Genomic DNA, 57,671 nt, shown 5'->3' on the forward strand with positions numbered 1-57,671 from the left:
GGCTTCTACGGAACCACCGAGACGATGAAGCTGAAGTGGGCCAATCTCCAAAAGCTCGAAGAAGAGACGATATTGAAAATCATCATGGGCCAAGCCCCCGTTGATGAATTCGATAAGTTTGTGGACACCTGGAAGCGTACCGGCGGCGATGAGATTACGGAAGAGGTCAACCAGATGAGCAGCAGATAAGGAAAGCATGAGCCTTGGCGCGGAGGGCTATTGGTGGTCATCCGCGCGGGCTTTTCATTCGATAAGGCCTGTCCTGACAGGGACATGATGGAGGTGGAGCGGACGATGGCGCAAGTGGAAACAACCGTCAATTCAGAGCGGGAAGTACGATACCGGAGGAAAAAGAAACGAAGAACCTTTGACGAAATGACCTATCATGCGATGCTGCTGCCCGGCATGGTCATGCTGTTCATTTTCTCGATTGTTCCGATGTTCGGGGTGGTCATGGCTTTTCAAAAGTTCATCCCTGCGAAAGGGATATTCGGCTCCGCATGGGCAGGACTCGACAATTTCACGTATATGTTTCAACTGCCGGATGCCAAACAGATTTTTGTGAATACGCTGGTCATCGCGGTCGGGAAGATTGTTCTCGGATTGATTGTACCGATCGTGTTCGCCCTGCTGCTAAATGAGGTGCGTCTGAAGCTCTTCAAAAGCACGATTCAAACCATCGTGTATTTGCCGCATTTTATGTCATGGGTGGTCTTGGGTACGATGTTGACCATGATCTTTTCCTTTGACGGCATGATTAACAATTTCCTTGAGTTTCTGGGGCTGGAGCGGATCATGTTTCTGGCAAGCAACGACTGGTTCAGGCCGCTGCTCATCGTGACGGATACCTGGAAGGAATTCGGCTACGGGACGATTGTGTATTTGGCTGCGTTGACGGCGATTAACCCGGCTTTGTATGAATCGGCCGCAATGGACGGCGCAAGCCGCTGGAAACAGACGCTGAATATCACACTGCCGGGCATGTTTCCGACGATCATCCTGCTGGGCACGCTGAGTCTCGGCAATGTGTTGAATGCAGGATTTGACCAGGTGTTCAACCTGTATAATCCGCTGGTATATGAGACAGGTGATATTATCGATACGTTTGTGTACCGCATGGGTCTGATCAATATGCAGTATTCGTTCGCAACGGCGATCGGACTGATGAAATCGGTCATCAGCTTTATTCTGATCGTTATATCCTACAGGCTGGCCTCGAGGTATGCGGGGTACAGGATTTTCTAGGAGGGTTAGCATGATTCAATCCAAAACGCTGGGCTCAAGGCTATCCCGCCTGATGATTATGCTCGCGCTCGTTCTGATTACATTTGTGTCGCTAGCCCCCATCGTCAATACGATTATGGTGTCTGTCAGCAGCAGCACGGCTGTTAATGCGGGCAAGGTCTACTTTTTTCCGGTAGAGCTGAATTTCTCATCCTACGGGCAGATACTGAATGACACGAAGTTTTGGAAGGCGTTTCTAATATCCGTGGAACGGGTGCTGCTTGGGGGCGCGATCAACATGATATTGACCATCCTCATGGCCTATCCATTGTCGCGGAGCGTCACGCAGTTCCGATCGAGAAATAAATATATGTGGATTATCGTGTTTACGATGCTCTTCAGCGGCGGGATCGTTCCCTGGTATATGGTGATCAGCAAGCTGGGGTTGATCAACAGCATCTGGGCACTGGTTCTGCCGGGTGCGGTTCCTGTCTTCAACGTGATTCTCCTGATGAACTTCTTCAAGGGCATTCCGAAGGAGCTGGAGGAGGCCGCATTCATTGATGGTGCCGGTCCGCTGAAGATCCTGCTCAAGATCTTTATCCCGATTTCCATGCCCAGTCTGGCAACCATTACCCTGTTTGTCATCGTCGGTCACTGGAACAACTTCTTTGACGGAATCATCCTGATCAATGACAGCGAAAAAATACCGCTTCAAACCTATCTGCAGCAGCTCAGTCTGACGCGCGACCAGATGCAGAATCTCTCCGTCGAACAGCTGCAGCAATTCAATAAAATTTCCAACACGACCCTGAACTCAGCCAAAATTCTGGTTTCCATGATTCCAATTCTGCTCATCTATCCGTTTCTGCAGCGTTACTTAATCCACGGAATCGTTCTGGGGGCCGTGAAGGAATAGAACAGCTCAGCCGGTCAGGCTTATTAGCGTGCTCTGCTTGAGCGGGTACATCCAGTACCGGCAAATGGAATAGGTAGTCGACAGAGAACAGCGCCTCCAGCATGAGTCTTTCCGGCGAAAGACTATCCTGCGGCGCTGTTTTGTCATGGTTGGGACTGTTCAGATTGTATTTAATTTGTAAGCGGTATTCGTTCAACATGGACAATTTAAATATATCATGTTATATTGTTATATAAATTAGTAGGTTTTGGAGTACCGTTGGAGGGATATCAATTTGAAAGATGCAGCTTCCACGAAGCCGATGTATGAACAAATTTTTAATGAGATGAAGCGAAAGATCTCAACCCATATTTTTCGGATAGGCGATAAAGTCCCTTCGGAGAAGGAACTCGCGGATGAATACGGAGTTAGTCGAATCACAAGCAAAAAAGCATTGGATCTGCTGGCGGCCGAAGGCGTGATTGTACGCAAGCCGGGCAAGGGATCGTTCGTAGCTGATCCGGATGAGCCTGTGGTACACAGGGAACCTCTCTCCTCAGAGAGCACAGATGCTGCAGCGGCCAGCCGGGAGAAGATGATCGGCCTCGTCATTACAGACTTTTCTTCAAGCTATGGAACGCGTCTTATCTACAGCATGGAGCAGTATTCCAGGGACAATGACTGTTTTCTGGTGCTGCGCAGAACGTTTGGAGACCAGGATAATGAGGAATTATCCATTCAGAAGCTGCGTAATCTCGGAGTGAACGGACTCATTGTATTTCCCGCTCAGGGGGAATATTTCAATGCTGAAATATTGAAGATGGTCATTGCCCGTTTCCCGCTTGTTCTGATTGATCGCAAGCTGAAGGGAGTTGCAGCGGCTTCCATTAGTACAGATAATCTTGGGGCAGCCGTGCAGGCGGTGGAGCATTTATTCGATTTGGGTCACCGTCATATTTCCTTGCTGTCTCCTCCGCCGAGAGATACGACAGCGGTTGAAGAGCGGATTGAAGGGTTCGTGCAGGCTCATGCCGCCCGGGGCATCGCGTCTGATAAGGAAATCTGGATTAGCGACGTGACGGCCACTTTGCCCAATGCCTTCCACGAGAGTAATATTGAACGCGAAATCCAGCGGATCGTACAGCATTTGCAGGATCACCCGTCGATTACTGCCTTTTTTGCGATCGAATATAACATTGCTTTGCTAGCCAAGGTTGCGGCAGAGCGCCTCGGTCTGCGGGTGCCGGAGGACGTATCCATCATATGCTTCGACAGTCCGCAGCTAAATATCGGCGAGGGTTATTTGTTTACCCATATGCGGCAGAACGAGGAAGAGATGGGCAGGCTGGCGATCGAGACGGTATTGGGCATCATGAATCACGATGATGTAGCCGTTGAGAAGCGATTGCCGGCGGAATTGGTGGCTGGAGCATCTACCGGGCCTGTAAAGAAATAACCAGCTAAACTTTGTCTAAACTTCTGTGCGGTGACGCGCAGCAACATATGCATATATGCACGATCTAACGTAATCTACCTGATACTGCTATATCGCCGAATTGAATTTTGAATTCGTAGACGGTGCGTGATCGAGCACGGAATCGAACCGGATTTGGGGAAGAACAAATACAAACCATGCGCTCATGAATAGATGAGTGCATGGTTTTTGTACTTCTTCTGAATGAATGATGGATTAGACATGATGTGGAGATCGCGGGAATTTGATATAACATTTAAAATTTATTATATATTGACATATTAACTAGAGGTTGAAAGGGATTGAGTGACTGTAGGTTATACTATCCACTGAAATGTGCGTAAACTATTTTTTTATGTAGAAATATCCCTATAAAACTCAAGCCTTTGTATCACATGTCATTATTTCTCGGGAAATAGCAGCTGTTAGCGAAATAGCCGAAATAAATTGTAGTCACATCTAAATAATTCCACTCTAATCTTCTACTTCAATATCGCTCAAATGTATAGCTCGTGTATGCTTTGTAGGATTCCAATTTACGTTCTTCATTGTAATGAGTGACCAAAGGAACAGTGGTACGTAAGTTAGATTGAAGAAGTACAGGTACACATAGTTCCGGAAGATGCTTACTTTGTTTTTCGAATCAAGAAACTGTGCGTACCCTACGTAAATGAATTGGAATAACAAGCATATCATCCAAATTTGCCAAGGAATCAAATGATGAGCATCTAATAAGTCGGTAGCCATGGATATGAAAATAAGGAGACCTGTTGCAGCACTTAAAACAATCTTGCCAGGATTAATAAGGTACATAAAACCATCAAAAGCTTTGAAGTCTAGCTTGCTAATGAATCTCCAAATTAATCGGTGAGCGTATTTAAAGCAAACATCCCAATGCCCTCTTGCCCATCGGAGACGTTGAATGCAGGAAGATTTGAAACTTTCCGGCTTCTCGTCGTACACACGCGCAAAGTGACACCATTTAGCGGGTACACCTTCAAGCAAACACTGCATCGTAAACTCAAGGTCTTCTGTTAAGGAACGAGCGGTCCAACCGATGGTTTTGAACAGAGTCGTGTCTACGCAGAACCCAGTTCCACCGATCGCGTTACCTAAGCCTAATCTGGACTTAGCCAGCTGCCAAGAGCGGTTCATGAAAATGTAGCTTACAGAGTAACCTATTGTCACCCAGTTGTCATTGGGATTCTTAGAATCCAGGTAACATTGTATTAATTGATCCCCGTTCAACAAGTGGTTATTCATTTCCCTTAAATAGTTCAACGAGACCAAGTTGTCGGCATCGAAGAAGGCAATACCGTCAAAATCATCGATTAACCTATCTCCATACTGCTCAATGGCGTATTTGATTCCATATGGCTTCCCTTTTTGTTGACCTGGCAGGTAGGTATGTTCAATAACGGTAGCACCAAGTTTTCTAGCGATTTCACTAGTTTTATCTTTACATCCATCAGCAATAACGCACACTTCATAGAGCTCCCTCGGGTAGTCCATTTTATGAAGGTTCTCGACAAGGTGTCCGATAACCGCTTCTTCGTTGTGCGCAGGAATCATGAGAAGAAATCTTTTCAAAGGTTTATATTCCTTGAGTCTCTTTGGTTTTCCAAAGCCAAAGAGACTGATGAGCATCCAATATGCCCAGAAAAACAGTAGGAGGCATTGAATGAAGGTCAATCCAACACCAAATACATACTCAAAACTCATTACTTGCTCAACCCTTTAACTGAAATTTTTCTAGATGGTGATGCGGGAGCACAATTAAATCCGGATAAAAAAGGCAACCCCATTCGTCCCGTGTGACGATGAGATTGCCTTTGCCTTGGCTACAATTAATCGAACTTGATCACACCCGTGGTATGAAGCAGCACCAAAAATACGAGTACTGGCGCGATATAACGGAGCATGAATAGCCATACCCGGAACCAGCCGGCTTTCAGGCCAGCGGCATCTGCCGCCTTCTTCCAGAAGTATCCTGCAAAGAGAGTGGTGATCAGACCCCCGACCGGAAGCAGAATATTGGATGTGATGAAATCCAGCCAATCGAAGAAGTTTTTGCCGCCGATATCGGAAAGCCCAGGTACGATGCCGAATGACAACGCGGAGGGTAGACCGATCAGCATAACCAGTACGCTAATGGCGATTACGGCTTTAGTCCGTCCCCAATGCCAGCGGTCCATGACATACGAGGTTGGGACCTCCAGCAATGAGACGGAAGATGTTAATGCGGCGATGGCTAGAAGAATAAAGAACAATCCCCCGAAAAAAGAACCCAGCGGCATGGCCGAGAAGGCAGCTGGCAAGGCAATGAAGACAAGAGAAGGTCCGGCATTCGGTTCAATCCCGAAAGAAGCGGTTGTCGGGAATATAATGAGCCCGGCAATAAACGCATAAATCAGGTCACCCGCGCCGATGGCAAGGGTTGCGGGACCTAGCGATTGTCGCTTATCCACATAAGCGCCGTAGGTCAACAGAATCCCCATCCCCAGCGAGAGGGAGAAGAAGGCATGCCCCAGCGCGACCAGCGCTGCTTCCGGGCTCAGCTTCGAGAAGTCAGGATTCAAGAAGAAGGAAACGCCCGCGCCAGCTCCTGGCAAGGTTACCGCACGGATCATTAGTACGATCAACAGAATGATTAGGCCCGGAATCAGAACCTTGTTGAATTTCTCGATCCCTCCGGAGATTCCTTTAGCTACAACCAATCCGGTAATAATAATAGCGGCGAATTGCCATATAATCGGCATGTAGCCTTCCGTAAACGTAGTAAATTGACCACCGAAATCGGTATTGTTGTACAGATTGCCGCTAAACGACATGACCGCATAATGTAGCGTCCAGCCTGCCACAATAACATAGAAGGTCAGAATGAGAAACGGTGCAATGACCTGGAGCAATCCAAGATGACCGAAAACTTTCGGTCCGCCCGCTTTAACGAAGGAAGTTGCAGCACTCCCGCGGCCAGCTCGTCCGATGGCAAGCTCGGCCAACAGGACGGGCAGACCGATCACGATGAGACAGATAATAAAGAGCAGGAAGAAAGCTGCGCCGCCGTGTTCTCCCGTAATGTAAGGAAACTTCCACATGTTTCCGAGGCCGACAGAGCTCCCGATCGCGGCCAGAATAAATCCAGCAGAGGAAAAACGATCATTTTTCCCCGTTGAAGCTGGGTTGTTGAGCTGAGATTTCATAGATGTTCCCCCAGTTGATTAAAGTTAAGTTCCTCTATTATATTTCAAGTTCTGCCAGAAAGGCATAAGTAATTTTTCCTAAGGGATGAGGACCTGCTTTTTTTATTATGCTGCGAACACAAAGGTTTCAATACTAACAATAACCACGATTTGTAAATAAATAAACCTTAAACACCAAGTTTAGGGAAATGAAGAGGGTTTGGGTAGGGAAAAAATCACAAATTCAACCCTTTCGGAAGCGAAAGTTGGCGGGGTTGACAAACATCTTATATTGTTATATCTTTATATTAAGATAAATGAAAATCAAATGGAAAAGAGGGATATCATGATCAAAAGCTTAACCCGGATTAATGAATTGGCTAAAAAACAGCGGGAGGGGGTACTTACTGCCGCGGAAAAAGCCGAACAGCAAGTTTTGCGCACGGACTATCTGCGTGAAATTCGCGGACAGGTGCTAAGCACCTTTTCGGGATTAAGCATCGTGGATCCCAACGGAAATGACGTGACACCTGAAAAACTTCGTCATGAGCAGAAGAAGCTGAGAGAATAGTAAATTGCCGTGACTGTGTAACGACTTTACACAGTATGGTGAGCATAATAATACAAAGAAGGGATCGCCATGTCATGGTGATCCCTTCTTTGTATTAAACACAGTTGCCTGAGGGTGACTCTATCCAAACCGCTCCGTCTTGTACCACTTGGATTCCCTGCCCGTAATTTTATCCACGATCAAGGAGTAGAAGGCTTTAATGGATATGACGAGGAACAGCTGGGCGTAGGTGAAGTACGACACGCATGAGAGAATGAAGTTACGTGTGTGGCTCTGCCCGATGTCCGTTGCGAGCGCCAGGTTAATCTGCAGGACATAGATGTAATACATTAAGGCCCAAGCAATGATGAGATACATATACACATCGCCTTCAAACCGGAAAGGGGAGACGACGGCCGGGTTAAACAGGCCGATGATCTGATACACGATGTTGGCGACAAAAATAATATCCGAGATGATAATGGCAATCATAAACCAGAAGTAACTGGCGGCATAATATAACACATGCAGCTTAATCCGCCAGCTTGTCCGGTCAAACAGATGATGAATGTTATCCGTGACAACGCTGTAGTTCCCCTTAGCCCAGCGTTCGCGCTGTTTCATATAGACCTTCAGATCCTCTGGCTCCTGCTGATAAGCTTCGGCTTGGGGAGCCAGCGCAATAAGCTGCCCTCTCGTCAGGATCTCGAACGAGATCGCGGTATCTTCCGTGATCGCATGCTCATCCCATCCGCCGATGTCCTGAATGAGCGCGGTTTTCACGATAAAGTTCGTGCCCGGAATGGTGCCCAGCTTAAATAGCTGCCATAGTCCGGTATGATGTACACGCTGTATGGTCACCAGCTCCAGATTGATGCAGCGGGACAGAAAATTCTGTCCACGGTTTCGGGCCTTGTTGCGTCCGAAGACGGCCCCGTAGCGTTCGGGCTGCTCCATCGCCTTCTGCGTCAGGAACAACAGGGCATTTTTCTCGGGTGCGGCATCCGCGTCGTAGACACAGATCCATTCGCCCGTTGCCTGCTTGAGCGCGTCGTTTAGGGCACCTGATTTGCCGCCGGTTCCGGTTCTCTCCAAAATAAGAAAGTCGCGGTCCCGGTAACGCTCATTCGCTTCGAGCGCTTTTAACCGCTCGGCCGTATGATCCTTGCAATTGTCAGCGATGACAATCACCTGCATCTTGTGATGCGGGTAATTCATCTGCAGAATATGCTCTACCGTTGCCTGGATGACCAATTCCTCGTTATGCGCGGGCACCATGACCGACACGGTAGGAAAATCCTCCAGATTGCTCGGATTCACCAGCTTCTGCCGGCTTTGTTTATGAATGAACACGATGGCCCCGGCCATAATAATGATCGATTCCAGTACGGCAATCCATATACTGATAATAGAGATGACCAGGAAAAAGTCAGTCACTGAACTTCCCCCGATCGTATTTTCGTTTGACCTTTGAACGGAAGCTTAAGGTGGCAATCGTCAGAATAACGATGGCTATGGAGAACATGATGCTGACTCCGATGCACAGAGGGATAAACCAGCTGGTATACGACATCGGCTGCAAGCCTCCTTTTGATTGATGATGGTAACTTAACTTCATTAAATATATTCCCCGATGAGGTCGGTTTCGGTATTCCGTTCTAATGCAGAGATGACGTCATCGATATTTTCGTATCGGCTAAATTGCTCCTTCTGAAATACGAGGCCGCCGGCGCGGACCACAAGCTTGAGGGACATCCCTTTTTTGTCACGGAAGGGGACGTTCATCATAGCAACTTTGATGCGTTCCATAAGACTTTTGAGATATTCCGGCTTGGTGAGCGGGCACAGAATGATAAAGCGTCCTTCTCCAATGGAGAATTTATAGTCCTCATAACGAATCTGATTTTGAATCGTGCTCGACAGTTCCATAATCAGCTTGGCAAAACGGTGTGATCCGACAGACTCCCTGGTTAGAGGGAGAAAATCGAGCTTAAACATCATGATGCAGAAGCTGTACTGATCCGAATACCGATTGGCCAGATTGGATTGTTTCACCAGCGTATCTTCGAAAGCATCCTTGCTGCCAAGAGAGGTGTCGATGTCGATATCCGGGTTGGTTTTCCTCAATTGCTCGAGACGCCTTATGAACCTTCGGCTTCGCACCAGAGCTAGCTTGATGAAGATAGCAATGGCGGTATTGGCGGGCAGCAGCAGAATCCAGGAGAGTGTGAGTGCATTGACCGGGGCCAGAGTGGACAACCATACGAAATAAGTGACCGAATACACAAACACCGTGACCGTCGAAACGCCTACCGGAAGAAAGAAGCCGATCAATAAGGCAGCCAGTGTACCCATACTGAACAAGAATTCCGTGAAAGTAAATCTTTGGTTTACATAGATGTTCCAGAATATGAACAACTGCTGGACCATGGCGAGAGCAATCAGCAGAAAATAACCGAGTTCGACGCGACGTAAAGGGGTGGACTTTTTCATGTTTTACCTACTTTCTAATCTCTTAAACCTTTTATCGCAGTAGTTAGGCCATTCCATATGTTATTTAAAAATTACCCAAATGTCGATAGATTTATCGAACGTTGACATAATCTACACATTGGATAACGAATTTAATGTCCACTGACCCTGGAATTCTCCTTTCAACTGACCCTTACGGAAATCTTGGCATATGGGGTAGAGTAGAGAATAACGTCTTCATGATGTCACAGGTGGTATATCCCGTTTGTCTTATAAGTGGTGTAGCTTTCATGCTAGAGAATATACAGAATAAGAAGGTGTGCCTGATGTTATTGGATCAAATCTATACCGAATACAAGCCGATGATGTTCGGCCTGGCCTATCGGATGCTGGGGAGTGTGGCGGATGCGGAGGACATTGTGCAGGATGTTTTTTCCCAATTCGTGCAGATGGATCGGGGAGAAGTACTGAACGAGAAGGCATATTTGGCCAAAATGACAACGAATCGCTGCATCAACCTGTTGAAATCGTCCAGACGCCAGCGCGAAACGTATACCGGTCCCTGGCTCCCGGAGCCGATGCCGGACTATGACATGCTGACGCGGTCCGATCCTGCGGAGCGCCGTGAAACGATAGGTTATGCCTATCTGGTGCTGCTTCAACGGTTAACGCCACTGGAACGTGCCATTTATATCGCCAAGGATACGCTGGGGCTTGAATATCAGGTTATAGCGGAGATGCTTGGAAAGACGGAGATCAGCTGCCGCAAGACCTTCAGTCGTGCCAAGCGGAAAATGGATCATCATTCGGAGAGGTCAATAGGAGAAAACGCCCGGACGGAAACACAGGAACGCTTCGTTGAAGCATTCCTGCGGGCGTCCGATATGGGGAATTTCAAGCCGCTGCTGTCATTTCTGAAGGAAGAGGTTACGCTACTATCGGATGGGGGCGGCAAAGCGAGGGCAGCCATCAATCCGATATTAGGCGTAGAAAGGGTACGTGCTTTCTTTGAGGGGTTATCTGCCAAAGGCTCGTTTCGGGAAGGGTTTGAACCTGTCACCGTAAACGGAGAGCCCGGCTTATTGCTAAAGCGGGACGGCCGGGTCTCCATGGTGCTGACGGTAGAGTGGGAACCCGACTTATCCCGCATCCGTCAGATTTTTCTTGTGGTGAATCCGGATAAATTGCAGCTATTTAATCAAAACAGCCCGGGAACAGACCTGTAGCGACACCGATCCGGTTCCAGGCATTAATCGTTGTGATCGCCATGATCAGATCGACGAATTGCTTCTCGTCAAAATGCTTGCGCACGCGTTCGTACACCTCTGTAGGAACACCGGCCTCGGATAGCTTAGTCACGCACTCCGTCAATTCGATGACGGCCCGTTCCTCGTCCGAATAAATCGGGACTTCCCGCCACATCGGCAGAAGGAGGAGGCGGTCCACGCTTTCGCCCATGGAGAGCAGATCCTTGGAATGCATATCCACGCAGAAGGAGCAGCCGTTGATCTGGGATGCCCGGAGCTTAATGATCTCGTACAGCTTGTGATCGAGGCCGCTTTTTTGGGCGGCTTGCTCCAGGGCAAGCAGGGTTTTGAAAGCTTCGGGATTGGCCGATCGGTAATTCATTCGCAGTTCCATATTCAGTTCCCCTTTTTGGTATGATTTTTGATGTTCACCCATATGACAGTTGGCCGTGCAGAATTGTGACATGTCCCAACGGAAAAAAGAAAGAAACCCTTCAAAGGTGGAGAACGAAAGACCGAAAAAGATGGGCGCTTCTTGGCAGAAGCGCCGTTCCGGGCAGCATTCATGTTCATCCAGAGGGTTTCTTTGTCATTTATAACGTTTTATATGTTATTTTCCGGCCCTAAGCGGAATGCGTAATACATCGTCACGCTTATAGAGGGTTATCGTTTTGGCTTAAGCTATACGGAACCAGCTGATTTGCACTTCACCTTTTATGATGAGGAATACGTTAGCCCGTCCTGTTAATCCCGTCAGTTTGGCCTGGACTGTCGTCCAGGCTTGGCGTCCTCCGGTCGGCAGAACCTTGCAGCTTCCGGCTGCAGGGCCATCCGGGCTGCCGGTCGTAATGAGGATATCGCCGCCCTTGATATGTCCGCTCACCCTGGCTTCGAACGTTACCGAAGCGTCGCCGAGAGCTACGTCATGGAAAGCGATCCATCCCGTCTCGTCGGTTAAACGAATGCTTTCGCCGCCTTCACGGCATTCATCCAGGAAGACACCCTGGTAGTCGTCATAATTCACCGCTCGAACAGGCTCTCGCAGAGTGCGTGGAGGGATCGTCTCACCTTCGACTTGAAGGACTGCGGTTTCCGGCAATTGGCTGGAGGACGGTCCAGCCATGAGCGTGTAAGTCCCCTTTTCAACGCAGTAGCGATCCCGGGTGACATCCCAGAACGCCAGATCCTCCGCTTTGAGCTCAAAGCTTACCGTTTTCGAAGCTCCCGGGGCCAGATGGATGCGATGGAAGCCTTTCAACGTTTTGGAAGGGCGAATGATGCGGGAGGAATCAGCCTTCACATACAGCTGAACCACCTCATCTCCGGCCAACGTGCCCTCATTCCTGACGGTAACGTTGACAGTTACGCTACCATCGGTGGTAATTTCCGACTGGCTTAGCGACAGACCGCTGTAATGGAAGCGGGAATAGCCGAGACCATGACCGAACGGATACAGCACATCCCCGTTGAAATATTGATAGGTCCGTTTCCCTTTGATAATGTCGTAATCCATGAGGTCTGGAAGCTGTTCGATTGACTTATACCACGTCATATTTAAGCGACCGCCCGGATTGAAATCTCCGTACAGAACGTCGGCAACCGCATGACCCAGCTCCTGTCCGGCATGAGACGTAAAGAGGATGGATGGCACATGCTCCTGTTCCCAGTTCACGGCGAACGGATATCCGCCTACGATGACAACCACCGTATTGGGATTGGCTTCATAGATCCCCTGAATTAAGGCTTGCTGGGCAGGCGGGAGGGTGATGTCGGGACGGTCGATCGTTTCCTTGCCGTTAATGAACGGACTGTTTCCCACGAAGACTATGGCGGTTTCAGCCGATGCTGCTGCCGCGACGGCTTCAGCGATGCCGTCCTGAACCGTCTCGATGGCCATTGGCGTTCCCGCATCTTCGCTGCTGCCTACCACAAGCCGTCCGTGCTCATCCAGTAGGATCGGTTTGCCCTCCCAATTGTTCATTACAAAGCTTCCATCTGGTAACACCTCGAAGCTGAAAGTCTCTTTAACGAACCAGCCGCGAGCCTCGTCGGCCGTTGCTTGCAGTCCCGTCTCGGTTTCAGTTACGAATTTGCCGCTGCTGGCGAGCCGAAGCGTCACGGAGCCCCACCCCCAGTCGTTCCGCTCGAACACCGCCGCTCCGGAGGGCTCAGCTGTGCTTGCAAACAGCCCGCCATTCTCTTCCGAAGATAAGGCGATATATTTGCCGCTAACAGCAGAACGAAGACGTACCTGGTCTAATCCCGTATGAAAATGGACGCTGCGTTCCCCCATTTTCTCCTGCACGCCCTGAAGCGGCGTTATTCGGTATGGAGGCGTACCGCTGTACCAATCCGTAAATGCTTCGTTAGCCAGGGGACCGATGACAGCAGCGGACTTCAACTGATCACGCTTAAGGGGCAGTAATCCGTCGTTTTTCAGGAGGACGATCGATTCCCGGGCGGCTCGAAGAGATAATTCGGCATGCTCGGGCGCGCAGAGCTTCGACTCCGGCACATGGCTGTAAGGATTCCGTTCTTCCGGATCGAATTCCCCTAGACGGAAGCGGACGCGGAAAGTATTGCGCAGGGCATGATCCAGATCCTGCTCCTCAAGCAATCCTTGCTCTAATGCGTCGCGAAGAGCACGGAAGGAGATGTCCTGATCATCGGTAATGCTGTCGATACCGGCTTTAACGGAGCCGGCAACGGCCTCTGCATAGGAGGATACATATTGATGGTCCATGACAGTGCCCAGAACGTCACCCGCGTCCCCTACCACGAATCCGTCCATGCCCCATTCCTGTTTGACGATGTCGTTCACTTCATGGTTCAGGTTGCACGGCGTGCCGTTGATGCCGTTATACGCGGTCATCATGGAACCGGCTTTCCCTTCCCGGAACGGTGCCTCGAAAGCCTTCAGATAATACTCGCGTTTGTTTCTCGGATCGATGCTTACCGATGCGCTGCCGCGGTCAACTTCGTTGTTATTGCCGTAGAAGTGCTTCAGGGTAGCTACCGTTTTGTAGTAGAAGGGATGGTCTCCCTGCATGCCCTTCACAAGCCCGGTGGAGAGTTCCCCGGTCAGGTGCGGGTCTTCCCCGTAGGCTTCTTCCGTGCGTCCCCAGCGAGGGTCGCGTTCCAGATCCACCGTGGGTGCCCAGATGGTCAGTCCGTTGATGGCGCGGTCGCGCTGGTAATAGACGCGGGCTTCGTCCGCAATGACCGATCCGATCTCCCGCATCAGCTCGGGATTCCAGGTACACGCAAGCCCGGTATTTTGCGGAAATACGGTCGCTTCGCCAAGCCATGCCACGCCGTGAGCACCTTCGGTGCCATGCTTATATTTTTGCACGCCGAGGCGGGGGATTTCCGCCTGGTATTGGCACATTAATTCGATTTTTTCGTCCAAGGTCAATCGGGATACAAGATCATTAACCCGTTCTTCCAGCGGAAGATCCGGATTCTGGAATGGATATTTCATGGAGCAAAACCTCATTTCTATGCATAGTTGGAATGGAAACGCTCTCAGTTATACATGTGATAAGTTCATGCTTCTCTTAAGCCAGTTAGACCAATTCCATCATAGCGTGCAAAGCGGAGCCGTAATACACCGAGAATTAGTGCAGTTTTCATGTGGGAATTTCGAATTCGAAGACCAAAATGAAGAGCTTAATCAATTGATGAACATTTTTGACTCCGTTTCGTATACGAGGTCGCCGAGATCGTTTTTCAGCAAAAACATAAGAAATGATGGGGGGCCAACGTTTGCATTCATTATTTTTTACCGTGATCGTGACGGAGAAATAGATGATTATTTTTTGGATATCAATCAAAAAGGTTATGTTCTAAGGGGAGGGAAGAAAATATATAAAATGGTTGATCGGGAAGAGGAGGTCTTTGATCAGCTTTCCAGATGGCTGTTTGAAAGAGCTGTTAGAATGCCAGCAACTTAAAAGCTGAAAGAAATGAACACGGAATAGAACGAAGGATTTATGAAACCTCTCCGATGAAAGGGATGCTTAGGCGCCTCCGTTTCTTCGTGAGAGGTTTCTGTTTTCTTTCGTCCGCTACATTCGGCAAATCTCTTTGGGGCAGTCCTCGCAGTGGCAAATATTCCGCAAATAGTCGGGATCATTCAGAACGATGCGTCCCCGTTCGGTAGAAATCACGCCTTGATCCTTAAGCTCGTTCAATATCCGGTTAACGCTTTCACGGGTGGAGCCAATCATCTCCGCCATTTCCAAATTCGTAATCCGCTTGCCAATGATAGATCGTCCATCCTTGATTGTCCCACTCGTGCCGTACATATTGTACAGTCGCAGCAGCAGTGAGCATAGAGCCCCGGATTTACCATGGAGCAGCAGGTCGCGTAATTTGCTCTGCGCGGTGCGCTGCATGAGTGCCATCCAGCCCATATATTCCACGGCAAAGTCCCCGTTAGTGCGGATGACTTTATCCAGTTCGGCCTGCGGCACAATTCCGACCTCACTATCCTCCAAGGCTTTGGCTTCGAATTGATGAACGGCTCGTCCGAACGGATCGGGTTCACCGAACAGATCGCCGGGGATGTGAAGCGATAAGGTGGCCGACAATCCGTCTTCCAGCAGCTTGGATACCTTCAAGCTTCCACGGTTTACAAAGTACAGCCGATCCGCAGGATCATTCTCCTGGTATAGATAATCGCCGGCAAACAAACGGACAGGCTCAGCCATCTCCCGGATCAGAGCGAGATGCGGTTGTGAATAGACAGAGGAAGTACCCGCTGGAAACAACCCTCCATACCATGTTTCGGACCTTGCAGCTCGATTCTGTTTCATACGATCTTCTCCTTCCATAAGTTTATTCGGCAAGCTGATAATCGTCATTGGTCAGCTTAAATGCATGGGTCAGACCTGAGGTGAGATAGATTTGATGATCGGTGGTGACAAAAATGGCTTCGGCATCGTCGCGGCTCTCGACGAACTGCCGTCCTTCCGTTAGTCCAAGCGAGAAGACGGAAGTTGACATGGCGTCGGCGTCCATGGACGTGTCGGTCACAATCGTTACGCTGAGCAGGTCATTATCGACCGGATAACCGGTGAAGGGGCTCAGAATATGGTGATACACCTTCCCTTCTGCTTCGAAGAAGCGCTCGTACACGCCGGAGGTTACGATTGTCTTATTGACGACCTTCAGTGTTCCCAGATGCTGCCCGCGCTTTTCTCCGGGATCCTGGATGCCGATATTCCACGGTGAACCGTTCGGTTTCGAGCCCATGGCAAGGATATTGCCCCCAAGATCGATGATGGCCGAATGAAAATCCTGCTGCTGCAAATAATCCGCGATGACGTCCGCTGCATATCCTTTGGCGATGGCCCCCAGATCCAGCGACATTCCTTCTTTCTTCAGCAGAATGGCATGGGATGCAGGATTCAAAATGACATCCTTGTAATTCATTCGCTTCATGGCAGCATCCAGCTCATCCTCTTCCGGCACAGCGGGGTGTTCACCGCCAATGCCCCAGAGGTCTACAAGCGGGCCTACGGTCGGTTCGAAATGTCCGCCGGAAGCCGCCGCATAATCGATGGCGGTTTGGACAACCTTGAAGGTTTCCTCGGATACGCTCACTTCGGACTTGCCCGCCGCTTGATTGACCCGATCAATCTCGCTGTCCGCCAGCTGCCGGTTCATGCGTTGGTCGATCCGATCCAGCAGTGCGCCTACCTCATCGAAATGCTGGGACGTCATCCGTTCATCGTAAACGCGGAGACTTACAATGGTATCGAATATAAAGTAACGTTCGGTTGCCGGTTCGTTGCTGGCGGCTACCTTCTGATCTGCTGTGGTTGTGCAGCCAATCGATCCCGTCATCAACAGGGTGAGCATGATCAACAGGCTGCTGTAGGAAAGAAGCTTCCTATACATGACAGTGCCTCCTCTTTTCAGTTCTGGTGCTGTTCTCAATCGAGTTCCGATGATCTCAGCGTATCAGACCATTCCCTTGCTGAATGTGAGAAAAATCATTTCTGGCACTTGGTGCAGCCCTGATAATGAAGATAAGCAAAGCGAAGTGGAGAGATGCTGATGAAACGCGGAGATATTGGAATAGCGCTCGTGCTGATAGTGGTTGTCGCCTGGTTTGGAATATCCAAGTTTATGGGAGAAGACGGAGCGGCGCAGGGAAACTATGCCATGATCGAGGTGAATGGAAAGCATTATGATACGGTGGCGCTTACGGAAGAGCCCCGAGATATAGAAATCCGGACAGAACGGGGATATAACCTCTTGAGGGTCTCCCGCGAGGGGATCGAGATGGTGGAGTCGGATTGTCCGGATCAGCTCTGCATTGGGTTCGGTCACGTTCACGATGTTCATGGCACCATAGTATGTTTGCCCAATCGGGTGTTTGTAGAAGTGACTGGAGATCAAGTTGAAGGAAGTGAGCCGGATGCCGTTGTCTCCTGATCCCCATGCGCTCCGCAAGCTGGTCGTAATCGCCATCTGCGCTTCCTTATCGGTGGTGCTTGGCATTGTGGAAGCCCTGATTCCATTTGCGGTCACGATACCCGGTGCCAAGCTGGGACTTGGCAATATTTTGGTGCTGACCTGTCTAGTCTGCCTAGGGGGCAGAGATGCCCTGTGGCTTATTGTTTTAAAGACATTGCTGACTGCCTTTATACTGGGAAGCTTTTCGACCTTTCTGTTCAGTATGTTCGGCGCGCTGGCGAGTTTTTTGGTGATGTATGTCATGCTTAGGCTCGGGGGCCATAATTTCAGTTTAACCGGCGTGAGCATCGCAGGTGGCATTGCTCATAATATTGGCCAATTAACGGCAGCTTCGCTGGTATTGGGAACAACCAAAATTTATTATTACTTGCCATTTTTGCTCGGAGCGGGTGTCGTGACGGGGATCTTTGTGGGATGGGCTGCAAAACATCTGATCGAATCCCTGCGACGTATCGATCCGTTTGGCATGTTTCACACGGAAAGTTAAGGAGGAGGCGTTAGGCATGGTGGACATAACCGATAAGTCAGAGCACGCGGTCCAACTCAAGCATGTATATTACGGACAGGGCTGTACGAACGTGCTCAAAGACGTCTCGCTGGCGATCCCTCATGGGCAATGGGTATGCATCGCCGGAAGGAACGGGGCAGGCAAGTCCACGCTGATTCGCCTGTTAAACGGACTTCTCCTCATGAGTCGGGGACGGATTCTTATTGATGGGCTGGAATTGAACGGCCGTACGCTGGGTGAAATTCGCCGTCATATTGGCATGGTGTTTGCTAATCCTGACGATCAGTTTGTTGGCCTAACCGTAGAGGATGATATTGCGTTTGGCCTGGAAAATCTGTGTCTGAGCCGGGAAGAGATGCTGCAGCGGATTCGGATCTATGCGGAGCGGCTGGATATCGTCCATCTGCTCCACCGCCATCCGGCTACTTTGTCCGGTGGACAGAAGCAGCGCGCTGCCATTGCTGCCGTGCTGGCGATGGAGCCTTCTATCATTGTCTTGGACGAGGCAGCTTCCATGCTGGATGAGAAGGCTAAGAATGAGCTGCTGGGTTTCATGCGAACCATGCATGCCGAAGGCCGATATACCATCATCTCCATCACCCATGACGTAGAGGAGATGGCCGAAGCAGACCGGATGATCGTGTTGGATGGCGGAATGGTCACGGCAGACGGAAGTCCAAGGGAGCTGCTGCTGCAGGAAGAGCTGCTCCAGCGTTGCAGGCTAAAGGTTCCTTTTGCCCTCCAGCTATGCAGGGAGCTGAAGGCGCGGGGGATTGATATCGGTGAGCTGGTTAGGGAGAAGGAGGTGCTGGAGGCGTTATGGTCATATCATTCGAAGAGGTTTCTTACCGCTACCGGGACCGGGGGATGAGCCCTATTCTTGGACTCGACGGTCTTAATCTGGAGCTGGAGGAAGGCGGAATGATTGCCGTCCTCGGTGCGCCGGGTTCGGGAAAATCAACGCTTCTCCAGCATATGAACGGATTGATACGGGCAGATGAGGGCTTGGTTCGCATATTGGATTTCCGCCTTGAATCGGGTGACAGCAAGAAAGTCCCTGCCGGTCTGCGGCAGCGCGTCGGCCTGGTGTTCCAATACCCGGAGCAGCAGCTGTTTGAAGAGACGGTGGAGAAAGATCTGCTGTTCGGGCCGCTTAACTTCGGGCGGAGTCCAGCCGAAGCTGCCGAGGCGGTCCGCAGAGTGGCTTCCTTCGTCGGATTAGACGAGGAGCTGCTGGCGCAGAGTCCATTCAAGTTAAGCTCGGGCCAGATGCGAAAAGCGGCCGTGGCTGCGGTATTGGCGGCTGACCCCGACATTTTGGCTTTGGATGAGCCTACGGCCTCCCTCGACCCTGCCAGCCGTGAGGATTTGATGGGGCGGCTGCATGGATTAACGAGGACCCAAGGCAAGACGGTTCTCATCGTCACCCACCGGCTGGAAGAAGTCGTGGCCTACGCGGACGAGTTCGTTGTAATTAAAGATGGCAGCATCGTATTTCAAGGAACTGCCAAAGAGTTGGTTCACCGGCAGGAGGTGCTGGAGCAGGCGGGACTGATGGCTCCGTCGTCCGTGCGGATGGCGGGCAAGCTGGCAGCTCAGCTTGGAGTACAGCCTCCGGAGATGCCACCGGATGCGGCGGCGCTGGCGGATTGGTACGCAAGCCAGCTTGAAATATAGGGCAGGGCGAAGCAGAGGCGAAAGGAGGAAGCATGGATGAAGCAAAAAATCATCCTGGGCCGATATATGGAAGGTGATTCATGGGTTCACCGTCTGGATCCGCGTGCCAAGACGGCTGCCATGCCGCTCTTTATGGTAGCCGTGTTCCTGGTAGACGGATATATGGGGGTGCTCGCGCTGCTGCTGTTCACTGCGGCGGTGATCCGGGCTACGAGAATCCCGTACCGTTATTTCATTAGAGCCATGAAGCCGCTGATGTTCCTAATATTGTTCATCCTGGTATTTCATCTTCTCTATGACGCGGGAGGCGGGAAACTGCTGGATGTGGGCGCGTTCAAGGTGTATACCGGCGGATTGGAAAAAGGCATCGTGTCCGCATCACGGATGGCGCTCTTCATCATGTTGGCGGCGGTGCTGACCTTCACGACCCAGCCAGAGCAGCTGGCCCAGGGGCTCGGCAGCCTTCTGCGGCCCCTGACCTATATCGGCGTGCCGACCGATCGGCTGGTGCTGATGCTCGGCATTGCCCTCCGGTTTATTCCGACCATTTTCGAAGAAGCGGAGCGGCTGTGGAAGGCACAGCAGTCCAGGGGACTGGACCTGTCGTCGCGGTCGCTGAAGGAAAAGGCGCGGCTGATCATTGCCCTGCTGGTGCCTGTAACGACAGGCGCATTCCGGCGCGCCATCGGGCTTGCCGATTCCATGGAAGCCAGAGGCTACCGGCTGGGTGCGCCGCGAAGCAGGTTCAGGGCCTCTGTATGGAAGCGGGCGGACACGCTGTTTGTTGCATTGTTCCTGCTGCCTGTGGCCGCAGCCGCGCTGCTGTAGTTTGGGGATTGAAGGAAAGAAAACCGCAGTCAATCTTTACGGACTGACTGCGGTTTATTTTACTCGAATTTTATAGGGAACGCCTCACAAACACTTGTGGACGAGTTGCTGCAGCTTGTTGGCTCTGATTCGTTTCCAATGTCTGTTAATAGTTTTGAGAATTCACCCAGATAGGGCTGCAAGACATGTTTATTGTTATTGATTTTCCCTTGAACGATCCCAGCAAACCGTCCATTCTCCTTCATGTCTTTTGCGGTAACGAGTTTCCCATTCTTGTAATTCTCTACTCTATAGTATTCTTCATCCTCGAAACGTTGGTTTACTCCAGTATAGAGCTCCATCACCTCATAGTTATCCATTCGATATACGCCTTCGCTGATGGAACTACCGTAATCCTCCATCGCGCTTGCATAGGCGAACCCTTTGTAGCCGGGTTTAGACTTTTCCCTTTTGTAATAATTCAGGTCTTGAATGTGGCCGTGAGCCAATTTGGAATGCATCAGTTCATTCGCCTGCTCTCGATCCGATACGGAAAAAGCCAAGAAGGTGTTCCCATCCCGATATTCAAACCAAAGGGAGTCCAGGGATTGCATCACGGCATGACCCGACAGCAAGTCATGATCCTTGAAAATGCCCTCCGAGATTACATAAAATTCAAGATCAGGGTTGCTCTCCTTGCGAACCCCGGTTCCATCGGGCCGGTCGCCCTTCCATTCACCCTCATATACGATTTTCATATCCTCTGGAAGCCTGTCCGATATGTATTTGCCTGTGCCGGATCTTTGTCCATTGTACCAATCGCCGCTGTACACTTTGGAAGGTCCCCATCTCATGGTGCCTTTACCGTGGGGTTTGTTATTCTTCACTTCTCCGTAATAGGTTGCCCTGTTTGGGAGGGTCAAGCTCACTTTTTGGTTTGAGGCCTCGGTCTCCTCTACATTTGAATCTTGTCGCTGATCCGTATCTTTATGTATATCATCCACGGATGATTTACCCAGTCAAATCATAGATGAGAATCATGTCAAACGTAAAGTTATAATATGGAAATTAAATATGTGAATTGGATATTTGGCCTATCTTTTTTTGTAGGTTTCACAATACAGCTTGTAGAGAATGAAACTATAAGAAAACACCGTTGCCGTGAAGGAACGATGTTTTCTGTCATCTGCATTAATGCATCGGTATCGGCATATTCGTCGGCTCGATCCCCTGGTAGGCCTGATCCACGGACTGCCGGTCCCTTCACGCTGGACATATGCGAAAGAGGCGTATCGGGATTCAGCAGGTAGTCGCTTTTTCCGTCGGATCGGTCTGCAAGCTTTTCCGCATACAGGACATGTTCTGCTATATCCTTTCATAATCGAACAGGGATGCATCCATCATGGATGCATCCCTGTTCATTTTGAGTATATGGATTCATGTCTTTAGGGCAGAAAATAATGGAGCAGGACCTGCAAATCATGCTGGGCCGGATGATCCGTAAAGTCGCCGATCATTCGCTGAGCCTGTTCCGCATACGATCGGGCAAGCGCCTCGCTTTGCTCAATGGCGCTGCTAGCGGCAATGCGGTGGATGACTTCATCCATGTCAGCCGCCACAGAGTGGGGGCCAAGCTGTCTGATTCCAGGTGCAAGGGCTGGATCGTTGAGGGCGTAAATCACCGGCAGCGTAATGTTGCCGTTTCGCAGGTCTGCGCCAGCCGGCTTGCCGATGGCCTCCTTGGGCTTCGTGAAATCGAGCAGGTCATCCCGGATTTGAAATGCCATGCCGAGCGACTCCCCGAATTGAAACAGCCGTTCAGCGGTTCTCGCATCCGCTTTGGCTGCTTCCGCGCCCGCTTTCAGGCAGTGGGCCATCAGCAGGGCGGTTTTGCAGCGCGTTTTCTCTAAATACTGCTCCAGCGTCAGTTCATAGTTAAAGCGGTGGTGCAACTGATCGTATTCTCCCATACAGAGCTCGGTTACCAGAGCCGCAAGTTCGGCTAACCGGTAAGCATCCTCCTCGGAGACGCCATCACTACTCCTGTCTGACTCGTCATTCGGATTACCTGCGGCCCATTCGATGGCACGGGCAATCATGTAATTGCCGATATGCACGGCTGTCTGGACATCCGTGGTTTCATGCAGGGTCGGTAGCCCTCGCCGCATATCGGATTGATCGATGATGTCATCGTGTACCAGCGAGGCCATGTGTAAATATTCAAGCAGCACGGCGGTTTTCATTACGGCTGGATCATGCCCGCTTTCCCCGAAACGGCTGCCGAGCACGACCATGAGCGGACGCAGCCGCTTGCCGCCGGCGTCAATGAGATCTATGACGCTGCTCAGCACAACAGAGGGAGGAGTGAGGTCACGGTCTGAGGTGACCACCTCCCGGAGCAGGTTGTCGAAGGAAGCGAGATCCACTCCCATTTGGTTATGAATGTTCATTTGCATCATCGCTCCTTTCCCAGATGGCTCCTTACGCGCTCCGTTGCTCCAGATAGCTGCGGATTTCGCGCTTCAGCTCTTTAAGCAGGATTTCGGGTGAAACGTTCTTCATTAGATTCAGCTGCATGCGTTTATGAAAGGGGAGAAGCCGGGACAGCAGCTTCCATTCCTTCCGTTTGACGGCAATCCGGTACATAAGCCCGGTTAAATAATCGCCATCCAGCAGCATGCGCGTCAATCTCTCGTTGTCCTGTGCCTGCAGCTTGCCGTGCTTGCTTAGAGCGGAATGAATCAGGATGCAGCATGCCAGCACCGTCATTTTCCGGGAATAGGCCAGTTCATAAGCGTTGAGCATATCGGCAATGTCCCTCACCGGCCTGTTATCCATCTCCATCCAATCGATATCCGTTCCGGAATCGATATGCGACCGAAGCAGGTCGATCGTATCCTGTAATAGCTTCATATCCATCGTTATTGACTCCTTCCGGAAGGCTCGTGCTGATTAAGAGTGTGAATGACGGCAGAACGGCCTGTGAACCGAATCGGCAAGCATGATAAGACAAGCCGATTCTCTCGAATGGTGAAGGATTAGTCCGTATACACGTACCATCGCCTTACGATCGGAATTCGTTTCCATACCTTCTTCAGCCAAGGATATACATAGTAGTCAAGTCCGAACGTGCTGCCCGATCCGCCGATTAAGGCGATCCCAGCTGCCAGATACCACAGCATTTCGTTAGGTGCCATACCTGATACCCAAACCATCGCGCCCATGGCAACGCTAGCTACGGCTGCAGGTGCCGTGAACAATCCGACGATCAGCAGGATGCCGACGATCAGCTCAGCCAGGACCATCGAGGTCTGAAACACATAGGCGAGCGAAGTATAGCCGCCGTCGCCGGTGTAAAACATCAGGTCCATCGACCAATCGACAATGGATTTCATGAAACCCGGAACCGGCAGGGCGGATACCGCTTCTGCGGTATAAGCGGAGGCGGCGGAGACCGCGTCAGCCGCTCCAGCTCCGGCTGCCCCGGCAGCATCGGCGCCGGCAGCAGACGCTGCGCTTACGCCATCGGCTGCTTTGGCAGGAATAAGGAACACCTTATTCGGATCCTCAATAATCTTGTGGATTTTATCCCATCCCTGAGAGAGCCACATCCATCCGGCAAAAATCCGCAGCGGAACGAGCCAGAAATTCGGAGACCGTTTGGCAAAATGTCCCCCCACGAAGCTGCGATTGTTCCGAACATGGAAGAATTCATGCAGCAGGTAATGGTATACCTTGTTGAAGCCGCAAACCTGGAACAGATAGAGCATATTGATCATATGTTTGACCAGCATAGCCATGAAGCCGCTGAGCCTGAACATGTGGCCAGGAACGCCCACGTTAGCTACCCCGTAGCGGCTGCCGATACAGACCATCGTTCCGTGGAACGTCGGTTTGTAGGATTTCATTGGTTTGTTCAATAGTTCAGCCACAATGTTATGTGCGATGACTGGGGCTGCGAGTTCCGCATTTTCTACCATTTGAGGTACGGGTGCAGCCGCGCCCTCAGGAATGTAGAAAATATTGTCCCCGACGACATAAACGTTCGGATGGGCAGGAACTTGAAGCTTGTCGTTGGTCAAAATACGCTTGCGGCCTTTTTGCTCGACATCCATATTGCCAACTACGTCGGAACCCTCAACCCCCGCGGTCCAGATAACCGTACGGGATTTGATGTCATTGCCGCCGACGGTAACGCCGTCCGGTTTAACTTCTGTAATCTTCGAGCCTGTGATGATATTGACATCCATTTTGCGCAGCCGTTTCTCGGCTTTGCGGATTAACGGTTCGGGCAGGATCGGCAGGATCTTGTCGACCATGTCGGCGACATGAAGTGTAACCTCGCTTGGATCAACGTAGAACTCTTTGCATAATTGTTGAGTGAATTCGGCCAGCTCGCCGATCATTTCGACCCCGGTGAATCCACCGCCGACCACGACAAAGGTCAGCATTTCTTTGCGGACCTGCGGGTCGCGCTCCAGTACTGCTTTTCGGAACATATTCAGGGTATGTTCCTTCAAGCGGACAGCATCATCATACGACCATAAGGTAAAGGCGTGTTGATCTGCGCCCGGTATGCCGAAGAAGGTTGGCTTGCTGCCTGTTCCGATGACCAGATAATCATAGTTATAGGTTTGTTTCTCTCCACGGAGTGTTTGACCGTCAAAGTCAATGCCGCCGATTTCATCCAGCACCACGTCTACATTGCGGAATCCGGAGAACACTTTTTTCAGATCGATTTTGATGGAATCTTCTTCGACCCGATTCGCGGCCACTTCATGCAGCTCGGTCAGCAGTGTATGATACGGCTTGCGGTCGATGAGTGTTATCCGCAAATCTTTCTGTTTGCGCAGTCGTTTAGCCAGCTTCTTGGCGGTAAGTATACCGCCATATCCGCCGCCCAGCACGATAATCTGTTTCATGCGAATCTCCCCTCAAGGAATAGTTGTCTTATATCTCTTGTTCTTATTTGGCGCCTTCGAGCGCTTTCGTTGCCAGCTCTACCAATCCGTTGACGTGGATCGACACACCGGAGATTGCATCGGTTTTGCCGTCTTCCGCCGTTACGATTGCTTGCGGATCTTGCTTTTCAATCAAATACTGCTCGGCTTGGTAAGCCTGTTCATGCCATTCGGATTGAGCTCCGCCGTTCTTCATGCCGTATTCACCGGATTTGGAACGGGTAACTTTATCGGTACCGCCATCTTTATGAATGCCGTTCCAGCTGACCGTGGCGATCTTTCCGTTAATAACGGTAACGTCGACGGTTTCTTTCCAGCCGGACTTAGCGTCGAAATCAGCCGCTTCTGCGTGATAGCTGCCGTCTTTGTATGGTCCTGCTTCAACAGGTCCCGCTGCCAGCGCTTTTGCTGCCAGTTCGGTAAATCCGTTGACATGGATCGATACCCCGGATACGGCATCCGTGCGGCCTTCATCGTTCAAGGCCAAGCCTTCAACCGACTGCTGAGCCACCAGATATTCCTCCATTTTAGCTGCCTGCTCATGCCATTCTGCTTGAGCGCCGCCTTTTTCCTTCATACCGTAGAAGCCTTTTTCGGAAAATGTCTTTTTGTCCAAGCCGCCGTCCTTATGAAGCCCGTTCCAGTTGGCGCTGACGATCTTGCCGCCTTCGACCTTAATCGCAACGAGTTCTTTCCAGCCGGAGTCTTCGGCAAACTCGCCTTCAGCGTAATATAAGCCGTCCTGCAGGGTTCCTTCTTGTGCAGGCTGTTCCGCATTACTTGTGTTATCCGTGTTTTGGCTCTCTGCTGGTTTGTCCGTATTAACCGGCTCTTTGTCACCGTTGCCTCCGCAGCCGACAAGCAGCGCAAACATCAACATAACGGAGAGGGATAGAGAGAGTGTCCTTTTCATTCTGATTTCCTCCTATGATTTTGTGAATTACTTCACAAATATTGTTCTTGAGTTCATTTTATTCTTAAAAAGAATAGTTATCGGTGAAAAAAATCACAAATAGTGTCGGTGCTTCATGTTCGAGGTGATCCTGTTGATTTATATGAAGGATCATAGGTCAGATAATGCCTCGAATGTCATCCAGCGAATGGATGCCTTCGCTTTCCATCAATTCAATCAATTCTTCGGCCAGGGTATCACCGGCCCGCAAGTTGATGAAATTGTAGGTCCCGATCTGTACAGCAGCCGCGCCTGCCATGATGAATTCGAGGATATCCTCGGCGCTGCTGATGCCGCCGATTCCAACGACCGGGATGGATACCGACCGTGCCACCTGATGGACCATGCGGAGCGCGATCGGTTTAATTGCCGGCCCGGACAGCCCGGCGTAGGCTCTGTCAAATACGCTTCGCCGCTCCCGTATATCAATCGCCATCGCCTGGATCGTATTGATGAGCGAAAGACCATCAGCGCCTTCAGCTTCACACATGCGGGCCATTTCCTTTAAATCCCTTGCACCGGGAGAGAGTTTAACAAGCAGAGGCAGCGTGGTCGCTTTCCGGACTGCGCGAACCACCTCTTGAGCCTGCTCATTCTCAACGCCGAAGGCCAGCCCGCCTTCCTTGATGTTGGGGCAGGAGATGTTGAGCTCAATCATGTCGACAGCTCGTTTGCCGGATGACCGTAACTTGAGGCTGGCTTCGGTAAGCAGCTCGGCGCCCTCCGTATATTCCCGTATGGTGCCGCCGCCAAGATTGACAATGACCGCAGCCCCGTGTGAGGTCATCTCGGATAATTCATGCTCCAGAAAAGCGTGGATGCCCGGATTCTCAAGGCCAATGCTGTTCATGATGCCGGATGGCGTTTCATAAAGCCTTGTTCCAGAATTGCCGATTCGTGGAGTCAGGGTCAGTCCTTTGGAGACAATGCCTCCAAGCTTGCGAAGCGGATACAGATCCGCATACGGTTTGCCGAATCCGAACGTGCCCGATGCCGCCAAAATCGGATTCGCCAGCGGGACGCCCGCCAGTTCACAATCGATGGAGATCATTCCAGTTCACCTCCTTCGCCGGAAATACGGGGCCATCGGTGCATACCTTGCGGCTTGCGCCAGCGGAGGTTAACGTGCAGCTGTTGCATGCCCCGATGCCGCAGCCCATTCGCTTCTCGATGGAGACGTGAAGCTTGGCGTTAGTACTCTCCGTTTTTTGGGCCAGACTGTGCATCATGCCAACCGGTCCGCATGCGAATATCGTGTCATAGCGGCTTGGGTCCACTGCATCTACAATGGTGCCGCCGGATTTGACGGTGACATTGCGGCTTATTTCGTGGAATCCGGTGACTCCGAAAGGGACGCTGGTGTATCCCAGATATACGCTGGCATCAGGTATTTCCTTAGCTGCCAGCAGCAGCGGGGCTACTCCAATGCCGCCTCCTACCAGTGCCGTCCGGCCTTGGGGCTTGGGGAATCCCTGACCGAAAGGTCCTTCCAGCTGAATCTTGTCACCCGCTTGAAGCGCCGATAGCAGCCATGTACCTGTTCCATGTACGCGATACAAGAAGGAAACGGAGTCCTCCGTCAGGTTATGAACGCTGATCGGTCGTGACAGCACGGGATAGGTATCCCAGCAGCGAAGCATGAAGAACTGCCCCATTCGTGCCGAATAGCTGCCTTGAACGGTAAGTCGATATATGCGATGGGCCAGTCTGACATTTTGAATAACAAGGGCCACGTTCTCATTCTCCTCCCTTGGCGTACTTTTTCCGCCCGCTATGTTCCTTGATACAGTATCATAGACCGATAACGCTACCTGTGACATTTCTCATATTCGGGCGTTGTCAGGGCTTGATACCTTTTGTATACATACACGAGACAAAAAGGGATGGGGATCATACATGAGAACACTGGTGATCGTTGCACATCCGGGTCTGCATGAGGGATCACGGATCAATCACGAACTAACCGAGACGGTGAGACATAATCATGAGGTGACGGTGCATGACCTCTATCAGCGTTATCCGGATGGACATATTGATATCGAGGCCGAACATCAATTGCTGCTCCAGCATGAACGCATCGTGTTTCAATTCCCTTTCTGGTGGTACAGTTCACCGCCCCTTTTGAAGCATTGGTTCGATGAGGTGCTAACTTTCGGATGGGCGTATGGTCCGGGCGGAGACAAGCTTCAGGGAAAAGAGTGGGGCGTAGCCGTTACGACCGGCGGAGCCGCGGAGGCCTACGGCAGCGAAGGATACAACCGCTACACGGTGGAAGAGCTGACCCGGCCCTATGAAGTGACGGCCAGCCTGGTAGGCGCGATTTACTTACCGGTATTTACCGTTCATAATGCCATGCAGCTGACGGATGAAGAGCTGCGGCGACATGCGGAGGATTTTGCGTTGCACGTTACAGGAGTGGTGAGATCCAGGTAAGGGTTGCTATTTAAAGCGCAGCTGCTGCTCCAGTGATGGTTCGAATTAATATTCACGAATTCAACCGTTTTCCAGGGCCTGTTGTTCCACGCGAAATCATGAACAATTCAAGCGCGTTTATCCATTCGTGAAAAGAAAAACTGAATTGCTGTTAAATTAGCCTGGCGGCTAAAGCTGCCGGGCTTTTCGGTGTACTGGCAATTTCCGCAGATTTTGGCATATTCCGAGCGATCAGGGGAGATTCCTCTGGGACTGCTGTGCTTCTGTTTATAGGCTACGCTGCTGTTCTCATAGAAAGGTAGGTGCGACGAGCGCTACGATTTGTTGATTAGAAGGTAGATGCATGAATCGCTATATGATCCGAAAACATTCGTTGCATTGTGGAGACGCATATTTTATACTCATATACATAGATTTACGATACATAGATTATCTAGGTATTGGAGTGATAGAGGAATGGGCATTAACAAAGAGCTGCTGAAAGGCAGCACCGTCATATTATTGCTTACCGTGTTGAACAAGCGGGAAATGTACGGGTACGAGCTGATTAAGGAGATTGAGCAAAGCTCGGACGGGGTGTTCCTGATGAAGGAAGGCACGTTATACCCGATTCTGCACACGCTGGAGGCGGAAGGTTGGCTGGATTCCTCCTGGAGCCAGCATGATGGACGCAAACGGAAATATTACCGGATTACCGAGCGCGGCAGGGAGCAGCTCCAAGAGAAGACCAAGGAGTGGGTCAAATTCCGTACGGCGGTGGATACGGTCATCGGGGAGGGAAGCTAGCGTGCGACCGGTTGAAGAATACAAGGTTGTTCAAGACTTCCTGACCCGGGTGTGCAGGCAGGTACGCGCAAGAGACATGCATCCGGAAATCCGCGAAGAGCTGCTCAGCCATATCGAGGAGCGGACGGAGCTTCTGATGCTGGAGGGCAATGCGGAGGAGCCAGCGGTGCAGGAAGCGGTGAAACAGATGGGGGATCCGGGGGATATCGGCAAAAGCCTGCATTTGGCTCATCGGCCTCAGTTGGATTGGAAGCTGCTTGTCCTGCTGGCTCTGCTCTCGATGATTGGGTTGTTCGGGGCACTGAGCGTTGATTATTCGGGTACAGAAATATTGTCGGACTTTTTTATTAGAAAAGCGTGGTTCTTCGGTATAGGACTGATCCTTCTTATCGGTTTCTATTTCCTGGACTACAGAAAGCTAAAGAAATACTCCGGGATATTGTTTTTTATCACGCTGTGCCTGATGGGACTTACGTTGATTCGGGGTGTTGACGTCAATGGTCTAACGATATTCCTGGATTTCGGTCCAATCATGATCCCGATGCTCGGTGTAGCATCTGTTTTTCTTCTCCTTATCGCCTTGGCAGGCATGAAGCCTGCGACTCAGTGGGGGGTATGGGAAAGTGTATTCCACATCCTGTATCGGGGTGTGCTGCCGATCGTACTATACAGTATGAGCGGTTCGATGGTATATATGTTCATCTATTTGCTAGGATTCCTGGTACTGACCTGGACGACGAAAAGGAATATTAAACAATTTGCGGTGCTAACGCTGCTGCCGTTCATTGGATTAGCCTATATCTTGTTTACAAAAAGAATATACCTCATGTGGAGACTTGAGGGGCTCGCAGACCGTGAGGGGGACGGTGGTTATTTCATGCGGGTCATCGCGGATGCCGTTTCTTCTGCCGGTTGGTTCGGTCAAGGCTTTGCTGCAGCGAATCCGGGAATCCCGTACGTTTATAGCGACTCCATATACCCCTATCTGATATATTGCTTCGGCTGGATGTTTGGCATTGTGGTTGGAATGGTCGTTCTTTTGTTCCTAGCCAGAGTGTGGAGTATATCCAATGTACTTCACGATTCCTACGGGAAAAATATCGTGACAGGTGTCATCGTTGTGTTGGGCCTGCGCCTGCTCATGCCGATCATTATGGGATTGGGTATGGTCCCCGTTATCAGCCTGGACTTTCCTTTTATCTCGTATGGCGGCGTCAACAACATGCTGGATTTTGCCATGGTCGGCCTACTCCTCTCCATCTACAGACGCAAAAATATGATCCCACGCGGGGTGGGAGAAGCGGCTCCTATGAAGGTGGCCTAGTTAAATGGTCTATCTAGGCAGCCTCTATTTTAATCGGACAGACTTATCGTATAACACCTGTGTTTTTAACTTACATGATACTAGATAACTCTCTTCGGATTGGTTAAGGAGGAACGGGATTCAATATATCACGGATGTTCATCCGAGGTACGATTGAACGCCAGACCCATCTTGAGGAGAGTTATCTTTTTTTATCGTAAAGGACTGTAAAAAGATTCATGTTTTAACTAATAACCCCTATCTATATTCGAGGAATGCCATCAAACTTATGGCAATTCAAACGATAACTTACATTCTGGTCAAGGAGGAACCACATGCGGCAAATGGAGGAGTATATGGTTGTCCGGCAATTTCTGGACCGTGTGTGCAAGCAAGTGCGCACGAGGCAAATGCATCCCGAGATTCGAGAGGAACTGCTGGGTCATATTGAGGAGCGGGCCAAACTGTTGATGCTGGAGGGCAATGCGGAGGAGCCAGCCGTGCAGGAAGCGGTGAAACAAATGGGGGATCCAGGGGATATCGGCAAAAGCCTGCATTTGGCTCATCGGCCTCAGTTGGATTGGAAGCTGCTCGTTATGCTGGCCCTGTTCTTAATCATTGGACTGGTTGGCATGGTGAGTGTTTATTACGCGGATGAAAGGTATTCCGTTAGCCTAGTCGAGAGAAAGTTGTTTTACTTCGGAATCGGAGTATTATTCCTGATAGGTTTTTACTTTCTGGATTATCGAAAGCTAAAGAAATATTCGGCCCCTGTGTTTTTCCTTATTGTTATTCTAATGGTCATTTCATTGGTATATGGACAACTGCACGATAGGAGAACTGACTATATCAACATAGGTCCCATTGGAGTCAATATGATCACTTTTTCCTTGATACCGCTTCTGCTCGCTTTGGCAGGGATGAAGCCTGCCAGCCAATGGGGACGGTGGGAGGCGGTATTGAACATCCTCTATCGAGGAGTACTGCCTGTGGTTCTCTATAGCATAAGTAGCTCTATTATATACACCTACATCTATGTGATCGGGTTCCTGGTTTTGACATGGAGAACAAGTAAAAGCTTGAAACAATTTGCTATGATTTCCACGCTGCCATTTGCAGGATTAGCTATTTTCCTCTGCACCCGGACGGATCATTTACTGTTACGGTGGAGAGAATTTATGAACCCTTCAGCCAAAGAAATGTGGTATATGGGGAATAACGCAGATGCCATCCAAGCAGCAGGCTGGTTTGGGCAAGGTTTTGGTCAAGCTACACCGAAGATCCCATATGTCCTTTATGATAACGTGTTTCCATACCTCATCTATTGCTTCGGCTGGTTGTTCGGGATCGTAGTTGGCGTACTGATTCTGCTGTTTCTCGTTAGAATATGGAATATTTCTACGGTCCATAGGGATTCTTATGCGAAGTATATCGCTGCATTACTCATCGTTGTTTTTGGATTTCGGCTGCTATGGCCGCTACTCATGGGGCTCGGCATTCTTCCAAGGGTTACATTGGATCCACCCTTCTTCTCTTACAGCGGGATGAACCAAATCCTGGACATGGCAGCAGTCGGCCTGCTCCTCTCCATCTACAGACGCAAAAACATGATCCCAAGCGATGTGGGAGAAGCGGCTCCTATGAAGGTGGCCTAGTTGAGGCTGAAGATCATCTTTCAATTCCGGTTAGCGGGATAAAGTTTTGCAAAAGAAAAAGCGAGAGCTTGATTCTCGCTTCAGATTGTCGAGAAACCCTGTACTTTTTTCAAAGTACAGGGTTTCTTACATATCAAGTGGTCACTTCAAAAGGGGAAGTGGGGGATTAGCCCCTGTTTTCCAGGCGATCCAGGTGGATCGCCATCTTCTTCATATTCTGTACGGCTGCTGTCATCAGGGCCTGCTCCCTGACGTTCTGCAACCCGCGCAAACGGCAATAGCGAAACCCATGGAGCTCTTTTGCGTCCGCGAAGCTTCGCTCAATCGTTTCTTTTCGTTTTCGGTAGAGATATTTCCCGGATCGACTCAACCGGTTGCCTCGCACCCATTCTTTGCTGTCCTCCCAGACGTGACGGGTTACCACCTTTCGGTGGTTGCGAGACCGAGTGCATTCGTTTAATAACGGACACTTCTTGCAGTGCTGAGGGTCTGAAGCGTACTGCCGGTATCCCTCGCGGTTGGTCGTCTTGTATTGCAGTTCGTGCTCCGCCGGGCAGATATAAAGGTTGCGCTCTGCATCATGCGTGAACTTCCATTTTGGGAATAAACCTTGAGTCGGATGGAATCTTCGGTGAGCAATAACGGCAAATATATTTCGGCTTTGCAGCCCTTTGCAGATAGGTGAAGTCAAGTACCCAGAATCCAGCGCAACAGCTTCTACTTTAAAACCAAATCGTTGTTGTTGACGATCCAAACGGGACAAATAGGGTACAGAATCATGGACATTTCCTGCAGTGACATGTACATCCGTTATCATATTGTATTTCAGGTCCACGGTACGGTGGTCTAAGTAGAAAAATCCTTCCGGTTTCCCATCCCGGATCATATAACCGCTATCTGGATCTGTCGTGCTCACTTTGACTTCCTTTTCCTCCATCACGTCCTCTCTAGGCTTTAGCGCTTTTTTCCATGTGCCTTCCGGTCGGCCTCTACGGCGGCATTAAGTTCACCCACATAATCACGGGTGTTTTGTAAAACCTGTTCCTTTGTGTACTTATGCTTATTCGCATTCGCTTTAACGTGGGTTGAATCGGAAACCAGGACGCGTCCACCTACCATACGGTGCTGAATGGCTTGAAGAACAATCTCATCAAAGATCTCCTGAAAAATCGCTGTATCTTTAAAACGAGTGCGACGATTCCAGCTAATCGTAGAATGGTCCGGCACTTTGTCGGTCAGACCTAATCCCAAAAACCAGCGGTAGGCAAGATTGGTCTGAATTTCACGTTCGAGTTGACGTTCGGAACGGATGCCGTAAAAATAACCGAGGAAAATCATCTTAAATAACACAACAGGGTCGATGGCTGGTCGCCCGTTATCAGCACAATAAAGCGGACGGACCTTTTCGTCGATGAAAGAGAAATCGATATACTTGTCCACTTTACGGAGCAGATGATCTTGAGGAACTAATTCTTCAATCGAAACAAACTCGTAAGCCTGCTGTTTTTCTCGGTTAGAACGCAACATATTTAACACCCTTCCGAACGGTTTATTTACTAATATTATATAATATTAACGCGGTGTCGTGTTGAATTAAATATACAAAAAAATAGCTGTCGAGACTTTCTCGACAGCCTGAAGCGAGAGCTTGATTCTCGCTTTTTTCTCGTTTATAGAGAGGTGTCGTTATCCGGTTCGGTGGCGTATAAGTTACACCTTCTCCAGCACACCGGATGCGATTTCTTCGATATAGTGGCAGGCCGCCTGATGGCCTCTGCGCTCATCGACTTCCCGAAGCAACGGGGCCTCGGACCGGCAGAAATCCGTGGCATACATGCAGCGGGTATGAAACCGGCAGCCGGAAGGCGGGTTGATCGGGGACGGAACATCTCCCTTGAGAATGATGCGTTCCTTCTTGCGCTCGGGATCCAGCGTCGGGATGGCTGACAGCAGAGCGCGGGTGTAAGGATGCTGTGGGTGCCGGAAGAGGGAATGTTTATCCGCGATTTCCACGATCGTTCCCAGATACATCACGATAATCCGGTCGGAAATATGCCGAACGACCCCAAGATCATGGGAGATGAACAGATAGGTCAGCTTGAATTCGGTTTGCAGTGATTTCATCAGATTGAGCACTTGCGCCTGGATGGACACGTCAAGCGCAGAGACCGCTTCATCGCTGATGATCAGCTTGGGATTCACGGACAAGGCGCGAGCAATTCCGATCCGCTGCCGCTGTCCGCCACTGAATTCATGCGGGTACCGATTGGCTTGATAGGCGGCCAGGCCCACCGTTTCCAGAAGCTCGATGGCCCGGCCCCGCCGATCCTTCTTGGGAACGACGTTTTGAATGTCCATCGCTTCTTCTAGGACTTGCAGCGCTGTTTTTCTAGGATTCAGCGAAGCATAGGGGTCCTGAAAAATCATCTGCAGGTCTTTACGCCTTCGGTTCATCTGCGCTTTATTTAGGGAAAGCAGATCGGTGCCTTCGAACACCACCTCTCCAGCGGTTGGTTCGTCCAGCCTCAGGATGGCCCGGCCCGTGGTTGATTTGCCGCAGCCGGATTCGCCCACGATACTGACAGTTTCTCCCTCATGTACGGAGAATGAAATATCATCCACAGCTTTTACGATGTTGACGGCACGGCCCAGGATGCCGCCCTTGATCGGGAAATACTGCTTGAGGTTTTTGACGGTTAACAACTCTTTGCTCATGATAGAACGTTCACCTCGCTTTCCAGCTCCCATTGATCGGTGTATTTCCAGCACCTGACTTGTTGGTTATCATCCAGCGCATGAAGCTCCGGCAGTTTGTCATAGCACAGCTTGGCTGCATGGGGACAGCGGGGGGCGAAGCGACAGCCTTCCTGTGGGTCATATGGGCTTGGAACAGAGCCTTTAATCGGCTCCAGCGTTTCCTTATCGATATCATGCCGCGGCAGCGAGTTCATCAGGCCGACGGTGTAGGGGTGCTTCGGATGCTTGAAGAGGGTGCGCACATCGGTATATTCCACCACTTTTCCGCAGTACATGACTGCTACCTCATCGCAGGTTTCCGCAACGATGCCCAGATCATGGGTGATAAAAATAATCGACATCTGCAGCTTCCGCTGCAGCTCCTTCATCAGCTCCAAAATTTGAGCCTGAATGGTCACGTCAAGCGCTGTAGTCGGCTCGTCTGCAATGAGCAGATCCGGATTGCACGCCAGCGCCATGGCAATCATGACACGTTGGCGCATACCGCCGGACAGCTGGAAGGGGTACTGTCGGACTCTTTTTTCCGGGGAGGGGATGCCGACCAGTTTCAACATCTCGACGGCTTTGTCCATCGCTTGTTTTTTGCTCAGATTCTCATGGATTTGGTAGGCCTCCGCGATCTGATCGCCGACGGTGAAGACCGGATTGAGCGATGTCATCGGCTCCTGAAAGATCATCGAGATCTGATTGCCCCTTATTTTGCGCATCTGCCGGTCCGATTGTTCGAGCAGATTCACACCGTTATATAGGATTTGGCCACCGACGATTCGTCCCGGATGAAAGATCAGCCGCAGGATGGAGAGGGACAGTATGCTTTTGCCTGAACCGGATTCGCCCACGATGCCGAGCGTCTTCCCCTTGCGTACGGTAAGGCTGATATCATCCACAGCTTTCACTTCGCCCAGTTCGGTGAAAAAAGAGGTTTGCAGGTTCTTGATCGTAAGCAAACTTGATGTGTGCTGTTCCATCTTGTCTAAGCTCCCTTCGCTTTCAATTGGTCTTGGAATCATGTGTCCGGATTGGCTCCCAAATAGCTCGATTTTCGGTAAATAGCGGATCGTATGTCCTCGTGACTCCCAAATCGCACGTTTTGCAGCAAAGTAGCAGATCTATGTCCGCGTGACTCCCAATTAGCCAGTTTTGCAGCAAACCGTGAATTCTCCGACCCTAAGGTCTCAATAACAGCTCGATTTCTGTGAATTACAGATCTTACGTCCGTATGGGCACAAAACTAGCTTGTTTTCAGTAAATCGAGTGCGTGCGTCCTCATGTACTCCCAAACAGCTAGATTCGTCTGGATTAGCATGTACGAGGACTGTAGTTCCGCTATTACTTTATTTTCTTCGTGTTAGTGGAAGTACGAGGACATGAGATCCGCTATTGCTAGAAATAGTTGGCTAAATTCGTGATTTTGGGTACATTAACGGATCGTGTGTCCGGATTGGCTCCCAAATAGCTCGATTTTCGGTAAATAGCGGATCGTATGTCCTCGTGACTCCTAAATCGCTCGTTTTTGCAGTAAAGTAGCAGATCTGTGTCCGCGTGACTCCCAATTAGCCAGTTTTGCAGCAAACCGTGAATTCTCCGACCCCTAAGGTCTCAATAACAGCTCGATTTCTGTGTAAATTACAGATCTTACGTCCGCATGGGCACAAAAATAGCTTGTTTTCAGTAAATCGAGTGCGTCCGTCCTCATGTACTCCCAAACAGCTAGATTCGTCTGGATTAGCATGTATGAGGACTGTAGTTCCGTTATTACTTTATTTTCTGCATGTTAGTGGAGGTAAGAGGACTTGAGATCCGCTATTGCGAGAAATAGTTGGCTAAATTCGTGATTTTGAGTACATTAACGGATCGTGTGTCCGGATTGGCTCCCAAATAGCTCGATTTTCGGTAAATAACGGATCGTGTGTCCGCACGGGCTCGAAAATAGCTCGATTTTCGGTAAATAGCGGATCGTGTGTCCACTTGAACCAAACTGTAGATCATACTAATCCACACGCTTGCCACACAATGTAGAGTTCACACTATTGACCACATTAATCCCACACTAATCCCACAGCTAAAACTCACCAATCAATCGAAATCAATGCGCTTGTTGAAGTATCGGTAGGAGATGTCCACAAGCAGGTTCACAAGCACGAACATGATCGAGAGCACAAGCACGGTTGCCTGTACGACCGGGAAATCTCTTGCCCGGATCGAGTCGATGACGTATCGTCCCATGCCGTTCACGGCGAATACGGACTCGGTCAGCACCGCCCCGCCCAGCAGGCCGCCGAATTCCAGACCGATGACGGTAATGACGGGAATCATGGCATTTTTCAGGGCATGTCGGTAGATGATGACACGCTCTCGGACGCCTTTGGCTTGAGCGGTGCGGATGTAATCCTGGCCGATGACCTCCAGCATGCTGGAACGGGTCATTCTGGCAATGATCGCGGCGCCGCCTGTCCCGAGCGTGATCACGGGAAGGACGGTTTGCGACCACGTGCCCCAGCCGGAGGGACGGAACCAGCCTAGATCCACGGCAAAATATTGGATCAGCATGAGCCCAAGCCAGAAATTCGGCATCGATAGTCCGAACAGGGCAACGAACATGACGCCGATATCAGCGGGCGAGCTTTTTTTGACGGCGGAGATGATGCCGGCCAGAATGCCGAGAAATACAGCCAGGATCGTAGAGTATATGGCAAGCTCGACGGTGATCCAGAATCGGCTTTTGAATATTTCATCGGCGATGGGGCGGCTGCTGCGGATCGAATCTCCCAAATCTCCCTGCAGTAAACCACTGACGTAATTCCAATACTGAAGCGGCAGCGGATCGTTTAATCCCAGGTTCTCACGGATCTTCTCCACCTGCTCCTTGGGCGCCCCTTCCCCGATAATGACCTGCGCCGCATCTCCCGGAATGAGGTGCATCAGCAGGAAGACGACAATGGTAACGCCAATGACAACAGGTATCGTCTGAATTAGCCTTCGAATGGAATAGATGAGCATGGCCCGGCAGCTCCCTTCATTATTTTTTCATTTTCGGGTCAAGGACATCCCGCAAGCCGTCACCCAGCAGATTAAATGCGATAACAACGAACACGATCGACAAGCCGGGGAACAGGGCAACATGGGGGTGATCCATAATATAGTTGCGCCCATCATTCAGCATGGCTCCCCACTCCGGCGTCGGCGGCTGTGCGCCAAGACCGAGGAAGGACAAGCCGCTGGCGGTCAGGATAGCAACAGCGATCCGCAGCGTAGCCTGCACGATGATAGGGGATGTGATATTCGGCAAAATATGCCCGAAGATGATTCGTCCATCGCTCGCGCCCAGCGAACGCATGGCATCAATATATTCGAGCTTGCGGACGGCCAGCGTCGAGCCGCGCACGACTCTCGCAAAGGTGGGGATTGAGAAGATGCTGACGGCGATAATCACGTTGAACAGATTTTTTCCAAGAACGCTGACAACCGCCAATGCCAGCAAAATGCCGGGAAACGCCAGCATGACATCGGTCATTCTCATAATGAGTGCATCCCATTTACCTCCGTAATAACCGGATATGATTCCGAGTACGACACCAAAGGCTGCCCCGATGATGACCGAGATAAAACCGACCGAGAGCGTAAGACGCATGCCGTGGATAATCCTGGTGAAAATATCTCGCCCGTTGTGGTCCGTACCAAACCAATGGTCAGCGGACGGCTTCAGCAGTTTCGTAGAATAATCCACTTTGGTCGGATCATACTGGGTGAGCAGGGGGCCGAAAATTGCGACAAGAATCATCAGCAGGAGAAAGTACCCCCCGAATAAGGCCGCTTTGTTCTTCTTCAGACGGTGGTAGAAAGATTTCCATTGAACGAGACGGGTACCACTAGGTAGCGATTCATGTGTTCTGGCATCAGCGGTCATGTTAGGCACGTGAAATCATCCTTTCTCCAAGTTTGGATGTCAGCATTGGTGTCGTAGAAACGTGAGGTAAATCTGGCTTCTACTGGTATAAATATCAAATAGTAAAATATATGTTAACTGTGTATAAAATATTTTCCTATTTTGATTGAGAAGGGGGAGTTTGTTTCACATGACAGGTAATAGAAGATTAAAGTGGCTTGTCTGCATCCTGGTCATGCTTACCGTAATAGTCTCGGCGTGCGGCAGTCCAAGCAAGAGCAGTAACCCTGAAACGCCGCCAAACGGCAGTAATACGCCAGCTCCGGAGCCGGGGGCCAAGGATCCTCCCAAAGGAACGGATGATACCGGTGCAAATGAGCTTGTGATTGCCTGGCTTTCTGATCCGCCATCCATGGACCCTCATATGTCGACGGACCAGCAAACGAGCGTAATGACAACGCATATTTATGACACATTGGTGATTCATGATAAGGATCTGAATATTCAGCCGGGGCTCGCCGAGAGCTGGAAAGCGATCGATGAATTGACCTGGGAGTTCAAGCTCAGACAAGGCGTGAAGTTTACGGACGGCTCTCCATTCAATGCAGAGGTGGTCAAAGCCAACATTGATCGTATGCAGGATCCGGAGGTTGCTTCTCCACGCGCGTCGCTTGTTGGCATGATTAAAGAGGTTAAAGTCGTTGACGAATACACGGTGCAGCTTGTGACCGAGTATGCTTTCTCGCCGCTGCTTGCCCATTTGGCCCATTCTGCGGTGGGCATGATTAGTGCCGAAGCCATCAAGCTGGATTACGAGAAGGTGAAGGCAGGCGAGAAGGGAGGCGCATATCTGGCACAGAACCCTGTAGGCACGGGCGTGTTCAAATTAGAGAGCTGGAACCCCGGACAGGAAGTGAAGCTGGTTGCGAATGCCGATTATTGGGGGGATAAAGCGAAGGTTGAACGGGTCACGTTCAAGGTCGTAAGCGAAGAGGGAACGCGGATCGCGGAACTGGAAACCGGCTATGCGCATATTATCGATCCGGTGTCGCCGAGCAGCATCAGCCGCATTGAGAGCACAGACGGCATGTCTCTGAACCGTCAGGCTTCGCTGAGCTTGTCTTATATCGGGTTTAACAACGACAAAAAGCCGTTTAACGATGTGCGAGTACGGCAGGCCTTGTCGATGGCCATCAATAAGGATGAAATCATCTCGGGCATCTACGAAGGCACCGGAATTCCTGCTGTTGGTCCGCTGGCACCGGACGTGAACGGCTATGATGCTACCGTTAAGCCGATCGAACATAACATCGACAAAGCCAAAGAGCTGTTGAAGGAGGCTGGATACGAGGGTGGCTTCTCAACGACCATCTGGACCAATGATAATCCGGAACGGATTAAGGTCGCCGAGTACGTACAATCCAAGCTGAAGGAATTGAATGTTGAAGTCAAAATCGAAGTGGTCGAATGGGGCGCATACCTGGCTCAAACCGCAGAAGGCAAGCATGATATGTTTATCCTCGGCTGGTCCACGGTAACGGCTGATGCCGACTATGGCATGTATGAGTTATTCCATTCCAAGAATGTAGGGGAGCCGGGTAACCGTACCTTCACGAAGGATCCGGAACTGGATAAACTGCTGGATGCCGGGCGTAAAGAGAACGATCCTGAACAACGCAAGCTTATCTATAAACAGGCGCAAGAGAAGCTGGTTGAGTTAGCGCCGATGCTGTATATCCATCATCAGGAGTATTTAAACGGTGTCAGCAGCAAGGTCGAGGGCTTCTGGCGGCATCCGAACGGCATCATGCAGCTGCATCAAGTGTCCATTCAGCCATAAGGATGTCTGAAAGCTTTATAGCTTTGAATCGTCATGATATAAGAGATATGCATCAAGAGGCCCCTATGAGGGGGTCTCTTTTTTTGATGTTGTTCGAGTGCTGGGACAGGAGATAGGGCTGACAGCAATGGTTCGTTATCTTTGCTCGTTGGCATCAAGATGATCATACAGCTTACGAGCGGAAGGAATTGAGGTGATGTCACATTTATCACGTCAAAAGAATGAAAAAATAGATCCTTATATACGTTGACATGTATATACGAATTGATGTATATTAAAACCATGAATACTTCAGCTATGCAATTAACCCTGTTCACGATCTCGGAGCCGAACCGCTTCAACATCATTGAACTTTTAAAGCAAGGGTCGAGATCGGTCAGCGACATCGTAGAGATTCTGGGAATCGGCCAGCCCCAAGTATCCCGCCATCTGCGGATACTGAGCGAGGCCGGGCTGGTGAAAGTCCGTAAGAACGCACAGCAGCGCATTTATAGTCTTGAAGCCCAGCCGTTTCAGGAGCTGGACGTCTGGTTCGATTCATTCAGTCGATTGTGGGAAGAGCGACTCGACAAGTTCGAGGACTATATGAGCGACTTCAACGGAAAGGAGAGTTGATTCAACTTTTTTGCTAGATCCACAGGAAGATACGGCTCTGCATGCAGAGCCGATTTCACAAACAGGAGGAAGTCACATGGGCAGGACGACCATTGTCAAGAAAGACCGGGAGCAGCGGAAGCTAACCGTGGAACGTATCGTAACCATCCCTCTGAAGCTGTCCTGGCAGGGATGGACTAAGCCGGAACACATTGAACGCTGGTGGGGGCCGAGGAACTGGAATGCCACGGTATATGAGATGGATGTCAGACCGGGTGGCGTATGGCGCTACAGGCTGGCTCCTGATAAGGCAGGAGAAGGGGAAGAAGCCTTTTGCAAGGCGACCTACTCCGAAGTGACGGAGTTATCAAGGCTCGTATATACGGACACATTCACGGATCCGAACTGGAACCCCGTAGCAGGCAGCGACATGTTGACTTCGGTTACGTTTGAAGAGGCCGGGGAAGGGACCAGGCTATGCATCATTACCCATTTTGCGAGTGCAGAGGAACTGGAAGCTGCGGAAGGCATGGGAATGGTAGAAGGATACACGGATACGCTGGAACGGTTTGAGAATGAAATTAGCTTGTACATAACAGGATAATAAAAGGAGAGATGACCATGAGTTATGCAATGTCGAATGACGGTACCCGAATTTTTTATGAAAAGAAAGGGACTGGTCCAGCTATTATTCTTGTAGCTGCTGCAGCTTCGGATCACAACGATACAACGCGTCTTGGGGAGTTTCTGTCTGAACAATTCACCGTCTACAATCATGACCGGCGGGGACGGGGCAGTAGCGCGGATACGGCTCCGTATGCCGTTGAACGTGAGGTCGAAGATATCGATGCCCTTATTCAGGAGGCGGGCGGGAGCGCGTATGTATTCGGAAGTTCTTCGGGCGCTGTTCTGGCTCTGGATGCGGCGAGCAGACTCGGAAGCAGCAAAGTTAGAAAACTGTTTCTATATGAGCCGCCGTTTATCATTGACGATAGCCGCGAACCCGTACCGACAGAATACGTGCAGCATTTGAATGCACTGATGGCCGAGAGCAGGCGCAGCGAAGCCGTAGAATATTTCATGACGGCAGCGCTGGGGATCCCCGCGGAATATATCGAATTCATGAAGGCAGATCCTTCTTGGCAAGTCATGGAGGGCATGGCGCATACATTGGCCTATGACGGCATGATTATGGGGAGCACACAATCCGGTCAACCGCTGCCAACGGATCGCTGGGATGTCGATGTCCCGGTCATGGTGATGACGGGCGAGAACAGCGGGTCCATGTTCCATGGGGCCGCTAGCGCATTGGTCGACTTGCTCCCTCAGTGCGAGCACCGGATGCTGCCTGGTCAGGACCATTCTGCCGTCGTGATGGCGCCGGAAGTGCTGGCTCCTGAGGTGTCGGGTTTTCTGCAGCCTTCGGCAGACCAAATACCGAGATAAGTGTTCCTTTCTCATCAAGAAACCGTGACCCTTAGGGCCACGGTTTCTTTGTTCCCGTTCCGGTCGAAGTATTTATTCGGCCTTCTTAAACGGCTCAATAAAATGATTAAAGGCGCTGGTGCGAAACAGGTCGCGCCGGAATACAAAATGGACCTGGGAGCTGCGATAACGCTCGGGGATTTGGAAAGCCTGCAATCTCCCGGCATCCACCCAGTCCTTAACGGAAGACCGCGTTAGCAGCGAGATACCCAGCCCGGCGGCCACACCGCCCATGATGGCTTCCAACGTACCAAACTCCATAATATTCATGGGTCCCACGTTCTCTTCATGAAGCCATTGCTCCAACCGTTCACGATGGTAGCAGCCCTTGCCAAAGAACAGCAGCGGTTTGGTGAGCAAATCGCGAAGCGCAGCCTCCGTCGGTTCCGAGATGAGGACAAGCTCCTCGTCAAAGGCCCGGATTTCGTCAAAGTCTGGGTAATCCAGAGGCCCGCTGATAAACGCCCCGTCCAGTTCATACTCGTTCAGGGCTCGAATCAAGTCAGCTCTATGGCCTGTAATTAATGACAATTTCACGTCAGGATACCGTCTATGATAATCCAGCATGATACTGGGTAGATGTACCGCGGCTGTGGTTTCCGATGAGCCGATCCGCAGCGGACCCGACGGTTCTTCCGAGAATTGCGTCGATTTCACGGCTTCGTCAAGCAAACGCGTAATCTGATCGGCATATTTGAGCAGATTACAGCCGGCCGAAGTTAAGGCAACGCCGCGGCTGAGCCGATAGAACAAAGGCGTGTTCAGCTCGGATTCAAGCTGCCGGATTCTAGCGGTCACGTTCGATTGCACGTAACCTAGGTTGGCGGCAGCCTTGGTTATATTTCCTTCACGGGCAACAGCCTGGAATATTTTCAGATCCCCACTCTCCACCTTAGGAGCCTCCTTATATCCATCATTCACAGTGATGGCTCGAATCTTATTTAATTATTTTACATGATATGAAGGTCGGAATAAACTGAGGATACACTTGGTTAAGGAGAGGGGAATTCATGGCATGAGCAAACCGCGTATGCTGTTTCTGACGATATTTACGATGCTGGTCGCTGGACTTAACTTCCCGATCGGCAAAATTGCGCTCTCCTTCGGTTCCCCATTCGTGCTGCTGGCGATCCGGTTTGTGGGAGCGGGACTTCTGATGCTGCCCTTCATTGTAAGACGGCCCCATCCCAAGAGCGGCGCTGCCTGGCTGAAGCTGGCAACGATCGGGCTGTTTCAATCGGCACTCGTGATGAGTGGCATCTACCTGAGCATGCAGACGATATCCTCTGGCAGCTCCTCGGTTCTGTCCTCCAGCAACCCAATCTGGTTCATCGTGTTCAGCTTCCTGATCTTCGGTATAAGGTACCGTCTTCTTCAGTGGGCGGGCGTGATCATCGGTTTTATCGGCGTGTTTATTACGCAAGGCTTGGAGATGCAGATGCAGAGCGGATTTTGGTTTGCGCTGGGCGCAGGGATGGCCTGGGGCATGGCGACGCTGCTAAGTTCCCGTTGGGGCAAGGAGTTTGACGCTTGGGTCATGGCTGCCTATCAGATGCTGATCGGAGGCATCCTTCTGCTCATCGCAAGTCCGCTGCTGGAACAGCCGCATTTTGTATGGGGTTCGTCTCAGATCGTTAAGGAACTCTTTGTTTTGGGCTGGATGATTCTGATGAGCTCGATTGCCCAGTTCGTCACCTGGTATTATGTGCTGCGCAATAGCGATCCCAATAAAGCCAACGTGTATCTGTTCCTTATTCCCGTGTTCGGTGTATTATCCGGATGGCTTATATTAGGCGAGCAGTTGCATTGGTATACCTTGGCCGGCACAGTGTGTATCGGGCTTGGCATTTATCTGGTGAATCGGCCTAGACGAGTAGACAAAACAAAAGATCCATTCGCGATCAGGGAACGGTGTGGTACCGTATAAAGGGCAAGAAATCTAATAAATTCGGATTTAGCAGGTCACAGCGAATGGATTCGTGTGGCCTGTTTTTTGCTATGGCGAACAAAGGTTTTCTCGTCTGAACAGGTATCATGAGAAGCAATGACAAGGATGATGTTCCTAGGAAAACCCCGTCCAAACAAAATAAGTAAATTTTATTAAAAATAAATCCATGTTATATTAAATTTACTAACGCCTTTGGAGAGGGGATAGGATTCATGAGTGGTTTGAAGGAAATTGCAAAGCTCGCGGATGTCTCGGTGTCTACAGTGTCCAACGTGCTGAACGGGCGTAAGAACGTGGGGCGGGAGACGAGGGAGCGGGTGCTGAGATTATGCTCGGAGCACGGCTATTTTCCGCATAAGTCAACCAAATCCGATAGAAGCAACACGATTATATTTGTCTTCAGCGACTTTGATCGCGATTATTATTTAAAGATCATCAAGGGGATCAGCCATTGCCTGACGGAGAATGGATACGATCTTATCATCTGTACGAATAAATCCAGCACCAATTTTATGCGCAGTAAATTTGCAAGCGGTACCATAAGCCTCGATCGGAACATGACGGACGAATATTTAGTCTCGGTAGCCACGCCGCAGTTCCCTGTCGTTCTCATGGATCGGATTATTGATAATGAGTACGCCAACACCAAAAGCGTGATCGTGGACAACTACCCCGTGATGTGTGAAATGGTCCAGACCTTAGTGGATAAACAGTTTACGAATTTTGGATACATTGGCGGCTTGGAGTTTACCCTGGATCACAAGGAGCGGTTCGCCGGATTTATGGATACGCTTGCGAAGAATGGAATCGTGTTTGACCGCCGTAATTACTTTCATGGCGATTACAGCGAGGAAAGCGGATATCAGGCGGCCAAAATTCTGATCCTGAGCAACGCCTTGCCGGAAGTGCTGGTCTGTGCGAATGACAATATGGCTCTCGGCGCGATCAAAGCTTTGGAAGAGAACGGAATACGGGTCCCGGAGGATATCTCGATCACCGGATTCGATAATTCGGATGCGGCGGCGATGGCCGGTTTGACCACGATTGCAATCCCGCGTTATGAAAGCGGTTATTTGGCGGCGAAGGAGCTGCTCGAGATGATCAAGGGCACAACGGGCAGGGAGCCTTTTAAGCTGAATGCCACCATTCAGTGGAGAAAAACGGTGAGATAAACTTTATGAGTACAACTAGTAAAATATCAAGAATTTTACTAGTTTTTTTTACTTAGTATTTTTATGAAAACGCGTACAATTTTTATTGACATTCTAGGTAAACCGCCCTATGATGGGTTTGTAAACGTTTTACTTTATAGAGTCCTTAAGGGGGAGGCGTGTCACTTGAAAAAAGTAAAAAAGGTATTAAGCATACTAACAGCAACGGCTTTGGTTGCGACACTTGCAGCCTGTGGTGGTACATCTGACAAAGATTCTGGGGCAGCATCCGGGGGAGATAAGCTGAAGAAAATTACGCTCTTCCAATCGAAAGTTGAAATTACAGAACCTCTTGAAGCTTTGGTTAAAACCTATAAAGAAGAAACCGGCAATGAGGTTGAGGTATGGGGTGCCGCAGGTGACGCTTATTCGCAGCAGTTGGTAGCGAAGCTCAGCAGCAACCAGGGACCGACTATATTCAGCGTAGCTCCAGGGCCCGAGTCCGAGAAGCTGAAATCCTATTTCTCCGATTTGAGCGGTGAAGAGTATGTTAAGAACATTGCACCTGATATGGAATTGAAGGTCGAAGATAAAACCGTTGGCGTTCCATACGGCGTAGAAGGTTTCGGTCTTGTGTATAACAAGGATATGGTAGATCCGGCTAACATGAAAGATCTGGATTCCTTTACCAAGACGCTGGAGCAGCTGAAAGCCGACGGCAAGAACGGTTTGAGTTTGTCCCAGGAGGCTTACTTCTTAATCGGACACATCATCAACACGCCGTTTGCTCTACAATCCGATCCGCTGGCGTTTATCGAGCAGCTGAACAAAGGCGAAGTGAAGATGGCGGATACGAAGGAGTTCCAAGAGTGGGCAAAATTCATGGACGTGATTAAGGCGAATTCCAAGAATCCGCTGGAAGTGAAATATGATAGCCAGATGGGTGACTTTGCAACGGAAAAAACGGCTATGGTGCATCAAGGCAACTGGAGTTATTCCATGCTTGCGGACTTCGGTGATTTCGGCTCCAAAGTCGGCATGATGCCATTCCCGCTCGCCGGCAATGACAAAATCGCCGTCGGCGTGGCCAGCTACTGGGTCGTAAACAATCAGGCGGATGCTGAGGAAGTCAAAGCTGCGAACGCTTTCCTGAACTGGCTCTTTACTAGCGACAGCGGCAAGAAAGCCATCGTGGACGATTTCAAATTCATCCCGGCTTTAACGAATATTGAAGCAGGCGATCTGGATCCTTTGTCTCAAGCGGTGCACGAAGCAACAACGAAGGGTGAGACGATCACTTGGGCGTTGAACTACTTCCCATCGGGAATCATCACCAATGACCTGGCTCCGGCTACGCAGGAGTACTTCATGAATCCGGGCATGACAGGAGAACAGTTCCTGCAGAAGCTGGATGAAGTGTGGGCGAAAGCATCGAAATAACCGAGGCGGGCGACCATCATCTGATATTACAATTCCATGAAAACGAAAGCCTAGCCTCAGACGTTCTGATGATGAGCGTTAGGCTTTTGTTTTTTCTAACACGACTTCAAGGTTTGATGCCGCCTTGCGGGAATCATCCGGAACGGAAAGAAGGTATGGATTATGAGCAAAAGAAAGGATAAAGCCTGGTTTGCCCTGTTTACGGTGCCGCTTCTGTTTATTTTCACGACCGTGGTCATCATCCCGTTCATTATCGGGATTGTGTACTCCTTCGTTAATTGGGACGGCATTCCGGCGAATCCTAAAGTATTCGTAGGGTTCGACAATTACGTTCAGCTGTTCCAGGACGACCGATTCCTGACATCGGCTTGGCATACGGTTCAATTCACGCTGCTCGCTCTGGTATGCGTCAACGTTCTGGGACTGGGCTTTGCGCTGCTGGTGACGACAAAGCTCCGCTCGAGAAATGCGGCACGGACGATGTTTTTCATGCCGAACCTGATCGGCGGCCTGATTCTGGGTTACATCTGGCAGTTTATTTTTACGGATGCCTTCAGCTTCCTGGGTGAGAAAACCGGGTTTGACAGCGTGTTCTTTAACTGGCTGCTGCATCCGCAGTTTGCACTGTACGCCATCGTCGCCGTATTCACCTGGCAGCTGGCGGGTTATACGATGATCATCTACATCGCGGGCATCCAGGGGATTCCGGATGAATTGATGGAAGCGGCTAAGGTCGATGGCGCCAACATATGGCAGCGACTGAAGAGCATTGTGTTCCCGCTGTTAATGCCTTCGTTCACGATCTGTCTGTTCCTGACACTGTCCGGGGCGTTCAAAATCTATGACGTGAACCTGTCGTTGACCAAGGGCGGACCGAGCAATGCGACGGAGATGTTTGCGATGAATATTTTCAACGAGATTTTTGCTTACGGTAATTATGGTTTAGGTCAGGCGAAAGCGATCATCTTCTTCCTGATTGTTGCCGGACTTACGCTGACGCAAGTTATCATCACGAAGAGAAGAGAGGTGCAGATGTAATGAAGAAATCAGGGAAATGGCTGCTTGACATCCTGCTGTTCCTCGTTGCACTGGTCTTCTTGTCTCCGGTCTTCATCATGCTGATTAACTCGTTCAAGGATCGTGCGGAGCTGTACGAGAATGCGCTCGCGCTGCCTTCTTCCTTCAGCTTTGAGTATTATAAATTGGCGATGGAGAAGATGAATTTCTTCACCGCTCTGGGTAACTCGCTCTATGTCACCGTCATCTCGGTGATCATTGTCATCGTGCTCGCCTCCATGACGGCATGGATGCTGGTGCGGACGGATAATAAGCTGAGCAAAATCATTTTCTTCACGTTTGTAGCGACCATGCTGATTCCATTCCAGACGCTCATGATGCCGCTGATGCAGGTGATGGACTGGATTCGCAGCAATCTGCACATTCCAATGCTCAATACCCATGAGGGCTTGATCTATATGAACGTCGGCTTTACGTCCAGTATGGCGGTTTTCCTGTACCACGGGTTTATCAAATCCGTGCCGGTTGCGCTGGAGGAGGCGGCAACGCTAGATGGCTGCTCCAAGCTGGGCGTGTTCTGGAGAATCGTATTCCCGCTGCTGAAGAACATCAGTGTGACCATCGCGATTCTGAACGTCATTGCGTTGTGGAACGACTACCTGCTCCCATCGCTGACGCTGTCGGATAAAGGGCTGCGGACGATTCCGCTCTCGACCTTCTATTTCTTCGGGGAGTTCACGATTGTGTGGAACCAGGCGATGGCCGGTCTGACGCTGACGATCATCCCGGTTGTCATTTTCTATATTTTCGCTCAGAAATACATCATCAAGGGGATTGCGGCAGGTGCGGTAAAATGAGGGGAATCATTACGAGAGCCGACGATTATGCTTCCAGCCGTTCCGCCAATCTAGCGATTACCCGGACGGTAGAGGCCGGGTTCATCAAAAATGTGTCCATCATGGCGCCCGGCCCTTATCTTACCGAGGCCGCGCAGCTGTTGGCGCATCGCAAGGACATCTGCTTCGGTTTCCATATGACGCTGAACGCGGAATGGGATAACGTACGCTGGGGACCTGTTGCCGCGAAGGAACAGGTTCCTTCGCTTGTCGATCGGGCCGGATATTTCTATCAGGACCCGATCCTGTTTCAGGATCATCCGCCTTCGCTGCAGGAGATCCTTGTAGAGTGCGAAGCGCAGCTTAATAAACTGACCGCAGCAGGCTTCAATATTTCTTATGTCGATTCTCATATGCTGCCGGAGCGCTTCATACCCGGGCTGCAAGAAGAGCTGGACCGCTGGATTGAAGCGAAGGGGCTAATCAACCATCGCGATTACTATAACTTTTTCCCGGGCGGCGTTCCGGACGGGGTCGAGTCGTTTGAAAGGGTGCTTGGCGGCCTGACGGAAGACCAGTACTTCTTCCTGTCCCATCCAGCCCTATATTCGAAGGAAATGGTGCAGTGCGGCAATGCTCAAGTGGATGGGGAAGAGCTGGCGCGCGGACGCGATCAGGAGGCTTCTTTTCTTGCACGGGAGGACTTAAATGAGATTAGTGAGCGACTGGGTTTCCGCGCTATACGTTATGATGAAGCGGTACCATTACCTGGTGTATAATGGAAGGGCCATAATGAATTTACCTTATGGATACAGGGAGAGGCGAAAGGAAGATGAACATGAAGATGGTTCAATTATTGCCAAGAAGCACCCCCGAAAATCAAGGAATCTCATCGCAGTCTATCGAACGCTTTATCCGATCGATTCAGGAAAAGGAGCTGGAACTCCACAGCTTCATGCTGGTACGGCGTGGACATGTCGTAGCGGAAAGCTGGTGGAAGCCGTATGATGCGGACAAACCGCATATACTGTTCTCGCTAAGCAAGAGCTTTACCTCTACCGCGATTGGACTTTTGGTCCAGGAAGGCCGGATTACGCTGGAGGATCGGGTGATCGACTTCTTTCCGGAATACACTCCTGAAGATCCCTCGCCGAATCTGTCCGCGATGACGATTCGCGATTTGTTGATTATGGGAACGGGGCACGCCGAGGAGCCTGCCATGCAGTCCGATATTTGGGTGGCCGATTTTCTTAAACAAGCGGTTGAGCATGAACCCGGGACCCACTTTGTATATAACAGCGCAGCGACTTACATGCTCTCGGCCATTCTGCAGAAGGTCACTGGCATCACGCTGCTGGATTATTTGCAGCCCCGTCTGTTTGAGCCACTCGGCATTTATGGTGCAACATGGGAAAGCTGTCCGCAGGGGATCAACACCGGCGGATGGGGACTTAAGCTGAAGACTGAGGACATTGCCAAATTCGGTCAGCTCTATCTTCAGAAGGGGGTATGGGAAGGCCAGCGTCTGATCCCGGAAGCGTGGATTGAAGAGGCAACCTCCAAGCAGATATCCAACGGACCTGCGGATTCCTCTTCGGATTGGACTGAAGGGTACGGATATCAATTCTGGATGTGCCGCCACGGTGCCTACCGCGGCGACGGTGCCTTTGGACAATTCTGCGTCGTGTTCCCGGAACAGGATGCGGTGATTGCGATTACCTCCGGCCTTGGAGACATGCAGGCCGTGCTGAATGAGATATGGGAGCATCTGCAGCCAGCGATGGGATCTGATGCGCTGCCGGTCGACACCGGAGCGGAGGCTTCTCTTACTAGAATGCTGCAAGAGCTTAAGCTGGATCCGCCAATCGAAGAGGCGGTATCCCCAATCGAGAAGGACGTCTCCGGGATCGTCTATGATCTCGAGGAGAATGAGGAGAAGCTGCGTTCATTCTCCGTTCGATTTGAAGAAGATGGCGCGGTCATGGAGCTTGAGGGGGAACACAGCATCAATTTGGTTGTCTGTGGTCGTAACGAGTGGAAGTCGGGAACCACGAAGCTAATGATGACGGCGGATAACGAATATGCTGCCTCCATGACCTGGAAGGATGACCGGACGTTGAAGCTGACCATCCGACTGACGGAGACGCCATTCTACTCAACTACGGAATGCTCCTTCGGTGAGGAAGGCATTCATCTTGCGTACTGGATGAATCAATCGTTCGAGGGCAAGGTGGTCCGGGAGATTAAGGGCAAGGTTAAGGCATAGAGCCAGTAAAATAAGCAGCGGTACATAAAAAACCTCTCCATCGTCATGGAGAGGTTTTTTTGCATGCCGTAATCAGAATCGCTCTGACACCGCCTTCGCCTGTGTGAACAGGAGCAGGTAATCGCGCCCGCCGGCTTTGGAATCGGTCCCGGACATATTGAAGCCGCCGAATGGGTGGGTGCCCACTAAGGCACCGGTGCATTTCCGGTTCAAATACAAGTTGCCAACATGGAAATCGCGCCGCGCCTGCTCCAGGTGGGCGCGGTTGTTCGAGATCACCGCGCCGGTCAGCCCGTAGTCGGTGTTGTTGGCGAATTGGATCGCTTCGTCGAAGGAGGCGGCCTTCGTGAAGGCCACCACCGGGCCGAAGATCTCCTCTTGGGAAATACGGGCGGTGCTGGCCACGTCCGCGAAGATCGTCGGCTGGATGAAATACCCCTCCGGATCGCCCGGAAATCCGCCGAGAACCAGCGTGCCTTCGCCTTTTCCGATTTCGATATAGTCCAGAATTTTACGATAGGCCTTATCGTCGATGACGGGCCCTACCTGCGCCGCGGCGTGTAACGGACTGCCGATAACCAGTTTCTTGGAACGGTCGATAACCTTCTGCAGCACGGTATCATAGACGTCCTCATGCACGATGGCCCTGGAGCAGGCGGAGCATTTCTGGCCGGAGAAACCGAATGCGGAGGCGGTGATCGCGTCTGCCGCGAGGTCCAGATCGGCCTCACTGTCTACGATAATGGCGTCTTTTCCGCCCATTTCGGCGATGACGCGTTTGATCCATTGTTGTCCGGGCTGTGTCTTGGCCGCGCGTTCCTGAATCCGCAGTCCAACGTCGCGGGATCCCGTAAAGCTGATGAACCTGGTCAGCGGATGATCCACCAGATAGTCGCCCACTTCCTGGCCCGGTCCCGGCAGGAAGTTAACAACGCCCGGAGGCAGGCTGACTTCTTCCAGTAGCTCCACGAATTTGGCGGCAATGACCGGCGTGGTGCTCGCCGGTTTCAGCACAACGGTGTTGCCCGAGACGATGGCCGCCGTGGTCATGCCTGCCATAATCGCGAGTGGAAAGTTCCACGGCGGAATGACGATGCCGACGCCGAGTGGAATGTAATAGAGATGATTTTCTTCCTCCTCATGAACTGTTAGCGGCTGGGGCGCGCTCAGACGCTGCATTTCGCGTGCATAGAATTCCATGAAATCGATCGCTTCGGCCGTATCCGCATCCGCTTCGGCACGCGTTTTTCCAGCTTCCAGCGTCATCAGTGCGGAGAATTCAAACTTGCGTCGCCGCATGATTGCTGCAGCCTTGTACAAATATCGTGCCCGTTCGCTCGGCGCGGTGTGTTTCCACGTCTCAAAAGTCCGTGCGGCTGTCTGAATGGCTTGTTCCGCAAGTTCGGTATCGGCTTGGGATACAATGCCGATGACCTGACGTTTACGGGACGGATTGACCGACTTTAGGGTACGCTCCGTATGGATTTGGGCACCGCCGATAACCAGAGGGTACGTCTTGCCGAGTTCGGCTTCGACCGCGGATAGCGCAGCATCGTATAACTTGTTGTTCAACTCGTTCTTGAAGTCCAGAAATGGTTCATTCCGAAAAGGTACTCGCATGGAAGGCCCCTCCTTAACATGATATGATTCGGAGCTTTAGGTTTATGGTCCAGCTGCTGAATGCGTCATGGTGGGGTGTTTAGAATCTCTTGGTGAAAAGCTCGATGTTAGATATGTATGTCTTTCTGCATGCCGTCATGATTTTTGCATATGAGTTAAGATAGAGTGCATTTTGGTTTGCCTTTTGCAAAGGGGGAGCTTGCATGGACGGAACCGAACTTTACCGTAAAGTGATCCTGACGGTGTCCGGTAATAAATTCGTGAAGTGGTTGTCGATCAAGTATGGCCGAAAACTGGCGGGCAGATTCATAGCCGGCGATACCTTGGACGAGGCGCTGGATGAAATTGAGAGGCTGAATGAGAAGGGCATTCTCGTCACGCTCGATCATTTGGGGGAGGGTATCACGACGCTGGACGAAGCGGCCGGGTACCGGGAGGAGTATTTGAAGCTTGTAGAAGGGATTGCCAAGCGGGGAGTGAAATCGAACGTTTCGCTGAAGCCGACGCAGATGGGCATGGCACTGGACCCCGAGAAGGCTTACGAGAATATCAAGCTGGTGGCGAAAAAGGCGAAAGAGCACCGCAACTTCGTTCGTCTGGATATGGAGGATTCGCCGTATACCCAGGCGACGATAGACATGACGCTGCGGCTCCATAAGGAGGGGCTGACCAATGTGGGGACCGTGATGCAGGCCTACTTGTTCCGTACGGAGGAGGACGTCAAGAATTTAATCAATGCCGGTGTTAATCTGCGGCTCGTGAAGGGGGCGTACAAAGAGCCGGGAACCATCGCTTTTCAGCAGAAGCGGGAGGTCATTGACAACTATAAGAAATTGATCAAAATGCATTTTGATCAGGGTGCCTACGTTGCGATTGCTTCGCATGATGACAACATCATCGACTGGGTGAAGGTGTTTGCCGAGCAGAGTCACATAGACAAACAGGAATTTGAGTTTCAGATGCTGTACGGGCTACGGATGAACGATCAGGCAGCGCTTGCACAGGACGGCTACCGCATTCGGTGTTATATGCCCTACGGAACGATGTGGTACCCGTATTTTACGCGGCGGCTGGCGGAGAAGCCAGCCAACCTGATGATGGTGCTCAAAAATATGTTCAAGTGAGCGGGGGAAAACAATTAATTCAAAGCGAAGCGAGGACGGTAGCTCTCTAGCTACTGTCCTAGAAGAAATAATACGCCTCCGAGCAGTCCATCAGGAAGGAACGCTCCAGCGGCAAGCTGCCTAACCGCTTACGGGTGATGTGCTGTTGCCGATTGGTCTCCAGATCGGCGAGCGCCGATACGGCGAGCTGCATCCGGGCGGATCCCCACTGGTGCTGCTTCTGGGCATAGCGAACGGCCTCGGTCACGGACATGCCTTTCAGCCTCGTAAAGACGGCTGCCCAGCGGACTAGATCCGTGAATTCCCTGTTGCTTGGCAGCGCATATTCGGCATAACCAGCCGCGTCTTTGCAGCTGATTTTGAACAAACCGCAGTTCCAATCTCGTTTGCTCCAGGGGATAAAGCGTTCAGCCGAGCCCTGGTCGAAACGAAATATCTCCATATGGCGGATGGGCTCTACACTTAATGCGGGAACTTCGGTTTCGATAACGGATGTCAGTGCAGCCTCGATGAATTTCGTCATGATCTACGCTCCTTTATAGGAATGTTATATGCACGGTAAAAAGGCCTGGTGAGCAAAGATCCCCCGCTCTCCAGGCCTTATTGTCGTTAGAGGCCCTGTTCCAGTGGCCGCTTCCGCTTAAGGCTCGGGTGGTGTTCTCTCTCAAAACGCGCCTACGAGGTTAGCTGACGGATTCGGGCTTGAGAGCACCCTACCGCAGTGCCTGACCATCTAGGCACTGCGGATTCACCCCATTCACCAATAGAAGCTCCATTGGCGATTTTGGTTCCCCCGTCTCCCCATCTGTCGGGAGCTCAGCGTATAACGAATGTTTCGATTAGATGGATGAATCATACGCCGGAGGAAACTAAAAGTAAATGATCATATGGGACGGATATATTCCGAAAATTGATGAAAACCGTGTAAGAAAACGTGTACATTCAGTCGTGTCATCGATTATCATGGCAAAATCTCGGTATCTCGATAGATTGCGATAAATACAAGAAAACAAGAGAAATACATAGTATAGAGTAGTATTCGAGAGATAATGAAGCAATACTGATCAGTTCCTGCTCGACATAACGCCACATGTGTTTTTGCTCACATTTACTTCCTGCAGGGCCAGACGTATGATACGAACTATGAATTGACGGACACCAGCGACAGGCATGCAGGCAACCGTTTCATGAAGGCCTACAGGCAGTGTGAGAGCTGCATCAGGCTCTTTTATGGATCGAATCTCGGGCGAAGGCGCCATGGGCCTTCGCTGAAATTGCAGGATGATGCGACTCTCACCGCTCGAACCTGATGCTGTGTTGTTTTGCTAAACCTGGATGTTTAGTCAATGGCTAATAGAATAACATGCTACTCGTTTTCAATTTTCGCTGAGTCCTTGAATGGAAAAGGAACGGGGGAACCAGTCGGGAGATGAATCTATCTCTCAGGGGTGAATCCCATGGACAAGATAACGGTCTATGGGTAGGGCGACTCTCACGCCCGAATCCGTCAGCTAACCTCGTAAGCGTATCGAGAGAGGCAACGATTGTCGTGGACTTGGGCCACGGTGTATTTCACCGTGTCCTATTAAGGAGCCTGCGGGAAGAGTTCTTCTCTTTCCACAGGCTTCTTTGTTGTTGTCTTCTCTTTCCGAACTTAGGAGGAGAACAAAAGATGGAGAAATCGCAGGAGTTTATCCTGGTATCCGCACCGAACAAGGCCGGGGAAGAATTTATCCGCCAGCTGATCTTTAAGCGCATTTCGTTTGTGGCCATAGCCAACAACCGGGTTGAACAGGAGAGGCTGCATGAGCTGGGCTGCACCAACATGATACTAATCGATACAAGGGACGAGCAAACCTGGATCATTCCCGAGTTTCCCGTCAGCAAGGTGTTTCTGTTCGAGAGCAGCTTGAATCTATGCTGCCGCTATTTACGGATTTGCCGGACCTGGACCACAGAGTCGATTTATGTGATTACCCATTCCAGCAATCCGCGATTGATATACAAAGGGCTGGGTGCCGATGTGGTGCTTCATACGAACCATCACCAGGTATCCTTCCTGATTTCGTCCATTGTCAGCTAAGGTCTTGGCTGATATCACAACGAGGTTTTAGGAGGTTATATTCATGCAGGATTTATATATGGTGCTCATATTGGGAGGAACCTACGGACTGTTCATGCTGTTCATGTCTTGGTGTGGGCGCGTGGTTTCTGAACCGGAGGCGGATTAACCATGATGATCATTTTGGTATGCACGCTCTTTATTTTTCTGTACTTGATTTATGCGCTGATTCACCCTGAAAAATTCTAGGGAGACAGCTGAAGGAGGAAGGCATTCGCCATGGGCATTTTACAAATTGCCATCGTTATACTCGTTCTGGTGCTGCTGGTAAAGCCGCTTGGAACTTATCTATATCAGGTGTTTCGCAATGAAGGCAATGGAACGGACAGATGGTTCTCCTGGGCGGAGAAACCGATCTTCGCACTGATTGGCTTGAAAGAACGCAAGGGAATGACGTGGAAAGGTTATGCCATCAGCTTTGTGATGACGAATATCGTGCTGGTCGCGGCTGGGTATTTGATTCTGCGGTTGCAGAGAGTACTGCCCTTCAACCCGAATGGCATCGATAATATGGAATCGACCTTGTCGTTCTCTACGATCATCAGCTTTATGACCAATACGAATCTTCAGCATTACAGCGGGGAGTCGGGGTTATCCTATATGGCCCAGATGGCTGTCATTACGATGATGATGTTCACGTCTGCGGCAACCGGGCTCTGCGTGGCGATTGCTTTTATCCGGGCGGTGACTAGCAAGGGCTCAACCGTCGGTAATTTTTTTGAGGACTTCGTCAAAGCTCACACCCGGGTGTTCATCCCGGCTGCGTTCATCATTGCAATGGTACTGGTTGCGCTGCAGGTGCCGCAGACCTTGAAGCCTACGCTCAGCGTCACGACGCTGGAAGGTAGCGAGCAGCAAATAGCTGTAGGGCCAGTAGCTGCGCTTGAATCGATCAAGCATCTGGGCACCAACGGCGGCGGGTTTATGGGAGTGAACTCGGCACATCCGTTCGAGAACCCGTCCCCGCTGA

At 50.7% G+C, this 57,671-nt stretch carries 54 protein-coding genes and 2 riboswitches (2 of these 56 cut by a window edge); of the genes, 30 read left to right on the forward strand and 24 right to left on the reverse strand.

Features of this window, described 5'->3' with window-relative positions; translation table 11 throughout:
* The 4 genes from NYE54_RS02160 to NYE54_RS02175 form a co-directional block, all read left to right on the forward strand.
* Positions 1 to 189, forward strand: partial view of an ABC transporter substrate-binding protein gene (locus tag NYE54_RS02160; RefSeq protein ID WP_339269687.1) — the final stretch only. The gene continues 1,449 nt to the left of window position 1, outside the view; the window shows 189 of its 1,638 coding nt (coding positions 1,450-1,638); the start codon falls outside the window, past its left edge; the stop codon is at positions 187 to 189.
* Positions 190 to 375: 186 nt separating this feature from the next.
* Entirely contained in the window at positions 376 to 1,245 is an 870-nt protein-coding gene (locus NYE54_RS02165; protein WP_243390928.1) for an ABC transporter permease subunit, read from the forward strand.
* A 10-nt stretch (positions 1,246 to 1,255) separates the two neighbouring features.
* Positions 1,256 to 2,143, forward strand: a complete 888-nt coding sequence (locus NYE54_RS02170) for a carbohydrate ABC transporter permease (protein ID WP_076322487.1) — start codon at positions 1,256 to 1,258, stop codon at positions 2,141 to 2,143.
* A gap of 274 nt (positions 2,144 to 2,417) precedes the next feature.
* Positions 2,418 to 3,578: a GntR family transcriptional regulator gene (locus NYE54_RS02175; protein ID WP_339269690.1), complete on the forward strand. Its 1,161-nt coding sequence runs from the start codon at positions 2,418 to 2,420 to the stop codon at positions 3,576 to 3,578.
* A gap of 492 nt (positions 3,579 to 4,070) precedes the next feature.
* Here NYE54_RS02175 and NYE54_RS02180 read toward each other — a convergent pair whose 3' ends face one another.
* Positions 4,071 to 5,318 (reverse strand): glycosyltransferase family 2 protein, encoded by a 1,248-nt coding sequence (locus tag NYE54_RS02180; RefSeq protein ID WP_339269691.1) that lies wholly within the window; start codon positions 5,316 to 5,318, stop codon positions 4,071 to 4,073.
* Between the two features lie 125 nt (positions 5,319 to 5,443).
* Positions 5,444 to 6,799, reverse strand: a complete 1,356-nt coding sequence (locus NYE54_RS02185; RefSeq protein WP_339269693.1) for a sodium-dependent transporter — start codon at positions 6,797 to 6,799, stop codon at positions 5,444 to 5,446.
* A gap of 325 nt (positions 6,800 to 7,124) precedes the next feature.
* Here NYE54_RS02185 and NYE54_RS02190 point away from each other — a divergent pair, with 325 nt between their 5' ends.
* On the forward strand, positions 7,125 to 7,349 hold the full coding sequence (locus tag NYE54_RS02190; RefSeq protein ID WP_339269695.1) for a DUF896 domain-containing protein: 225 nt from the start codon (positions 7,125 to 7,127) through the stop codon (positions 7,347 to 7,349).
* A 120-nt stretch (positions 7,350 to 7,469) separates the two neighbouring features.
* On the opposite strand, the gene NYE54_RS02195 is transcribed toward NYE54_RS02190, so the two are convergent.
* From NYE54_RS02195 to NYE54_RS02205, 3 genes are read right to left on the reverse strand one after another with little or no spacing between them, the layout of a single operon-like run.
* Positions 7,470 to 8,765, reverse strand: coding sequence for a glycosyltransferase (locus tag NYE54_RS02195; RefSeq protein ID WP_339269697.1), 1,296 nt, complete (start codon positions 8,763 to 8,765; stop codon positions 7,470 to 7,472).
* Positions 8,758 to 8,901, reverse strand: a complete 144-nt coding sequence (locus NYE54_RS02200; protein ID WP_339269699.1) for a hypothetical protein — start codon at positions 8,899 to 8,901, stop codon at positions 8,758 to 8,760. The genes NYE54_RS02195 and NYE54_RS02200 overlap by 8 nt, the downstream gene beginning before the upstream one ends.
* Before the next feature lie 44 nt (positions 8,902 to 8,945).
* On the reverse strand, positions 8,946 to 9,821 hold the full coding sequence (locus tag NYE54_RS02205) for a GGDEF domain-containing protein (protein WP_339269700.1): 876 nt from the start codon (positions 9,819 to 9,821) through the stop codon (positions 8,946 to 8,948).
* 305 nt (positions 9,822 to 10,126) lie between these two features.
* Between NYE54_RS02205 and NYE54_RS02210 the strand changes: the two genes are divergently transcribed.
* A complete protein-coding gene (locus NYE54_RS02210) occupies positions 10,127 to 11,026 on the forward strand; it encodes a sigma-70 family RNA polymerase sigma factor (protein ID WP_339269702.1) in 900 nt (299 codons plus the stop codon).
* Here NYE54_RS02210 and NYE54_RS02215 read toward each other — a convergent pair.
* Together NYE54_RS02215 and NYE54_RS02220 are read right to left on the reverse strand one after the other, a co-directional pair.
* Positions 10,995 to 11,441 carry a carboxymuconolactone decarboxylase family protein gene (locus tag NYE54_RS02215; protein ID WP_339269704.1) on the reverse strand — a complete coding sequence of 149 codons (447 nt, stop codon included), beginning with the start codon at positions 11,439 to 11,441 and terminating at the stop codon, positions 10,995 to 10,997. The genes NYE54_RS02210 and NYE54_RS02215 overlap by 32 nt on opposite strands.
* 282 nt (positions 11,442 to 11,723) lie before the next feature.
* Positions 11,724 to 14,528 carry a glycoside hydrolase family 3 C-terminal domain-containing protein gene (locus tag NYE54_RS02220; protein ID WP_339269706.1) on the reverse strand — a complete coding sequence of 935 codons (2,805 nt, stop codon included), beginning with the start codon at positions 14,526 to 14,528 and terminating at the stop codon, positions 11,724 to 11,726.
* On the opposite strand from NYE54_RS02220, the gene NYE54_RS02225 reads away from it, so the two are divergent.
* Entirely contained in the window at positions 14,527 to 15,000 is a 474-nt protein-coding gene (locus NYE54_RS02225) for a hypothetical protein (RefSeq protein WP_339269708.1), read from the forward strand. The two genes, NYE54_RS02220 and NYE54_RS02225, sit on opposite strands and share 2 nt — an antisense overlap.
* Before the next feature lie 114 nt (positions 15,001 to 15,114).
* Here NYE54_RS02225 and NYE54_RS02230 read toward each other — a convergent pair whose 3' ends face one another.
* Both NYE54_RS02230 and NYE54_RS02235 read right to left on the reverse strand, forming a co-directional pair.
* On the reverse strand, positions 15,115 to 15,864 hold the full coding sequence (locus NYE54_RS02230) for a Crp/Fnr family transcriptional regulator (protein ID WP_339269710.1): 750 nt from the start codon (positions 15,862 to 15,864) through the stop codon (positions 15,115 to 15,117).
* 22 nt (positions 15,865 to 15,886) lie between these two features.
* Positions 15,887 to 16,951 carry an FAD:protein FMN transferase gene (locus tag NYE54_RS02235; RefSeq protein ID WP_076322475.1) on the reverse strand — a complete coding sequence of 355 codons (1,065 nt, stop codon included), beginning with the start codon at positions 16,949 to 16,951 and terminating at the stop codon, positions 15,887 to 15,889.
* A gap of 159 nt (positions 16,952 to 17,110) precedes the next feature.
* On the opposite strand from NYE54_RS02235, the gene NYE54_RS02240 reads away from it, so the two are divergent.
* Genes NYE54_RS02240 through NYE54_RS02260 form a run of 5 tightly spaced genes read left to right on the forward strand, consistent with a single transcriptional unit; the run spans position 17,111 to position 20,546 of the window.
* Entirely contained in the window at positions 17,111 to 17,491 is a 381-nt protein-coding gene (locus tag NYE54_RS02240) for a NusG domain II-containing protein (protein WP_076322474.1), read from the forward strand.
* On the forward strand, positions 17,475 to 18,020 hold the full coding sequence (locus tag NYE54_RS02245) for a Gx transporter family protein (RefSeq protein ID WP_098741549.1): 546 nt from the start codon (positions 17,475 to 17,477) through the stop codon (positions 18,018 to 18,020). Before NYE54_RS02240 ends, NYE54_RS02245 begins: the two co-directional genes overlap by 17 nt.
* Before the next feature lie 16 nt (positions 18,021 to 18,036).
* Positions 18,037 to 18,912, forward strand: a complete 876-nt coding sequence (locus NYE54_RS02250) for an energy-coupling factor transporter ATPase (RefSeq protein WP_339269712.1) — start codon at positions 18,037 to 18,039, stop codon at positions 18,910 to 18,912.
* Positions 18,861 to 19,718, forward strand: coding sequence for an ATP-binding cassette domain-containing protein (locus NYE54_RS02255; protein WP_339269714.1), 858 nt, complete (start codon positions 18,861 to 18,863; stop codon positions 19,716 to 19,718). The genes NYE54_RS02250 and NYE54_RS02255 overlap by 52 nt, the downstream gene beginning before the upstream one ends.
* Before the next feature lie 36 nt (positions 19,719 to 19,754).
* Positions 19,755 to 20,546: an energy-coupling factor transporter transmembrane protein EcfT gene (locus NYE54_RS02260; protein WP_339269716.1), complete on the forward strand. Its 792-nt coding sequence runs from the start codon at positions 19,755 to 19,757 to the stop codon at positions 20,544 to 20,546.
* A gap of 59 nt (positions 20,547 to 20,605) precedes the next feature.
* Here the strand turns inward: NYE54_RS02260 and NYE54_RS02265 are convergent, their stop codons facing one another.
* The 7 genes from NYE54_RS02265 to NYE54_RS02295 all read right to left on the reverse strand — a co-directional run bounded on the left by NYE54_RS02265 (position 20,606) and on the right by NYE54_RS02295 (position 28,171).
* A complete protein-coding gene (locus tag NYE54_RS02265; RefSeq protein WP_339269718.1) occupies positions 20,606 to 21,529 on the reverse strand; it encodes a hypothetical protein in 924 nt (307 codons plus the stop codon).
* 441 nt (positions 21,530 to 21,970) lie between these two features.
* Positions 21,971 to 22,975 (reverse strand): polyprenyl synthetase family protein, encoded by a 1,005-nt coding sequence (locus NYE54_RS02270; protein WP_339269720.1) that lies wholly within the window; start codon positions 22,973 to 22,975, stop codon positions 21,971 to 21,973.
* A gap of 31 nt (positions 22,976 to 23,006) precedes the next feature.
* Positions 23,007 to 23,444: a hypothetical protein gene (locus tag NYE54_RS02275; RefSeq protein WP_098741555.1), complete on the reverse strand. Its 438-nt coding sequence runs from the start codon at positions 23,442 to 23,444 to the stop codon at positions 23,007 to 23,009.
* Between the two features lie 119 nt (positions 23,445 to 23,563).
* Entirely contained in the window at positions 23,564 to 25,447 is a 1,884-nt protein-coding gene (locus tag NYE54_RS02280) for an FAD-dependent oxidoreductase (protein ID WP_076322467.1), read from the reverse strand.
* A gap of 43 nt (positions 25,448 to 25,490) precedes the next feature.
* Entirely contained in the window at positions 25,491 to 26,399 is a 909-nt protein-coding gene (locus tag NYE54_RS02285) for an FMN-binding protein (RefSeq protein ID WP_339269722.1), read from the reverse strand.
* A 157-nt stretch (positions 26,400 to 26,556) separates the two neighbouring features.
* A complete protein-coding gene (locus tag NYE54_RS02290; RefSeq protein WP_076322465.1) occupies positions 26,557 to 27,489 on the reverse strand; it encodes a dihydroorotate dehydrogenase in 933 nt (310 codons plus the stop codon).
* Positions 27,470 to 28,171 (reverse strand): dihydroorotate dehydrogenase electron transfer subunit, encoded by a 702-nt coding sequence (locus tag NYE54_RS02295; RefSeq protein ID WP_339269724.1) that lies wholly within the window; start codon positions 28,169 to 28,171, stop codon positions 27,470 to 27,472. Before NYE54_RS02295 ends, NYE54_RS02290 begins: the two co-directional genes overlap by 20 nt.
* Before the next feature lie 163 nt (positions 28,172 to 28,334).
* On the opposite strand from NYE54_RS02295, the gene NYE54_RS02300 reads away from it, so the two are divergent.
* The 4 genes from NYE54_RS02300 (at position 28,335) to NYE54_RS02315 (ending at position 32,615) form a co-directional block, all read left to right on the forward strand.
* Positions 28,335 to 28,871, forward strand: a complete 537-nt coding sequence (locus NYE54_RS02300; protein WP_339269726.1) for an NAD(P)H-dependent oxidoreductase — start codon at positions 28,335 to 28,337, stop codon at positions 28,869 to 28,871.
* Between the two features lie 456 nt (positions 28,872 to 29,327).
* A complete protein-coding gene (locus tag NYE54_RS02305; protein WP_076322462.1) occupies positions 29,328 to 29,657 on the forward strand; it encodes a helix-turn-helix transcriptional regulator in 330 nt (109 codons plus the stop codon).
* Position 29,658: 1 nt separating this feature from the next.
* Positions 29,659 to 30,981 carry an FtsW/RodA/SpoVE family cell cycle protein gene (locus NYE54_RS02310; protein ID WP_339269728.1) on the forward strand — a complete coding sequence of 441 codons (1,323 nt, stop codon included), beginning with the start codon at positions 29,659 to 29,661 and terminating at the stop codon, positions 30,979 to 30,981.
* A 314-nt stretch (positions 30,982 to 31,295) separates the two neighbouring features.
* Positions 31,296 to 32,615, forward strand: a complete 1,320-nt coding sequence (locus tag NYE54_RS02315) for an FtsW/RodA/SpoVE family cell cycle protein (RefSeq protein ID WP_339269730.1) — start codon at positions 31,296 to 31,298, stop codon at positions 32,613 to 32,615.
* A gap of 166 nt (positions 32,616 to 32,781) precedes the next feature.
* Here the strand turns inward: NYE54_RS02315 and NYE54_RS02320 are convergent.
* The 5 genes from NYE54_RS02320 to nikC all read right to left on the reverse strand — a co-directional run bounded on the left by NYE54_RS02320 (position 32,782) and on the right by nikC (position 39,288).
* Positions 32,782 to 34,142 (reverse strand): IS1182 family transposase gene (locus tag NYE54_RS02320; RefSeq protein WP_339269732.1). Its coding sequence is split into 2 segments (ribosomal slippage): positions 32,782 to 33,575 and positions 33,575 to 34,142, totalling 1,362 coding nucleotides; the frame shifts between segments, so codons are not numbered across the junction.
* Between the two features lie 183 nt (positions 34,143 to 34,325).
* A complete protein-coding gene (locus tag NYE54_RS02325) occupies positions 34,326 to 35,330 on the reverse strand; it encodes a dipeptide ABC transporter ATP-binding protein (RefSeq protein ID WP_339269734.1) in 1,005 nt (334 codons plus the stop codon).
* Entirely contained in the window at positions 35,327 to 36,340 is a 1,014-nt protein-coding gene (locus tag NYE54_RS02330) for an ABC transporter ATP-binding protein (protein ID WP_339269735.1), read from the reverse strand. Before NYE54_RS02330 ends, NYE54_RS02325 begins: the two co-directional genes overlap by 4 nt.
* A 1,108-nt stretch (positions 36,341 to 37,448) precedes the next feature.
* Positions 37,449 to 38,372, reverse strand: a complete 924-nt coding sequence (locus NYE54_RS02335; protein WP_339269737.1) for an ABC transporter permease — start codon at positions 38,370 to 38,372, stop codon at positions 37,449 to 37,451.
* 19 nt (positions 38,373 to 38,391) lie between these two features.
* On the reverse strand, positions 38,392 to 39,288 hold the full coding sequence (nikC, locus tag NYE54_RS02340; RefSeq protein ID WP_076322457.1) for a nickel transporter permease: 897 nt from the start codon (positions 39,286 to 39,288) through the stop codon (positions 38,392 to 38,394).
* A 160-nt stretch (positions 39,289 to 39,448) separates the two neighbouring features.
* On the opposite strand from nikC, the gene NYE54_RS02345 reads away from it, so the two are divergent.
* The 4 genes from NYE54_RS02345 (at position 39,449) to NYE54_RS02360 (ending at position 43,138) form a co-directional block, all read left to right on the forward strand.
* Entirely contained in the window at positions 39,449 to 41,098 is a 1,650-nt protein-coding gene (locus NYE54_RS02345) for a glutathione ABC transporter substrate-binding protein (RefSeq protein ID WP_339269739.1), read from the forward strand.
* A gap of 282 nt (positions 41,099 to 41,380) precedes the next feature.
* Positions 41,381 to 41,713 carry a metalloregulator ArsR/SmtB family transcription factor gene (locus NYE54_RS02350; RefSeq protein WP_076322685.1) on the forward strand — a complete coding sequence of 111 codons (333 nt, stop codon included), beginning with the start codon at positions 41,381 to 41,383 and terminating at the stop codon, positions 41,711 to 41,713.
* A 76-nt stretch (positions 41,714 to 41,789) separates the two neighbouring features.
* Positions 41,790 to 42,296 carry an SRPBCC domain-containing protein gene (locus NYE54_RS02355; RefSeq protein ID WP_339269741.1) on the forward strand — a complete coding sequence of 169 codons (507 nt, stop codon included), beginning with the start codon at positions 41,790 to 41,792 and terminating at the stop codon, positions 42,294 to 42,296.
* Between the two features lie 17 nt (positions 42,297 to 42,313).
* A complete protein-coding gene (locus tag NYE54_RS02360; RefSeq protein ID WP_339269743.1) occupies positions 42,314 to 43,138 on the forward strand; it encodes an alpha/beta hydrolase in 825 nt (274 codons plus the stop codon).
* A gap of 72 nt (positions 43,139 to 43,210) precedes the next feature.
* Here the strand turns inward: NYE54_RS02360 and NYE54_RS02365 are convergent, their stop codons facing one another.
* On the reverse strand, positions 43,211 to 44,068 hold the full coding sequence (locus NYE54_RS02365) for a LysR family transcriptional regulator (RefSeq protein WP_339269745.1): 858 nt from the start codon (positions 44,066 to 44,068) through the stop codon (positions 43,211 to 43,213).
* Between the two features lie 124 nt (positions 44,069 to 44,192).
* Between NYE54_RS02365 and NYE54_RS02370 the strand changes: the two genes are divergently transcribed.
* From NYE54_RS02370 to NYE54_RS02400, 7 genes are all read left to right on the forward strand, one after another.
* Positions 44,193 to 45,104: an EamA family transporter gene (locus NYE54_RS02370; protein WP_339269747.1), complete on the forward strand. Its 912-nt coding sequence runs from the start codon at positions 44,193 to 44,195 to the stop codon at positions 45,102 to 45,104.
* A 233-nt stretch (positions 45,105 to 45,337) separates the two neighbouring features.
* A complete protein-coding gene (locus NYE54_RS02375; protein ID WP_339269748.1) occupies positions 45,338 to 46,297 on the forward strand; it encodes a LacI family DNA-binding transcriptional regulator in 960 nt (319 codons plus the stop codon).
* Positions 46,298 to 46,462: 165 nt separating this feature from the next.
* A complete protein-coding gene (locus NYE54_RS02380) occupies positions 46,463 to 47,716 on the forward strand; it encodes an ABC transporter substrate-binding protein (protein WP_098741584.1) in 1,254 nt (417 codons plus the stop codon).
* 162 nt (positions 47,717 to 47,878) lie between these two features.
* Positions 47,879 to 48,754 carry a sugar ABC transporter permease gene (locus NYE54_RS02385; RefSeq protein WP_076322449.1) on the forward strand — a complete coding sequence of 292 codons (876 nt, stop codon included), beginning with the start codon at positions 47,879 to 47,881 and terminating at the stop codon, positions 48,752 to 48,754.
* Positions 48,754 to 49,590 carry a carbohydrate ABC transporter permease gene (locus NYE54_RS02390; RefSeq protein WP_076322448.1) on the forward strand — a complete coding sequence of 279 codons (837 nt, stop codon included), beginning with the start codon at positions 48,754 to 48,756 and terminating at the stop codon, positions 49,588 to 49,590. Before NYE54_RS02385 ends, NYE54_RS02390 begins: the two co-directional genes overlap by 1 nt.
* A complete protein-coding gene (locus NYE54_RS02395; protein WP_339269753.1) occupies positions 49,587 to 50,348 on the forward strand; it encodes a polysaccharide deacetylase family protein in 762 nt (253 codons plus the stop codon). Before NYE54_RS02390 ends, NYE54_RS02395 begins: the two co-directional genes overlap by 4 nt.
* A gap of 59 nt (positions 50,349 to 50,407) precedes the next feature.
* Complete coding sequence (locus NYE54_RS02400) at positions 50,408 to 51,835, forward strand: serine hydrolase (RefSeq protein WP_339269755.1); 1,428 nt, start codon at positions 50,408 to 50,410, stop codon at positions 51,833 to 51,835.
* A 72-nt stretch (positions 51,836 to 51,907) separates the two neighbouring features.
* Here NYE54_RS02400 and pruA read toward each other — a convergent pair whose 3' ends face one another.
* The gene (gene pruA / locus NYE54_RS02405) at positions 51,908 to 53,455 is read right to left on the reverse strand and encodes an L-glutamate gamma-semialdehyde dehydrogenase (protein WP_339269756.1); all 1,548 of its coding nucleotides are present in this window, start codon (positions 53,453 to 53,455) and stop codon (positions 51,908 to 51,910) included.
* Between the two features lie 203 nt (positions 53,456 to 53,658).
* Between pruA and NYE54_RS02410 the strand changes: the two genes are divergently transcribed.
* Positions 53,659 to 54,579 carry a proline dehydrogenase family protein gene (locus NYE54_RS02410; RefSeq protein WP_076322444.1) on the forward strand — a complete coding sequence of 307 codons (921 nt, stop codon included), beginning with the start codon at positions 53,659 to 53,661 and terminating at the stop codon, positions 54,577 to 54,579.
* Between the two features lie 58 nt (positions 54,580 to 54,637).
* On the opposite strand, the gene NYE54_RS02415 is transcribed toward NYE54_RS02410, so the two are convergent.
* A complete protein-coding gene (locus NYE54_RS02415) occupies positions 54,638 to 55,102 on the reverse strand; it encodes a hypothetical protein (RefSeq protein ID WP_076322443.1) in 465 nt (154 codons plus the stop codon).
* A gap of 133 nt (positions 55,103 to 55,235) precedes the next feature.
* Positions 55,236 to 55,411: riboswitch (cyclic di-AMP (ydaO/yuaA leader) on the reverse strand.
* Between the two features lie 542 nt (positions 55,412 to 55,953).
* Positions 55,954 to 56,121, forward strand: a riboswitch (cyclic di-AMP (ydaO/yuaA leader).
* A gap of 130 nt (positions 56,122 to 56,251) precedes the next feature.
* Between NYE54_RS02415 and NYE54_RS02420 the strand changes: the two genes are divergently transcribed.
* Positions 56,252 to 56,662 (forward strand): hypothetical protein, encoded by a 411-nt coding sequence (locus NYE54_RS02420; protein ID WP_076322442.1) that lies wholly within the window; start codon positions 56,252 to 56,254, stop codon positions 56,660 to 56,662.
* Between the two features lie 258 nt (positions 56,663 to 56,920).
* Positions 56,921 to 57,671: the beginning of a potassium-transporting ATPase subunit KdpA gene (kdpA, locus tag NYE54_RS02425; RefSeq protein ID WP_076322441.1), read on the forward strand. Its footprint extends 929 nt past the window's final position; only the first 751 of its 1,680 coding nucleotides appear in the window; it begins with the start codon at positions 56,921 to 56,923; its stop codon lies beyond the right edge, outside the window.

It is taken from the genome of Paenibacillus sp. FSL K6-1330 (assembly GCF_037976825.1).
Classification (GTDB): Bacteria; Bacillota; Bacilli; order Paenibacillales; family Paenibacillaceae; genus Paenibacillus_AQ.

Coding starts and splice junctions, on each gene's coding strand:
- NYE54_RS02165 (WP_243390928.1), top strand. CDS start 376: ATGACCTATCATGCGATGCTGCTGCCCGGCATGGTCATGCTGTTCATT.
- NYE54_RS02170 (WP_076322487.1), top strand. CDS start 1,256: ATGATTCAATCCAAAACGCTGGGCTCAAGGCTATCCCGCCTGATGATT.
- NYE54_RS02180 (WP_339269691.1), bottom strand. CDS start 5,318: ATGAGTTTTGAGTATGTATTTGGTGTTGGATTGACCTTCATTCAATGC.
- NYE54_RS02185 (WP_339269693.1), bottom strand. CDS start 6,799: ATGAAATCTCAGCTCAACAACCCAGCTTCAACGGGGAAAAATGATCGT.
- NYE54_RS02190 (WP_339269695.1), top strand. CDS start 7,125: ATGATCAAAAGCTTAACCCGGATTAATGAATTGGCTAAAAAACAGCGG.
- NYE54_RS02200 (WP_339269699.1), bottom strand. CDS start 8,901: ATGTCGTATACCAGCTGGTTTATCCCTCTGTGCATCGGAGTCAGCATC.
- NYE54_RS02205 (WP_339269700.1), bottom strand. CDS start 9,821: ATGAAAAAGTCCACCCCTTTACGTCGCGTCGAACTCGGTTATTTTCTG.
- NYE54_RS02210 (WP_339269702.1), top strand. CDS start 10,127: ATGTTATTGGATCAAATCTATACCGAATACAAGCCGATGATGTTCGGC.
- NYE54_RS02215 (WP_339269704.1), bottom strand. CDS start 11,441: ATGGAACTGCGAATGAATTACCGATCGGCCAATCCCGAAGCTTTCAAA.
- NYE54_RS02225 (WP_339269708.1), top strand. CDS start 14,527: ATGGAGCAAAACCTCATTTCTATGCATAGTTGGAATGGAAACGCTCTC.
- NYE54_RS02220 (WP_339269706.1), bottom strand. CDS start 14,528: ATGAAATATCCATTCCAGAATCCGGATCTTCCGCTGGAAGAACGGGTT.
- NYE54_RS02230 (WP_339269710.1), bottom strand. CDS start 15,864: ATGAAACAGAATCGAGCTGCAAGGTCCGAAACATGGTATGGAGGGTTG.
- NYE54_RS02235 (WP_076322475.1), bottom strand. CDS start 16,951: ATGTATAGGAAGCTTCTTTCCTACAGCAGCCTGTTGATCATGCTCACC.
- NYE54_RS02240 (WP_076322474.1), top strand. CDS start 17,111: ATGAAACGCGGAGATATTGGAATAGCGCTCGTGCTGATAGTGGTTGTC.
- NYE54_RS02245 (WP_098741549.1), top strand. CDS start 17,475: ATGCCGTTGTCTCCTGATCCCCATGCGCTCCGCAAGCTGGTCGTAATC.
- NYE54_RS02250 (WP_339269712.1), top strand. CDS start 18,037: ATGGTGGACATAACCGATAAGTCAGAGCACGCGGTCCAACTCAAGCAT.
- NYE54_RS02255 (WP_339269714.1), top strand. CDS start 18,861: ATGGTCATATCATTCGAAGAGGTTTCTTACCGCTACCGGGACCGGGGG.
- NYE54_RS02260 (WP_339269716.1), top strand. CDS start 19,755: ATGAAGCAAAAAATCATCCTGGGCCGATATATGGAAGGTGATTCATGG.
- NYE54_RS02270 (WP_339269720.1), bottom strand. CDS start 22,975: ATGAACATTCATAACCAAATGGGAGTGGATCTCGCTTCCTTCGACAAC.
- NYE54_RS02275 (WP_098741555.1), bottom strand. CDS start 23,444: ATGGATATGAAGCTATTACAGGATACGATCGACCTGCTTCGGTCGCAT.
- NYE54_RS02280 (WP_076322467.1), bottom strand. CDS start 25,447: ATGAAACAGATTATCGTGCTGGGCGGCGGATATGGCGGTATACTTACC.
- NYE54_RS02285 (WP_339269722.1), bottom strand. CDS start 26,399: ATGAAAAGGACACTCTCTCTATCCCTCTCCGTTATGTTGATGTTTGCG.
- NYE54_RS02290 (WP_076322465.1), bottom strand. CDS start 27,489: ATGATCTCCATCGATTGTGAACTGGCGGGCGTCCCGCTGGCGAATCCG.
- NYE54_RS02300 (WP_339269726.1), top strand. CDS start 28,335: ATGAGAACACTGGTGATCGTTGCACATCCGGGTCTGCATGAGGGATCA.
- NYE54_RS02305 (WP_076322462.1), top strand. CDS start 29,328: ATGGGCATTAACAAAGAGCTGCTGAAAGGCAGCACCGTCATATTATTG.
- NYE54_RS02315 (WP_339269730.1), top strand. CDS start 31,296: ATGCGGCAAATGGAGGAGTATATGGTTGTCCGGCAATTTCTGGACCGT.
- NYE54_RS02325 (WP_339269734.1), bottom strand. CDS start 35,330: ATGAGCAAAGAGTTGTTAACCGTCAAAAACCTCAAGCAGTATTTCCCG.
- NYE54_RS02330 (WP_339269735.1), bottom strand. CDS start 36,340: ATGGAACAGCACACATCAAGTTTGCTTACGATCAAGAACCTGCAAACC.
- NYE54_RS02335 (WP_339269737.1), bottom strand. CDS start 38,372: ATGCTCATCTATTCCATTCGAAGGCTAATTCAGACGATACCTGTTGTC.
- NYE54_RS02345 (WP_339269739.1), top strand. CDS start 39,449: ATGACAGGTAATAGAAGATTAAAGTGGCTTGTCTGCATCCTGGTCATG.
- NYE54_RS02350 (WP_076322685.1), top strand. CDS start 41,381: ATGAATACTTCAGCTATGCAATTAACCCTGTTCACGATCTCGGAGCCG.
- NYE54_RS02355 (WP_339269741.1), top strand. CDS start 41,790: ATGGGCAGGACGACCATTGTCAAGAAAGACCGGGAGCAGCGGAAGCTA.
- NYE54_RS02360 (WP_339269743.1), top strand. CDS start 42,314: ATGAGTTATGCAATGTCGAATGACGGTACCCGAATTTTTTATGAAAAG.
- NYE54_RS02370 (WP_339269747.1), top strand. CDS start 44,193: ATGAGCAAACCGCGTATGCTGTTTCTGACGATATTTACGATGCTGGTC.
- NYE54_RS02375 (WP_339269748.1), top strand. CDS start 45,338: ATGAGTGGTTTGAAGGAAATTGCAAAGCTCGCGGATGTCTCGGTGTCT.
- NYE54_RS02385 (WP_076322449.1), top strand. CDS start 47,879: ATGAGCAAAAGAAAGGATAAAGCCTGGTTTGCCCTGTTTACGGTGCCG.
- NYE54_RS02390 (WP_076322448.1), top strand. CDS start 48,754: ATGAAGAAATCAGGGAAATGGCTGCTTGACATCCTGCTGTTCCTCGTT.
- NYE54_RS02395 (WP_339269753.1), top strand. CDS start 49,587: ATGAGGGGAATCATTACGAGAGCCGACGATTATGCTTCCAGCCGTTCC.
- NYE54_RS02400 (WP_339269755.1), top strand. CDS start 50,408: ATGAAGATGGTTCAATTATTGCCAAGAAGCACCCCCGAAAATCAAGGA.
- pruA (WP_339269756.1), bottom strand. CDS start 53,455: ATGCGAGTACCTTTTCGGAATGAACCATTTCTGGACTTCAAGAACGAG.
- NYE54_RS02410 (WP_076322444.1), top strand. CDS start 53,659: ATGGACGGAACCGAACTTTACCGTAAAGTGATCCTGACGGTGTCCGGT.
- NYE54_RS02415 (WP_076322443.1), bottom strand. CDS start 55,102: ATGACGAAATTCATCGAGGCTGCACTGACATCCGTTATCGAAACCGAA.
- NYE54_RS02420 (WP_076322442.1), top strand. CDS start 56,252: ATGGAGAAATCGCAGGAGTTTATCCTGGTATCCGCACCGAACAAGGCC.